General features: G+C 60.8%; 60 protein-coding genes and 1 tRNA gene (1 of these 61 cut by a window edge). 40 read left to right on the top strand and 21 right to left on the bottom strand.

Annotated elements, in window-relative coordinates:
* The first annotated feature begins 41 nt into the window (after window positions 1–41).
* From ACPYOP_RS04510 to trmB, 14 genes are all read left to right on the top strand, one after another.
* Window positions 42–533 (top strand): universal stress protein, encoded by a 492-nt coding sequence (locus ACPYOP_RS04510; RefSeq protein WP_481409197.1) that lies wholly within the window; start codon window positions 42–44, stop codon window positions 531–533.
* 117 nt (window positions 534–650) lie between these two features.
* A complete protein-coding gene (locus ACPYOP_RS04505) occupies window positions 651–1,217 on the top strand; it encodes a NifU family protein (protein WP_481409196.1) in 567 nt (188 codons plus the stop codon).
* A 24-nt stretch (window positions 1,218–1,241) separates the two neighbouring features.
* Window positions 1,242–1,898: a tRNA (adenosine(37)-N6)-threonylcarbamoyltransferase complex dimerization subunit type 1 TsaB gene (tsaB, locus tag ACPYOP_RS04500; RefSeq protein WP_481409195.1), complete on the top strand. Its 657-nt coding sequence runs from the start codon at window positions 1,242–1,244 to the stop codon at window positions 1,896–1,898.
* A 2-nt stretch (window positions 1,899–1,900) separates the two neighbouring features.
* The gene (locus tag ACPYOP_RS04495; RefSeq protein WP_481409194.1) at window positions 1,901–2,395 is read left to right on the top strand and encodes a GNAT family N-acetyltransferase; all 495 of its coding nucleotides are present in this window, start codon (window positions 1,901–1,903) and stop codon (window positions 2,393–2,395) included.
* A 122-nt stretch (window positions 2,396–2,517) separates the two neighbouring features.
* Window positions 2,518–2,946 carry a Fur family transcriptional regulator gene (locus tag ACPYOP_RS04490; protein ID WP_481409193.1) on the top strand — a complete coding sequence of 143 codons (429 nt, stop codon included), beginning with the start codon at window positions 2,518–2,520 and terminating at the stop codon, window positions 2,944–2,946.
* 30 nt (window positions 2,947–2,976) lie between these two features.
* Window positions 2,977–3,774: a lyso-ornithine lipid O-acyltransferase gene (olsA, locus tag ACPYOP_RS04485; RefSeq protein WP_481409192.1), complete on the top strand. Its 798-nt coding sequence runs from the start codon at window positions 2,977–2,979 to the stop codon at window positions 3,772–3,774.
* Window positions 3,775–3,834: 60 nt separating this feature from the next.
* On the top strand, window positions 3,835–5,247 hold the full coding sequence (gene miaB / locus ACPYOP_RS04480; RefSeq protein ID WP_481409191.1) for a tRNA (N6-isopentenyl adenosine(37)-C2)-methylthiotransferase MiaB: 1,413 nt from the start codon (window positions 3,835–3,837) through the stop codon (window positions 5,245–5,247).
* A gap of 30 nt (window positions 5,248–5,277) precedes the next feature.
* The gene (locus tag ACPYOP_RS04475; protein WP_481409190.1) at window positions 5,278–6,330 is read left to right on the top strand and encodes a PhoH family protein; all 1,053 of its coding nucleotides are present in this window, start codon (window positions 5,278–5,280) and stop codon (window positions 6,328–6,330) included.
* 18 nt (window positions 6,331–6,348) lie between these two features.
* Entirely contained in the window at window positions 6,349–6,855 is a 507-nt protein-coding gene (gene ybeY, locus ACPYOP_RS04470; protein ID WP_481409189.1) for an rRNA maturation RNase YbeY, read from the top strand.
* 25 nt (window positions 6,856–6,880) lie between these two features.
* Window positions 6,881–8,053, top strand: a complete 1,173-nt coding sequence (locus ACPYOP_RS04465) for a hemolysin family protein (protein ID WP_481409188.1) — start codon at window positions 6,881–6,883, stop codon at window positions 8,051–8,053.
* Between the two features lie 78 nt (window positions 8,054–8,131).
* Window positions 8,132–9,733 carry an apolipoprotein N-acyltransferase gene (gene lnt, locus ACPYOP_RS04460; RefSeq protein ID WP_481409187.1) on the top strand — a complete coding sequence of 534 codons (1,602 nt, stop codon included), beginning with the start codon at window positions 8,132–8,134 and terminating at the stop codon, window positions 9,731–9,733.
* A 151-nt stretch (window positions 9,734–9,884) separates the two neighbouring features.
* A complete protein-coding gene (locus ACPYOP_RS04455; protein WP_481409186.1) occupies window positions 9,885–10,304 on the top strand; it encodes a helix-turn-helix domain-containing protein in 420 nt (139 codons plus the stop codon).
* 188 nt (window positions 10,305–10,492) lie between these two features.
* Window positions 10,493–11,746, top strand: coding sequence for a methionine adenosyltransferase (gene metK / locus ACPYOP_RS04450; RefSeq protein WP_481409185.1), 1,254 nt, complete (start codon window positions 10,493–10,495; stop codon window positions 11,744–11,746).
* A complete protein-coding gene (trmB, locus tag ACPYOP_RS04445; protein ID WP_481409184.1) occupies window positions 11,743–12,444 on the top strand; it encodes a tRNA (guanine(46)-N(7))-methyltransferase TrmB in 702 nt (233 codons plus the stop codon). The genes metK and trmB overlap by 4 nt, the downstream gene beginning before the upstream one ends.
* A 161-nt stretch (window positions 12,445–12,605) precedes the next feature.
* On the opposite strand, the gene ACPYOP_RS04440 is transcribed toward trmB, so the two are convergent.
* On the bottom strand, window positions 12,606–12,863 hold the full coding sequence (locus ACPYOP_RS04440) for a BQ00720 family protein (RefSeq protein ID WP_481409183.1): 258 nt from the start codon (window positions 12,861–12,863) through the stop codon (window positions 12,606–12,608).
* 159 nt (window positions 12,864–13,022) lie between these two features.
* Window positions 13,023–13,454 (bottom strand): Hsp20 family protein, encoded by a 432-nt coding sequence (locus ACPYOP_RS04435; RefSeq protein ID WP_481409182.1) that lies wholly within the window; start codon window positions 13,452–13,454, stop codon window positions 13,023–13,025.
* 230 nt (window positions 13,455–13,684) lie between these two features.
* Here ACPYOP_RS04435 and ACPYOP_RS04430 point away from each other — a divergent pair, with 230 nt between their 5' ends.
* Window positions 13,685–14,629, top strand: coding sequence for a nucleoside hydrolase (locus ACPYOP_RS04430; protein ID WP_481409181.1), 945 nt, complete (start codon window positions 13,685–13,687; stop codon window positions 14,627–14,629).
* 191 nt (window positions 14,630–14,820) lie between these two features.
* Here the strand turns inward: ACPYOP_RS04430 and ACPYOP_RS04425 are convergent, their stop codons facing one another.
* The 3 genes from ACPYOP_RS04425 to ACPYOP_RS04415 form a co-directional block, all read right to left on the bottom strand.
* Entirely contained in the window at window positions 14,821–17,166 is a 2,346-nt protein-coding gene (locus tag ACPYOP_RS04425; protein ID WP_481409180.1) for a methyl-accepting chemotaxis protein, read from the bottom strand.
* A gap of 193 nt (window positions 17,167–17,359) precedes the next feature.
* Window positions 17,360–18,259: a ribokinase gene (locus ACPYOP_RS04420; RefSeq protein ID WP_481409179.1), complete on the bottom strand. Its 900-nt coding sequence runs from the start codon at window positions 18,257–18,259 to the stop codon at window positions 17,360–17,362.
* Between the two features lie 102 nt (window positions 18,260–18,361).
* Window positions 18,362–19,540: a DNA recombination protein RmuC gene (locus ACPYOP_RS04415; RefSeq protein ID WP_481409178.1), complete on the bottom strand. Its 1,179-nt coding sequence runs from the start codon at window positions 19,538–19,540 to the stop codon at window positions 18,362–18,364.
* A gap of 186 nt (window positions 19,541–19,726) precedes the next feature.
* Here ACPYOP_RS04415 and def point away from each other — a divergent pair, with 186 nt between their 5' ends.
* The 5 genes from def to truA all read left to right on the top strand — a co-directional run bounded on the left by def (window position 19,727) and on the right by truA (window position 22,950).
* Window positions 19,727–20,242 carry a peptide deformylase gene (gene def / locus ACPYOP_RS04410; RefSeq protein ID WP_481409177.1) on the top strand — a complete coding sequence of 172 codons (516 nt, stop codon included), beginning with the start codon at window positions 19,727–19,729 and terminating at the stop codon, window positions 20,240–20,242.
* 65 nt (window positions 20,243–20,307) lie between these two features.
* Entirely contained in the window at window positions 20,308–20,598 is a 291-nt protein-coding gene (locus tag ACPYOP_RS04405) for a FitA-like ribbon-helix-helix domain-containing protein (RefSeq protein WP_481409176.1), read from the top strand.
* Window positions 20,595–21,014 (top strand): PIN domain-containing protein, encoded by a 420-nt coding sequence (locus ACPYOP_RS04400; RefSeq protein ID WP_481409175.1) that lies wholly within the window; start codon window positions 20,595–20,597, stop codon window positions 21,012–21,014. Before ACPYOP_RS04405 ends, ACPYOP_RS04400 begins: the two co-directional genes overlap by 4 nt.
* A gap of 185 nt (window positions 21,015–21,199) precedes the next feature.
* Complete coding sequence (fmt, locus tag ACPYOP_RS04395; protein WP_481409174.1) at window positions 21,200–22,147, top strand: methionyl-tRNA formyltransferase; 948 nt, start codon at window positions 21,200–21,202, stop codon at window positions 22,145–22,147.
* Window positions 22,147–22,950, top strand: a complete 804-nt coding sequence (gene truA, locus ACPYOP_RS04390; protein WP_481409173.1) for a tRNA pseudouridine(38-40) synthase TruA — start codon at window positions 22,147–22,149, stop codon at window positions 22,948–22,950. The genes fmt and truA overlap by 1 nt, the downstream gene beginning before the upstream one ends.
* A gap of 16 nt (window positions 22,951–22,966) precedes the next feature.
* Here truA and ACPYOP_RS04385 read toward each other — a convergent pair whose 3' ends face one another.
* The 3 genes from ACPYOP_RS04385 to dapD all read right to left on the bottom strand — a co-directional run bounded on the left by ACPYOP_RS04385 (window position 22,967) and on the right by dapD (window position 25,762).
* Window positions 22,967–23,566, bottom strand: coding sequence for a hypothetical protein (locus ACPYOP_RS04385; protein ID WP_481409172.1), 600 nt, complete (start codon window positions 23,564–23,566; stop codon window positions 22,967–22,969).
* Window positions 23,553–24,746, bottom strand: coding sequence for a succinyl-diaminopimelate desuccinylase (dapE, locus tag ACPYOP_RS04380; protein ID WP_481409171.1), 1,194 nt, complete (start codon window positions 24,744–24,746; stop codon window positions 23,553–23,555). The genes ACPYOP_RS04385 and dapE overlap by 14 nt, the downstream gene beginning before the upstream one ends.
* Before the next feature lie 158 nt (window positions 24,747–24,904).
* Window positions 24,905–25,762, bottom strand: coding sequence for a 2,3,4,5-tetrahydropyridine-2,6-dicarboxylate N-succinyltransferase (gene dapD, locus ACPYOP_RS04375; RefSeq protein ID WP_481409170.1), 858 nt, complete (start codon window positions 25,760–25,762; stop codon window positions 24,905–24,907).
* A 214-nt stretch (window positions 25,763–25,976) separates the two neighbouring features.
* On the opposite strand from dapD, the gene ACPYOP_RS04370 reads away from it, so the two are divergent.
* Window positions 25,977–26,849, top strand: coding sequence for an LOG family protein (locus ACPYOP_RS04370; RefSeq protein WP_481409169.1), 873 nt, complete (start codon window positions 25,977–25,979; stop codon window positions 26,847–26,849).
* Window positions 26,850–26,910: 61 nt separating this feature from the next.
* On the opposite strand, the gene ACPYOP_RS04365 is transcribed toward ACPYOP_RS04370, so the two are convergent.
* Both ACPYOP_RS04365 and ACPYOP_RS04360 read right to left on the bottom strand, forming a co-directional pair.
* Window positions 26,911–27,387: an EF-hand domain-containing protein gene (locus ACPYOP_RS04365; protein WP_481409168.1), complete on the bottom strand. Its 477-nt coding sequence runs from the start codon at window positions 27,385–27,387 to the stop codon at window positions 26,911–26,913.
* A gap of 272 nt (window positions 27,388–27,659) precedes the next feature.
* The gene (locus ACPYOP_RS04360; protein ID WP_481409167.1) at window positions 27,660–28,364 is read right to left on the bottom strand and encodes a pyrimidine 5'-nucleotidase; all 705 of its coding nucleotides are present in this window, start codon (window positions 28,362–28,364) and stop codon (window positions 27,660–27,662) included.
* 218 nt (window positions 28,365–28,582) lie between these two features.
* On the opposite strand from ACPYOP_RS04360, the gene ACPYOP_RS04355 reads away from it, so the two are divergent.
* A complete protein-coding gene (locus tag ACPYOP_RS04355) occupies window positions 28,583–29,353 on the top strand; it encodes an isocitrate lyase/PEP mutase family protein (RefSeq protein WP_481409166.1) in 771 nt (256 codons plus the stop codon).
* Between the two features lie 48 nt (window positions 29,354–29,401).
* Here the strand turns inward: ACPYOP_RS04355 and argB are convergent, their stop codons facing one another.
* Complete coding sequence (gene argB, locus ACPYOP_RS04350; protein ID WP_120662855.1) at window positions 29,402–30,289, bottom strand: acetylglutamate kinase; 888 nt, start codon at window positions 30,287–30,289, stop codon at window positions 29,402–29,404.
* Window positions 30,290–30,572: 283 nt separating this feature from the next.
* On the opposite strand from argB, the gene ACPYOP_RS04345 reads away from it, so the two are divergent.
* The 3 genes from ACPYOP_RS04345 to ACPYOP_RS04335 all read left to right on the top strand — a co-directional run bounded on the left by ACPYOP_RS04345 (window position 30,573) and on the right by ACPYOP_RS04335 (window position 32,587).
* The gene (locus ACPYOP_RS04345) at window positions 30,573–31,112 is read left to right on the top strand and encodes a sigma-70 family RNA polymerase sigma factor (protein ID WP_481409165.1); all 540 of its coding nucleotides are present in this window, start codon (window positions 30,573–30,575) and stop codon (window positions 31,110–31,112) included.
* Window positions 31,109–31,822 carry an anti-sigma factor gene (locus tag ACPYOP_RS04340; protein WP_481409164.1) on the top strand — a complete coding sequence of 238 codons (714 nt, stop codon included), beginning with the start codon at window positions 31,109–31,111 and terminating at the stop codon, window positions 31,820–31,822. The genes ACPYOP_RS04345 and ACPYOP_RS04340 overlap by 4 nt, the downstream gene beginning before the upstream one ends.
* A 207-nt stretch (window positions 31,823–32,029) precedes the next feature.
* Entirely contained in the window at window positions 32,030–32,587 is a 558-nt protein-coding gene (locus tag ACPYOP_RS04335) for a fasciclin domain-containing protein (RefSeq protein WP_481409163.1), read from the top strand.
* 77 nt (window positions 32,588–32,664) lie between these two features.
* On the opposite strand, the gene yihA is transcribed toward ACPYOP_RS04335, so the two are convergent.
* Window positions 32,665–33,324: a ribosome biogenesis GTP-binding protein YihA/YsxC gene (yihA, locus tag ACPYOP_RS04330; protein WP_481409162.1), complete on the bottom strand. Its 660-nt coding sequence runs from the start codon at window positions 33,322–33,324 to the stop codon at window positions 32,665–32,667.
* A gap of 124 nt (window positions 33,325–33,448) precedes the next feature.
* Complete coding sequence (locus ACPYOP_RS04325; protein WP_481409161.1) at window positions 33,449–33,970, bottom strand: DUF6428 family protein; 522 nt, start codon at window positions 33,968–33,970, stop codon at window positions 33,449–33,451.
* 42 nt (window positions 33,971–34,012) lie between these two features.
* Here ACPYOP_RS04325 and ACPYOP_RS04320 point away from each other — a divergent pair, with 42 nt between their 5' ends.
* Genes ACPYOP_RS04320 through arsK form a run of 5 tightly spaced genes read left to right on the top strand, consistent with a single transcriptional unit; the run spans window position 34,013 to window position 37,178 of the window.
* On the top strand, window positions 34,013–34,369 hold the full coding sequence (locus ACPYOP_RS04320; RefSeq protein WP_481409160.1) for an ArsR/SmtB family transcription factor: 357 nt from the start codon (window positions 34,013–34,015) through the stop codon (window positions 34,367–34,369).
* The gene (locus ACPYOP_RS04315) at window positions 34,366–34,896 is read left to right on the top strand and encodes an arsenate reductase ArsC (protein WP_481409159.1); all 531 of its coding nucleotides are present in this window, start codon (window positions 34,366–34,368) and stop codon (window positions 34,894–34,896) included. Before ACPYOP_RS04320 ends, ACPYOP_RS04315 begins: the two co-directional genes overlap by 4 nt.
* On the top strand, window positions 34,896–35,591 hold the full coding sequence (locus ACPYOP_RS04310) for an MIP/aquaporin family protein (RefSeq protein ID WP_481409158.1): 696 nt from the start codon (window positions 34,896–34,898) through the stop codon (window positions 35,589–35,591). The genes ACPYOP_RS04315 and ACPYOP_RS04310 overlap by 1 nt, the downstream gene beginning before the upstream one ends.
* Window positions 35,588–36,010: an arsenate reductase (glutaredoxin) gene (arsC, locus tag ACPYOP_RS04305; protein WP_481409157.1), complete on the top strand. Its 423-nt coding sequence runs from the start codon at window positions 35,588–35,590 to the stop codon at window positions 36,008–36,010. The genes ACPYOP_RS04310 and arsC overlap by 4 nt, the downstream gene beginning before the upstream one ends.
* A complete protein-coding gene (gene arsK / locus ACPYOP_RS04300; protein ID WP_481409156.1) occupies window positions 35,985–37,178 on the top strand; it encodes an arsenite efflux MFS transporter ArsK in 1,194 nt (397 codons plus the stop codon). The genes arsC and arsK overlap by 26 nt, the downstream gene beginning before the upstream one ends.
* Window positions 37,179–37,286: 108 nt before the next feature.
* On the opposite strand, the gene yidC is transcribed toward arsK, so the two are convergent.
* From yidC to rpmH, 3 genes are read right to left on the bottom strand one after another with little or no spacing between them, the layout of a single operon-like run.
* On the bottom strand, window positions 37,287–39,089 hold the full coding sequence (gene yidC / locus ACPYOP_RS04295; protein WP_481409155.1) for a membrane protein insertase YidC: 1,803 nt from the start codon (window positions 39,087–39,089) through the stop codon (window positions 37,287–37,289).
* Window positions 39,089–39,490 carry a ribonuclease P protein component gene (gene rnpA, locus ACPYOP_RS04290; protein ID WP_481409154.1) on the bottom strand — a complete coding sequence of 134 codons (402 nt, stop codon included), beginning with the start codon at window positions 39,488–39,490 and terminating at the stop codon, window positions 39,089–39,091. The genes yidC and rnpA overlap by 1 nt, the downstream gene beginning before the upstream one ends.
* A 25-nt stretch (window positions 39,491–39,515) precedes the next feature.
* Window positions 39,516–39,650 carry a 50S ribosomal protein L34 gene (gene rpmH / locus ACPYOP_RS04285; protein ID WP_092843085.1) on the bottom strand — a complete coding sequence of 45 codons (135 nt, stop codon included), beginning with the start codon at window positions 39,648–39,650 and terminating at the stop codon, window positions 39,516–39,518.
* Window positions 39,651–40,068: 418 nt separating this feature from the next.
* Between rpmH and ACPYOP_RS04280 the strand changes: the two genes are divergently transcribed.
* The 3 genes from ACPYOP_RS04280 to ACPYOP_RS04270 all read left to right on the top strand — a co-directional run bounded on the left by ACPYOP_RS04280 (window position 40,069) and on the right by ACPYOP_RS04270 (window position 43,973).
* Entirely contained in the window at window positions 40,069–42,078 is a 2,010-nt protein-coding gene (locus ACPYOP_RS04280) for a HAMP domain-containing methyl-accepting chemotaxis protein (RefSeq protein ID WP_481409153.1), read from the top strand.
* A 202-nt stretch (window positions 42,079–42,280) separates the two neighbouring features.
* Window positions 42,281–43,771 (top strand): ATP-binding protein, encoded by a 1,491-nt coding sequence (locus ACPYOP_RS04275; protein ID WP_481409316.1) that lies wholly within the window; start codon window positions 42,281–42,283, stop codon window positions 43,769–43,771.
* A 125-nt stretch (window positions 43,772–43,896) separates the two neighbouring features.
* Window positions 43,897–43,973 (top strand) — tRNA-Arg (locus ACPYOP_RS04270).
* A 157-nt stretch (window positions 43,974–44,130) separates the two neighbouring features.
* Here ACPYOP_RS04270 and ACPYOP_RS04265 read toward each other — a convergent pair.
* Window positions 44,131–44,571, bottom strand: a complete 441-nt coding sequence (locus ACPYOP_RS04265; RefSeq protein ID WP_481409152.1) for a MarR family winged helix-turn-helix transcriptional regulator — start codon at window positions 44,569–44,571, stop codon at window positions 44,131–44,133.
* A gap of 61 nt (window positions 44,572–44,632) precedes the next feature.
* On the opposite strand from ACPYOP_RS04265, the gene ACPYOP_RS04260 reads away from it, so the two are divergent.
* Window positions 44,633–45,073: an SgcJ/EcaC family oxidoreductase gene (locus tag ACPYOP_RS04260; protein ID WP_481409151.1), complete on the top strand. Its 441-nt coding sequence runs from the start codon at window positions 44,633–44,635 to the stop codon at window positions 45,071–45,073.
* Between the two features lie 361 nt (window positions 45,074–45,434).
* Here the strand turns inward: ACPYOP_RS04260 and ACPYOP_RS04255 are convergent, their stop codons facing one another.
* On the bottom strand, window positions 45,435–46,991 hold the full coding sequence (locus ACPYOP_RS04255) for an MDR family MFS transporter (RefSeq protein WP_481409150.1): 1,557 nt from the start codon (window positions 46,989–46,991) through the stop codon (window positions 45,435–45,437).
* A complete protein-coding gene (locus ACPYOP_RS04250) occupies window positions 46,988–47,437 on the bottom strand; it encodes a MarR family winged helix-turn-helix transcriptional regulator (protein ID WP_481409149.1) in 450 nt (149 codons plus the stop codon). The genes ACPYOP_RS04255 and ACPYOP_RS04250 overlap by 4 nt, the downstream gene beginning before the upstream one ends.
* Before the next feature lie 117 nt (window positions 47,438–47,554).
* On the opposite strand from ACPYOP_RS04250, the gene ACPYOP_RS04245 reads away from it, so the two are divergent.
* Entirely contained in the window at window positions 47,555–48,058 is a 504-nt protein-coding gene (locus ACPYOP_RS04245) for a BA14K family protein (protein WP_481409148.1), read from the top strand.
* Window positions 48,059–48,106: 48 nt separating this feature from the next.
* On the opposite strand, the gene ACPYOP_RS04240 is transcribed toward ACPYOP_RS04245, so the two are convergent.
* Entirely contained in the window at window positions 48,107–49,033 is a 927-nt protein-coding gene (locus ACPYOP_RS04240) for an oxidoreductase (RefSeq protein WP_481409147.1), read from the bottom strand.
* A 225-nt stretch (window positions 49,034–49,258) separates the two neighbouring features.
* Here ACPYOP_RS04240 and ACPYOP_RS04235 point away from each other — a divergent pair, with 225 nt between their 5' ends.
* From ACPYOP_RS04235 to ACPYOP_RS04225, 3 genes are all read left to right on the top strand, one after another.
* Complete coding sequence (locus ACPYOP_RS04235) at window positions 49,259–49,957, top strand: class I SAM-dependent methyltransferase (protein WP_481409146.1); 699 nt, start codon at window positions 49,259–49,261, stop codon at window positions 49,955–49,957.
* Window positions 49,958–49,969: 12 nt separating this feature from the next.
* Window positions 49,970–50,623: a TetR family transcriptional regulator gene (locus ACPYOP_RS04230; RefSeq protein WP_481409145.1), complete on the top strand. Its 654-nt coding sequence runs from the start codon at window positions 49,970–49,972 to the stop codon at window positions 50,621–50,623.
* A gap of 223 nt (window positions 50,624–50,846) precedes the next feature.
* Window positions 50,847–51,728: an aldo/keto reductase gene (locus tag ACPYOP_RS04225; RefSeq protein ID WP_481409144.1), complete on the top strand. Its 882-nt coding sequence runs from the start codon at window positions 50,847–50,849 to the stop codon at window positions 51,726–51,728.
* Between the two features lie 45 nt (window positions 51,729–51,773).
* On the opposite strand, the gene ACPYOP_RS04220 is transcribed toward ACPYOP_RS04225, so the two are convergent.
* Window positions 51,774–51,962, bottom strand: coding sequence for a hypothetical protein (locus ACPYOP_RS04220; RefSeq protein WP_481409143.1), 189 nt, complete (start codon window positions 51,960–51,962; stop codon window positions 51,774–51,776).
* A gap of 328 nt (window positions 51,963–52,290) precedes the next feature.
* On the opposite strand from ACPYOP_RS04220, the gene ACPYOP_RS04215 reads away from it, so the two are divergent.
* Together ACPYOP_RS04215 and ACPYOP_RS04210 are read left to right on the top strand one after the other, a co-directional pair.
* Entirely contained in the window at window positions 52,291–53,583 is a 1,293-nt protein-coding gene (locus ACPYOP_RS04215) for an alpha/beta hydrolase (RefSeq protein WP_481409315.1), read from the top strand.
* Between the two features lie 235 nt (window positions 53,584–53,818).
* On the top strand, window positions 53,819–53,878 hold the start of the coding sequence (locus ACPYOP_RS04210) for an SDR family oxidoreductase (RefSeq protein WP_481409142.1). 651 nt of this gene lie beyond the right edge of the window; the window shows 60 of its 711 coding nt (coding positions 1–60); the start codon lies at window positions 53,819–53,821; its stop codon lies beyond the right edge, outside the window.

The following is a 53,878-nucleotide window of genomic DNA, read 5'->3' as shown; positions in this document are numbered from 1 at the left end:
GGGGCTTGCAAAACGTCGCCTTCGGGTGTCAGAGTCGCCGCATGGTATCAAAACGACTTTCACGACTCGAAGGCCATCGCCGCAAGTTCATGGCGGTCATCGATGGCACGCCCGAATGCCAGCGCGCCGTCCATTATGCCGGCCGGCGCGCCAAGAATTCCAATGGCGGCCTCGTCTTGCTCTATGTGATCCCCGAAGGCGACTTCCAGCAATGGCTTGGCGTCGAGGAGATCATGCGGGCGGAAGCACGCGAGGAGGCCGAGTCGGCGACCGCGAAGGCAGCGCAGGCTGTGCGCGAAAATATCGGTATCGATGCGGAGATCGTCATTCGCGAGGGCTCGGCCGCCGAGCAGATCAATGCGGTGATCGAGGATGACCGGGATATCGCGCTTCTCGTGCTTGCCGCAGGCTCCGCCAAGGAAGGCCCAGGCCCGCTCGTCTCGTCGATCGCCGGGCGCGCGGCCGCCTTTCCGATCCCGGTGACGGTGCTTCCGGACACGCTGAACAATGAGGAAATCGACGCGCTGAGCTGACGGGCGCGTGCCATTTCTTGAGAAACACTCTCTTGAATGGAATGGCCAAAAGGCCTATCTTCTTTTGAAATGTTCTAAAGTCGGGACAGGGTGTTCGCCCGCCGCATGGAGATCAAGATGTTCATTCAGACCGAAGCGACGCCGAACCCCGCGACCCTCAAGTTCCTGCCGGGCAAGGTGGTGATGGAAAGCGGCACGGCCGAGTTCCGCAGTGCCGAGGAAGCCGAGGCTTCGCCGCTTGCTGCCCGCCTCTTCGAGATCCCCGGCGTGACCGGCGTCTATTTCGGCTATGATTTCATCTCGGTCTCCAAGGAAAGTCAGGAATGGCGGCATCTGAAGCCCGCCATCCTCGGTTCGATCATGGAGCATTTCATGTCCGGCAAGCCGGTCATGGGCTCTTCGTCGGTTTCTTCGGAAGTGCAGGATGCCGGCGGTGAGTTCTTCGATGAGGGCGACGAGGCAATCGTGCTGACCATCAAGGAACTGCTGGAAACCCGCGTGCGCCCGGCCGTTGCCCAGGATGGCGGCGATATCACCTTCCGCGGCTTCCGCGACGGCAAGGTCTATTTGAACATGAAGGGATCGTGCGCCGGCTGCCCGTCTTCGACGGCGACGCTGAAGCATGGCGTGCAGAACCTGCTGCGCCATTTCGTCCCGGAAGTGCAGGAAGTCGAAGCCGTCTAATCCCGGCCTAGCGGAAAAATTGACATGATCGTACTGGCGCTCGACACGGCAGGTGTGGATTGCGCTGCCGCTGTGTATGATAGCGGCAGTGATTCTGTGATGGGGGAGGTCACGGAAACGATCGGACGAGGACATGCCGAGCATTTGATGCACGTTGTCGACGAGGCGCTGGCGAAAGCCGGTATGGCGCTTTCGGCGATTGAGCGTGTCGTCGTGACCGTGGGTCCCGGTTCCTTCACCGGCATCCGCATCGGCGTCGCAGCCGCCCGCGGTTTTGCGCTCTCCCTCAATGTTCCTGCAGTTGGCGTCACGACCCTCGAAGTCATGGCGGCGACTGCTCGAGCACAGAATCCGGGCAAGTCGGTTCTGGCTGCCATCGACGCCAAGCGCGAGGAGATCTATCTCCAGAGCTTCGATGCCGATGGCAACCCGCTGGACGAGGCTCGGGCCGTGACGATCGACGAAGCGCGGGCGATTGCCAGCGCCTTTGAGGGCATCGTCACCGGCACGGCCGTCGCCCGGTTGAGCGATGCGCCGCCGGCGGAGCGGCCAGACGCATTTCCGATTGCCATCGTCGCCCGGCTGGGCGCCGGCAAGCCTGCCGGCGAAAAGCCGAAGCCGCTTTATCTTCGCGGACCCGATGCCAGACCGCAGGCCGGATACGCAGTTGCCAGGCAATAGAAATGCTCGAATCCTACCTGACCTTGAAAGCCGAATACGAAATCGTCCCGATGGAGCTGAAGGATTGCGCCGAGGTGGCGCTTCTGCATGGCGAGCGGTTCCCGCGGGTCTGGGACGAGAGTGAATTTCAGAGCCTCCTCGGGCAGGAAACGACCTTCGGCTTCGTCGCCCGCCAGACCAACGCCATCCTGAAGAAGGCGCTTCCCGGCTTCGTGCTGGCGCGGCATGTGGCGGGTGAAGGCGAAATCCTGACGATCGCCGTCAATGCCAAGCTCGGACGCTCCGGTCTCGGCTGGAGGCTGATGCAGGCCGCCCTTCGCGAAGCCCGCAGTCGCGGCGGCGAAACCATGTTCCTGGAAGTCGATGGCGGCAATCAGCCGGCGATCGGCCTCTACCGCAAGCTCGGTTTCGAGACGGTGGGCGAGCGCAAGGCCTATTATGTCGGCGAAAACGGCCAGAAGTCGACGGCGCTTGTCATGCGGCGTGTTCTTCGCTAGAGCATTTTGCAGCCAGGTGGCATCACCCGGCGTCGCATACATGCGGCAAAACAAATAGATAGAGCGGCAATTCGGCGCTCTGGTCCCTTGTCACAGTCCAAACAGACCGAAGACAGCGAGTGATGGAAGACGCCGTAAAATCCCTGGAGGAGCTTTGCGCCGAGCGCGGCATGCGCATGACGGAGCAGCGCCGGATCATTGCGCGCATCATCGAGAGTTCCGGCGATCATCCGGATGTCGAGGAGCTTTACCGCCGCTCGGTGCAGGTGGATGCGAAAATCTCGATCTCGACGGTCTATCGCACCGTCAAGCTGTTCGAAGATGCCGGTCTTCTTGCTCGCCATGATTTTCGCGATGGTCGTTCCCGCTATGAGACCGTGCCGGAAGAGCATCATGATCACCTGATCGACCTGAAGAGCGGCAAGGTGATCGAATTTCATTCGCCGGAGATCGAGGCGCTGCAGGAGCGCGTTGCCCGCGAACACGGCTTCAAACTCGTCGACCACCGGCTGGAGCTTTACGGCATCCCGCTGAAGAAGGACGAAGGTTGACGTGAAGGCTTTCATGCAGGAGCGAATGATTTGATGACCTGGCTGCGCATCGGCTGTGCCGCCGTGGTCATTGGCGCCGTCAGCGCCGTGATGCTGCCGCTGCAGATCCTTTGCCTGCACTTCGACTGGAAGCTCAGGCGCTATCTGCCGCGCTATTGGCATCGCATCGTCTGCTATTGGCTCGGCGTGCGCATCCATGTGGTCGGCAGGATGGAGACGAGCCGGCCGTTGATGCTGGCGTCCAACCATTCGTCCTGGCTCGATATCCTCGTCCTGTCGGCGGTGGCCGATGTCTCCTTCATCGCCAAATCCGAAGTACGGGATTGGCCGATCTTCGGCCTGTTCGCGCAGTGGCAGAAGAGCGTGTTCGTCGAGCGCGAGCAGAAGCGCAAGACCGGCAAGCAGGTCAACGAGATTGCCGACCGTATGGCAGACGGCGAAATCATGGTGCTGTTTCCGGAGGGAACCACGTCCGACGGCAATCGGCTGCTCGAGGTCAAGTCCTCACTGTTCGGCGCCGCCGCCGCGGCGCTGCCGAAGGCGCCGGATGCCGTCGTGCATGTCCAGCCCGTGGCAGTCGCCTATACCCGGGTCCATGGCACGGCCATGGGCCGCTACTATCGCCCGCTGACGGCGTGGCCCGGCGATATCGAGCTCGTGCCGCACCTGAAGGGCATCGCCCAGTGCGGTGCCATCGATGTCGATGTCTGCTTCGGCGAGGCGGTGGATTATCGCGCCGGCACCAACCGCAAGGAAGTCAGCGCTACCGTTGCCCGGCGCATCCGCGCGATGCTGGCCAGCCGGCTGCTCGGCCGCGAGATCGCCTGATTTCCAGGTGATTCCAACTTTTTCATTTTCTCCGAAAGCAAAAGCCACTACATAGCGGCCATGACCAAGGACAGCCTAACTCTCGACGCCCCGGCGACCGACGCTCTGCAGCTCGGCTCCCGCGACGGCTCCAACAGCCGCAAGGTTTTCATCAAGACCTACGGCTGCCAGATGAATGTCTATGATTCCACGCGGATGAGCGATGCGCTTTCCCGCGACGGCTATGAGCCGACCGAGGACATGGAAGAGGCCGACCTCGTCCTGCTGAATACCTGTCACATCCGCGAGAAGGCGGCCGAAAAGGTCTATTCCGCGCTCGGCCGTCTGCGCGAGATGAAGAAGCGCAAGGCAGCCGACGGCCGCGAGATGATGATCGGGGTCACCGGCTGCGTCGCTCAGGCGGAGGGCGAGGAAATCCTGCGCCGCGCGCCTGCTGTCGATGTGGTCATCGGCCCGCAGACCTATCACCGCCTGCCGGATGCGCTTCGCCGCGCCAAGGACGGCCAGCGGGTCGTCGACACGGAATATGCGATCGAGGACAAGTTCGAGCATCTGCCGATCGCTGAAAAGGCGAAAATCCGCGCCCGCGGTGTCACTGCCTTCCTGACGGTACAGGAAGGATGCGACAAGTTCTGCACCTTCTGCGTCGTGCCCTATACCCGCGGCTCCGAAGTCTCCCGCCCGGTCGCTCAGATCGTCGAAGAGGCTGAGAAACTTGTAGATGGCGGCGTGCGCGAAATCACGCTGCTCGGCCAGAACGTCAATGCCTGGCATGGCATCGGCCCGAAGGGCGAGGCCTGGAGCCTGGGCGATCTCCTCTATCGTCTGGCTGAAATCCCCGGCCTTGCGCGCCTGCGCTACACGACCAGCCACCCGCGCGACATGGACGACCGGCTGATCGGCGCGCATCGCGACCTGCGCACGCTGATGCCCTACCTGCATCTGCCCGTCCAGGCGGGCTCGGATCGCATCCTGAAGGCGATGAACCGGCGGCATACGGCTGCGGAATACCTCACGCTCATCGAGAGGATCCGCGCCGCACGGCCTGACATCGCCTTGTCAGGCGATTTCATCGTCGGTTTCCCGGGGGAGACAGACCAGGATTTTGAGGATACATTGGGACTGATCGAGGAGGTGAATTATGCACAAGCCTTCTCGTTCAAATATTCCACGCGGCCAGGTACGCCTGGCGCGGAGTTGAAGGATCAAGTGCCCGAAGAGGTCAAAACCGAACGGCTGGAGCGTTTGCAGGCATTGTTGCTGAAGCAGCAGCATGCTTTTGCCGAGGCCTGCGTGGGCAAAACAGTGGATATCCTTCTGGAAAAGCCGGGCCGGATGCCGGGACAGTTGATTGGACGTTCTCCCTGGCTGCAATCTGTGAATGTTGATGCAAAAGCATCGCAAATCGGTGACATTATTAACGTACGAATCACCGGAACCAGCACCAACAGCCTTTTTGCTGATTTGCTCTAGGTTCCGGACGGGCACAAGGAGCCGCACCGCTTGAACGGACAGGAATTGGTTTCTTCTTCATCGCGCCAGCCCCGCACCGCGAGCGACGCCAATCACTTCACCCTGACGTTCGAGAATAATCGGTTCGCCAGCGAACTTTTCGGGCAATTCGACCAGAATTTGAAGCTGCTCGAGGAGCGTCTCGGCATCGACGCCCGCGCCCGCGGCAATTCCGTCGTCATAGCAGGCGATGTGCTGGCCACCAATCAGGCGCGCCGCACGCTCGATTACCTCTATGACAAGCTGCAAAAAGGCGGCAATGTGGAGCGTTCCGACGTGGAAGGGGCAATCCGCATGGCGGTTGCCGCCGACGATCAATTGACCCTGCCGACCATGGAGAGAAAAGCCAAGTTGACGATGGCGCAGATTTCGACGCGCAAGAAGACGATCATTGCTCGCACGCCGACCCAGGATGCCTATATGCGGGCGCTGGAGCGCTCCGAGCTCGTCCTCGGCGTCGGTCCCGCCGGTACCGGCAAGACCTACCTCGCGGTTGCCCATGCCGCCCAGCTTCTCGAGCGCGGTGCCGTGGAAAAGATCATCCTGTCTCGCCCAGCCGTCGAAGCCGGCGAGCGTCTGGGCTTCCTGCCTGGCGACATGAAGGAAAAGGTCGATCCCTATCTGCGTCCGCTCTATGACGCGCTCTACGACATGATGCCGGGCGACAAGGTCGAGCGCGCCATCACCGCGGGCGTCATCGAAATCGCGCCGCTCGCCTTCATGCGCGGCCGCACGCTCGCCAATGCCGCCGTCATCCTCGACGAGGCGCAGAACACGACATCGATGCAGATGAAAATGTTCCTGACCCGCCTCGGCGAGAATTCGCGGATGATCGTGACAGGCGATCCGAGCCAGATCGACCTGCCGCGCGGCGTCAAATCCGGTCTGGTGGAAGCGCTGCAGCTGCTGGACGGCGTCGAGGGCATCACCGTCGTCCGCTTCAAGGATACGGACGTCGTCCGCCATCCGCTGGTGGCGCGCATCGTCCGGGCCTATGATTCCACCTATGCCGCAAAGGCAGAGGAAAGCGATCCGCAGATCTGATCTGCGGTGCGGAAACCGATGGCCGAACTCGATATACAGATCAGCGTGGAGGAGGGCGATTGGCCCTCCGAAGAGCAGTTGCAAGTCCTGGCCGAACGGGTGCTGGGAGCTGCGGCCACCTATTTGAAGACGCAGGAAAAGCAGCCTTTTCCGAAAACGGCGACCGAACTGTCGCTGGTCTTCACCGACGACGCCTCGATCCGCGAGATCAATGCGGAATGGCGCTCACAGGACAAGGCGACGAATGTTTTGTCCTTCCCGGCCTTCCCGCTTGAGCCCGGCGGCAAGCCCGGCCCGATGCTTGGCGATATCATCATTGCCAGGGAGACGGTGGAGCGCGAGGCCGCCGATCTCGAAAAGAGTTTCGACGATCATCTGACGCACTTGATGGTGCATGGTTTCTTGCATCTCTTCGGCTACGACCATATGAATAATAGCGAAGCCGAAAGAATGGAGGGGCTGGAGACTCGCATTTTGGCTGGTCTTGGCCTATCTGATCCCTATGCGGGACAAGACCCCATTTGATTTGAACCCTGTCTGACCAGGAACAATGAGCGACTTTACGACAAGATCGGCCCCCGAGGCCAAAGACGGAGCCGAAGCAGCCTCCTCCGACGAGGTAGGCAGTAGTAGCAACGGCAAGCGATCCCATTCTTCCTTCTGGGCGCGCGCTGCGCGTATCCTGCGACCGGCACAGGACTCGGCCCGGCTGCGCGAGGACCTTGCCGACGCGTTGATGACCAACGCGGCCGACGATGATGCCTTTTCGCCCGATGAGCGCGCAATGCTGCACAACATCCTGCGCTTCCGCGAGGTGCGTGTCGAGGATGTCATGGTGCCGCGCGCCGACATCGAGGCCGTGGATCAGAACATCACCATCGGCGAGCTGATGATCCTGTTCGAGGAAAGCGGCCGCTCGCGCATGCCTGTCTATGCCGACACGCTGGATGATCCGCGCGGCATGGTGCATATCCGCGATCTGCTGTCCTATGTCGCTAAGCAGGCTCGAAACAAGCGCCGCGGCGGCAGCGCCAAGGCGACAGCCACTGCTGCAACCACGCCTGCGACTGAAAAGCCGGCGCGCTCGGCCAAGCCGAATTTCGACCTTTCGCGTGTCGATCTGCAGAAGACGCTGGCCGAGGCCGGTATCATCCGCAAGATCCTGTTCGTGCCGCCCTCGATGCTTGCCTCAGATCTGCTGCGCCGCATGCAGGTCAACCGCACGCAGATGGCCCTCGTCATCGACGAATATGGCGGCACGGACGGTTTGGCGTCACACGAAGACATCGTCGAGATGGTTGTCGGCGATATCGACGACGAGCACGATGACGATGAAGTCATGTTCAAGCGCGTCTCCGAAGACGTTTTCGTTGCCGATGCCCGCGTCGAACTCGAGGAGATCGCGGCCGCGATCGGCTCGGATTTCGACATCGCCGAGCAGGTCGACGAGGTGGACACGCTCGGCGGCCTGATCTTCTCCGCACTCGGCCGCATTCCGGTGCGCGGCGAAGTGGTGCAGGCGCTTCCCGGCTTTGAATTCCACATTCTCGATGCCGATCCCCGCCGCATCAAGCGGGTGCGTATCACGCGCAAGCGTCATGCCGCTCGCCGCCGGCCGACCGTCAAGCTGGAAGGTGAGGCGGGTACGCCGGAGCGCGATCTGCCTGCAGCGGAAACGATCGTCGAGGAAACGCCGACCGAGCGTAACGCCGCCAGCCAATAAATGGCGCGAGAGCGGGACAAATCGCTCCGTTTTTGAAAGACTGCGGCCAGTTGATTCGCAGTTGAACGGAGCTGGCGCATGGAATGGCTTTCGGGCCGGGTGATCCTCGTCTGGGGTTTCAAACGTGCGTTGCTTGTGATTCTTGCCGGTGCCATCGGCGTTCTGGCGCTGCCGCCTTTCGGCTTTTTCGCGGCGATGTTCGTCTCCTTCACGCTGTTGGTCTGGCTGCTGGACGGTGTTGCCGCAGGCCCGGATAGCGGCCTGCTCGGACGGCTGTGGCCGGCCTTCTTCACCGGCTGGCTGTTTGGCTTCGGCTACTTCGTCGCAGGTCTCTGGTGGCTCGGCCATGCGCTGCTGATCGACGCCGACGAGTTCGCCTGGGCCTTGCCGCTGGCGATCCTCGGCTTGCCGGCCTTTCTCGCGGTTTTCTACGGCGTGGCGACCATACTTGCTGGTATCCTGTGGTCCGATGGCATGGGGCGCATCGCCGCGCTCGCCTTCAGCTTCGGCATACTCGAATGGCTGCGCAGCTTTCTCTTCACCGGCTTTCCCTGGAATGCCATCGGCTATGGCGCCATGCCCATTCCGCTGATGATGCAGTCGGCGCATGTGATCGGCATTCTGGGCGTCACCGTGCTTGCCGTCTTTGTCTTCGCGGCACCGGCATTGCTCGGTACGCGCCAGGGGCGGCTGCCGGGGATCGGCCTTGCCGCCCTCATCGCTGCCGCTCATTTCGGCTATGGCTATTATGCGCTCGGCCAGCCGGAAGCGCCGCTCATCGATGCCAAGACCGCGCCGGTCGTACGCATCGTCCAGCCCTCCATCGACCAGGAAACCAAGATGGATACGGCTGCCGATCGCGCCGCCATCTTCGACAAGCATCTGGCGCTTTCGGTTCAGCCGCCGGCAAATGGCGGCAAGCGGCCTGACATCATCGTCTGGCCCGAGACTGCCGTACCCTTCATCCTGACCGATAACCGGGATGCGCTTGCCCGCATTGCGGATCAGCTCGACGACGATCAGGTCCTGATAACAGGCGCCGTCCGCGTCGAAGACATGGGGCCGGGGGTCGAGCCTCGCTACTACAATTCGATCTACGTCATCGACGGCCGAGGCCAGATCATCGGCGCATCCGACAAGACCCATCTCGTGCCCTTCGGCGAATATGTTCCCTTCGAAAACATCCTCAGCTATCTCGGCATCGAGAATGTCGTGGAATTGCCGGGAGGGTTTTCCGCGGCCGCCAAGCGACAACTGCTGACCTTGCCCGATGGCCTCAAATTCTATCCGCTGATCTGCTACGAGATCATCTTTCCGAATGAGATGACGCCGGAGATCCAGCAGGCCGATGCCATCCTCAACGTCACGAATGATGGCTGGTTCGGCGATACGCCAGGTCCATACCAGCATTTCCTGCAGGCAAGGGTAAGGGCGGTGGAGCAGGGGCTGCCGCTGATTCGAAGCGCCAATACCGGCATTTCAGCTTTTGTTGATCCACATGGGCGTGTGCTTTCGGGTATCGATTATAATCAACAAGGCTTCATTGATACCACTTTGGGTGGCGCAACCCTGTCGCGTATAGACGACAAAGCCAGGAAAATATACTTTTGGTTGATTGTCGGAGTAGTCGGCATCATGGCCTTGATTTCACGCATGGGTTTTATTTCCAGGGTGAATTGACCAAAAAACCCTAAAATTGCATAGTGCTTAGTGTCCGCCTTTCGAACGTAAACTGGAGGCCTTGGGGGCGTCGGCTGCAACGTGGCGTTATAGGGGTGGTGTAGGGTACCGGGTGGCAGGTCCTGAATTCAACCTATGTTAGGGTATTATGATGATTGAAAACAAAAAGAAGCCGAACCCCATCGACATTCATGTCGGTAGCCGCATACGCCTCCGCCGCACGATGCTTGGCATGAGCCAGGAGAAGCTCGGCGAAAGCCTGGGAATTACGTTTCAACAAATTCAGAAATACGAAAAAGGCACCAATCGCGTTGGCGCCAGCCGCCTGCAGAATATCTCCAGCATCCTCAACGTCCCGGTTTCCTTCTTCTTCGAAGATGCACCGGGCGATCACTCGGCCACCGCCGGCGGCATGGCCGAGGCGTCCAGCTCTAACTACGTCGTCGACTTTCTGTCCTCGTCCGAAGGATTGCAGCTCAATCGCGCCTTCGTGAAAATTTCCGATGGCAAGGTCCGGCGCAAGGTCGTCGAGCTGGTCAAGGCGCTCGCAGCCGAGGCGGATGCCGAATAGCCCTTCGAAGCAAGGTCAAAACCGGTAAAGTCGAGAGGCGGTCATTTTGGCCGCCTTTTCCGCATTTACGGCAAAATTTTATCACTTTGACCGGGATATAAAGATATATTTATGTCCTTGTGTGGCTTGTTTTTCGAGCTGGAGACGAATATCAAAAGCAGAGATTTGTTCTTTGAGGGGAATCCCGCATGCGCGCGAATTATCTGTTTACGAGTGAGTCTGTTGCCGAAGGTCACCCGGATAAAGTCTGTGACCGCATCTCCGATGAAATCGTCGATCTGGTTTACCGCGAGGCCACGAAGACCGGCGTGAACCCATGGACCGTGCGCATCGCATGCGAGACCCTCGCCACCACCAACCGCGTCGTCATCGCCGGTGAAGTTCGTCTGCCGCCGAGCCTGATGAAGAAGGACAAGGATGGCAACGACGTCATCAATCCTTCGAAGTTCAAGGCCGCCGCCCGCCGCGCCATCAAGGATATCGGCTACGAGCAGGATGGCTTCCATTGGAAGAAGGCGCGCATCGACGTGCTCCTGCACTCGCAGTCGGCCGACATCGCCCAGGGCGTTGACAATGCCGCCGACCAGCAGGGCGACGAAGGTGCCGGCGACCAGGGCATCATGTTCGGCTACGCCTGCAAGGAAACGCCCGATCTCATGCCGGCGCCGATCTATTATTCGCACAGGATCCTGCAGCTGCTCGCCGCTGCCCGCAAGAAGGGTGACGGCGAAGTCGCCAAGCTCGGCCCGGACGCCAAGAGCCAGGTGACGGTCCGTTACGTCGACGGCAAACCGTCCGAAGTGGCCTCGATCGTGCTTTCCACCCAGCATCTCGATGATAGCTGGGATTCGAAGAAGGTTCGTTCCGTTGTCGAGCCCTATATCGTCGAAGCGCTCGGCGACCTGAAGATCGCCTCCGATTGCAAGTGGTACATCAATCCCACGGGCAAGTTCGTCATCGGCGGCCCCGATGGTGACGCCGGCCTCACCGGCCGCAAGATCATCGTCGACACCTACGGCGGCGCAGCCCCGCACGGCGGCGGCGCCTTCTCGGGCAAGGATACGACCAAGGTCGACCGTTCCGCAGCCTATGCTGCCCGCTATCTCGCCAAGAACGTCGTTGCCGCGGGCCTCTCCGATCGCTGCACGATCCAGCTGTCCTACGCCATCGGCGTTGCCCAGCCACTGTCGATCTATGTCGACCTGCACGGCACCGGCAAGGGCGTGACCGAGGATCAGGTTGAAGCGGCCATCCGCAAGAACATGGACCTTTCGCCGACCGGCATCCGCCGCCACCTCGACCTCAACAAGCCGATCTATGCCAAGACCTCGGCCTATGGCCATTTCGGCCGCAAGGCCGGCCGTGACGGTTCCTTCTCCTGGGAGCGTACGGACCTGGTCAAGGCTCTCAAGGAAGCCGTAAAGCTCCGGGAAGCCGCATGATCGATACCGAGCGCCGATCGCGGGCGACGGAAGCATTCTTCGGCCGGCGCAAGGGTAAAGCCTTGCGCGGCCAGCAGGCCGAAAGGCTGGAAGTATTGCTGCCGCAGTTCATCGTCGATCTTTCCGCCCCGGCGCCGCAGCCGCTGAACGATCTTTTCCCGGTGCCGACCGAGCGTCTGCGCCTGGAAATCGGCTTCGGCGGTGGTGAACATCTGATTCACAGGGCGCTGGAGCAGCCAAAGACCGGCTTCATCGGCGTGGAACCCTTCGTCAATTCGATGCAGAAGCTGCTTGCGCGTGTCGACGAAGCCGGCGCGCACAATATCCGTGTCTACAATGACGACGCGACGCAGGTGCTGGATTGGTTGCCGGACGGCTGCCTCGACCAGATCGACTTGCTCTATCCCGATCCCTGGCCGAAGAAGAAGCACTGGAAGCGCCGCTTCGTTTCACAGGTGAACCTTGCCCGTTTCCATCGCGTCCTGAAGCCCGGAGCCCTCTTCTGCTTCGCGTCCGATATCGACACCTATGTCAACTGGACGCTGCAGCATTGCCATGCGCATGGCGGCTTTGAGTGGACCGCCCGGAATGCCGCCGACTGGCTGACGCCCTATGAGGGCTGGCCGAGCACGCGCTATGAGGCCAAGGCTCGGCGCGAAGGGCGTTCTTCCGCCTATCTGACCTTCAAGAGGGTCTGATCGCTCAAATTTCGGGCGAGAATTTCAGATCGAGATATTTGCATCATCCCGTGAGGACCGCCGCGCGAGGCGGTCTGGATCATGCGCATGCATCGCCAGATGGGGCCGGTTCGATGCGGTCCTTGCGAACGGTGAATTTCACCGTTGGGCGACGCTTCAGGTCAGTGCAGGCTGACCGTCTTCAGTTCGTCTTCCGCAGCACGGTAAAAGGTGCTGGAGCGATTATCCGTCAGAAGGATCGGCGTGCCGTCGGCACCGAAAAGTGCCCACAGATCGACATCGGGGTCGATGCTCGGCGCTTCAGGGAAGCAGCGGGATACTTCGGACCAGTCCATTTTTCTGATGTAGCCGACCTCGCCGGTGCCGATATCGGCAAGCTCGGTTTGGGTCAGGCGGGCGGTGGCTTCTTTCAACAACATGCTCGTACCTCCACAGTATGAGGGACCAACGGCCCAGAGCGTGATGCCGAAAACTGCAGGCAGCCTTCAGGCGACATCATGCTCTAGCTATTTGATTCCAGAGCGGATTCAGATTTCAGGTCGATTCGATCTAAAATCAGCTGGCTCTAGGCCGTTGTCCTACTGTGAGACCGAAATGTTAATTTTCTTTACTATGCGGTCCGGTTCCGGCCGGATGAGGTCGACGGCGAGCAAGCCGTTCTTCAGCGTGGCGCCGAGCACCTGCATGCCGTCGGCAAGCACGAAAACGCGCTGGAACTGCCGGGCGGCGATGCCGCGATAAAGATAGTCGCGCTCGCCCTGTTCGATCTGGCGTCCGCGGATCAGAAGCTGGTTCTCCTCGGTACTGACATCAAGCTCCTCTTCCGAAAAGCCCGCAACTGCCAGCGTGATGCGCAACCGCTCCGGCTCGCCCGAAAGGCGGTCCGCATGCATGCGTTCGATATTGTAGGGGGGGTATCCGTCACTGACCTTGGAAATCCGCTCCAGCGTTTTTTCCATGGTGTCGAAGCCCAGAAGCAGCGGGCTGGCAAAGGGAGTCGTCCGGCTCATCGTCTCAAAGTCCTTGGGTGTCAAGCGACCGTTCCGGACCTGATCTTCAGCACCCGGTTGTCCCTAATATGGGAGTACGCGCTTGTGAGTGCAAGCCATCGCATCTTCGCATGTGCGAGATGGAATCTTGCCGTGACGATTCGTTTCGTCACACGGCTTTCGAACGCTTGACAAAGCCCGACCGGACCCGCGACAAAGCTGTCGATCTTTACCGGAGGAAAGCCACGGATATGACCGAACCTAGAAAAATCATCATCGATACCGACCCCGGTCAGGACGATGCCGCGGCGATCTTCCTCGCCTTCGGTAGCCGTCAGGAGATCGACGTGCTTGGCATCACCACGGTCGCCGGCAACGTGCCGCTGCGGCTGACGAGCCGTAACGCCCGCATCGTCTGCGAGCTCTGCAATCGCCGTGACGTCAAGGTTTTCGCCGGCGCCGACGCACCGCTCAAGCGCAAGCTGGTCACCGCCGAGCATGTCCACGGCAAGACCGGCCTCGACGGCCCGGATCTAGCTGAGCCGACGATGGAGCTGCAGCCGGGCCACGCCGTCGATTTCATCATCGACACGTTGCGCAAGGAGCCGGAAGGGGCAGTCACCCTCTGCACGCTCGGACCGCTGACTAATATCGCGATGGCCTTCCAGAAGGCGCCTGACATCGTCGGGCGCGTGCGCGAACTTGTCATGATGGGCGGCGGCTTCTTCGAGGGCGGCAACATCACGCCGGCCGCCGAATTCAACATCTACGTCGACCCCGAAGCTGCCGACATCGTGGCCCGCTCCGGCGTGCCCATCGTCATGATGCCGCTCGATGTCACGCATAAGCTGCTGACCCGCAAGGATCGTGTCGCCCGCATCGCCGCCGTCGGCACCCCGCCGGCCAAGGCCATGGTCGAGATGCTGGAATTCTTCGAGCGCTTCGACATTGAGAAATACGGCTCGGACGGCGGTCCGCTGCACGACCCGACTGTCATCGCCTATCTCCTGAAACCCGAGCTGTTCAAGGGGCGCGAGTGCAATGTCGAGATCGAGGTAACGTCGGAGCTGACGGTGGGCATGACCGTTGTCGATTGGTGGCACGTCACTGACCGCAAGCACAATGCCAAGGTCATGCGCGATGTCGATGCTGACGGCTTCTTCGCGCTTTTGACGGAACGGTTCGCCCGCATCTGATCGAACCATCTGATCGCGACCAAGAAAAAGGCCGCCGGAGCGATCCGGCGGCCTTTTTACTCATCAAACTGAGCCGGCTTAGAGCCGGATGATTTCAGGTCGAATCGACCTGAAATCTGAATCCGTCTCTAAATCAAAAAGTTGGAGCGGGATGTCGCCCGAAAAACGCTCACACTTTTCGGCATCCCGCTCTAGAACTCTTCCCAGTCGTTCCGGGCAAGCGCATTGGCGCCCTGGGTCTGGGGAGCGGGCTTGCGCGTCGGTGCGGCCGCGGACGCGGCTGCCCTTCGCGGAGAGACGGGCGCCCGCATCTGCCGAGCGGCGGCTCGCAATGCGCCGGCATTGTCCTGAGCGGCGCCTGCCGTGCGGAAGCGCGCGACGAGGGCCTTCAGCGTCTGGGCTTCCTCGGCCAGTGTCACGCTGGAAGCCGTGGTTTCCTCCACCATCGCGGCGTTCTGCTGGGTCACCTGATCCATCTGGTTCATGGCGGAGTTGATTTCCTTCAGCCCGATGGCCTGCTCGCTCGCGGAGGCGGAGATCTGGCGGATCAGGCCGTTGATCTCCATCACCTGCTGCGCGATCTTGTGCAGGGCATCGCCCGTGCGGCCGACCAGATCCACGCCTTCCTTGACCTGTCCCGCCGAAGTGTTGATCAGGGTCTTGATTTCCTTTGCGGCATTGGCGGAACGCTGGGCAAGTTCTCGAACCTCCTGCGCAACGACCGCAAACCCCTTGCCGGCTTCACCGGCGCGGGCGGCTTCGACGCCGGCGTTGAGCGCCAGTAGGTTGGTCTGGAAGGCGATCTCGTCGATGACGCCGATGATGCGCGACACTTCCTGCGACGATTGCTCGATGCCATGCATGGAGGAAATGGCCCGCTGGACGATCTCGCCGGAACGTTCGGCATCCTGGGACGCGGCATTGACGCTGCTTGCGGCGGTGCGGGCGTTCTCGGCGCTCGAATTGACCTGCGCGGTGAGCTCGTTGAGGGCCGCCGCCGTCTCTTCCAGGCTTGCCGCCTGCTGCTCGGTGCGGCGGGCGAGATCCGAGGCGCTGTTGCTGATTTCGCCGGTGCCGCTGCCGATGTTGCCGACGCTGACATTGACGGTGTGGACGGTCTCTTCGAGGCTCGCAAGCGCGGCATTGAAATCCTGCTTAAGCTGAGCGTATTCGCCCGGGAAGTCGTCCGTGATCCGTTGATTGAGATTACCCTTCGAGAGTTCGGCCAGACTTTGCCCCAGAATGCTCACAATCTGGCGCTGCAGCGCGACGCTCTCGCCGCGTTCGGCTTCCGAACGGCGGCGCTCGCCTTCGGCAGCCAGGCGCTGATCGGTGGCTTCGCCTTCGAGGCGCTTGGTATCGGCCAGCTTGAAGCGGAAGCCTTCCAGCGCCTTGGCGACGGAACCGACTTCGTCGGCGCGGGCCTGGCCGGCGACCGGCTCGGCGTAGTTGCCGGCGCTGAGGCGGTTGACACTGGCGACGAGACCGGCGAGCGGCGTCTGCACGAAGCTGCGGACTGCGGCATAGAGAGCCAGCATGACGGCGGCGAGCACCAGGATGCCGGCGACGATCATCATATAGGTCTGGTCACGCACCGGCGCTGCGATCGCGCTATGCGGCACATCGATGAGGACGACCCAGGTCGCATTGAGGCCCGGAACGGCGAAGGGGTAGACGACGCGATCGAATTCCTCGCTGGCGTTTTCCGAAAGGTTCCTGAGGACGTTTGCGGAAGAGGAGGTCAGCGCCGCCTTGATGACATCGGCGCCCGAGCCGTTATAATCCTTCATCAGCAGGTCCGGGGTCGGCGCAACGAGCCACTTGTTGTCCTGGGAAACCAAGAGAACGCGACCGGTGCCGAAAGGCTGCAGCTTCTGCAGCTTGGTGGAAAGCGAGGCGAGGGAGATGTCGACGCCGGCGACGCCGATCAGCTTGCCGCCGGACATTACCGGATAGGCGATCGAGCTCATGGTCGTGGGGACGTCGGTGCCCTGAGCGAGATAGGGCGGGGTGATCGCACCCTTGCCGCTGTCGGCGGCGAGCTTCCACCAGGCGGCCGTGTAATCATTGTCGAAGGTGGAGTACTGGATACCGCCGTCCTTGGTCTTGGACCAATAGGGCGTGAAGGCGCCCTTGTCGTTGACACCTTCATCCTTGTTGTTTGCGAGCTCCGTCGTCTTGCCGTCAAGCGCGCCGAGCTGTTCGCAGAACCAGCTGCCGAAGGCAAAGGCGTTCTGTTCGACATTCGCCTTGAGGATGTTGATCATGCCCTTGCGGTCGAAGCTATGACCTTCGTGGCCGCGGCCTATGATGGCGGCCATGGAGCGGGCGGCGCTGGCCATTTCGCCGACATTGGCGGCGATTTCGTTGGAGATAGATTTAGCCTCGGTATTGGCTTGATCCATCGTCAATGCCTCGACGCGATCGCGAGTCTGGGAAATCAATAGAAAGTTGGAAACCAGCAACACGAGCGCAATCGCTAGCCCAGTGACCAAGATCAGCTTGGCCGCAAGCGACTTCATACGAAAGATGAACATCATTTCCTCGAAAAAGCGATGCGTCGGATAGACATTATCCAGATGCAAGGTCGGCGCAGGATGGCCCTGTCATGGGACCGCCGTTAAAATTCCTGCCGCAGCCGGAAGGCCATACGCGCCAGGCCCGAGGAGAATGATATGGAAGCGCAAAAATTTAATTAATTGCGCTTCGCAAGGTCCACGAAATTTACCCTTAAAGTTTTTCGGCAACCTCGCTTGCAACCGGGATGGACGGCTGCGCGCCCGGCTTCAGGCAGGCCAGCGAACCGGCGACGGCGGCGCGGCGCAGGCTGGTCTCAAAATCCAGGCCCTGATCGAGGCTCGCGGCAAAATAACCGCAAAAGGTGTCGCCGGCGCCGACCGTATCGACCGGTTCGATGACGAGGCCCTTGGCACGCGAAAGCTCGCGGTCACGGATGGCGATGACGCCGTCGCCGCCAAGCGTGACGATCAGGGTCTGCCCAGTTTCGCCGTGCAGGCGGACGAGGGCTGCTTCACGCTCGGCCTCCGACATGTTGTCTTGCCCTGCCAGTCTTTCGAATTCCGTTTCGTTGGCGATGACGATGTCGGCAAGCCGCCCGAGGCGCGCCGCCTCCGGGATCAGGGGCGCGAGGTTGAGCACGGTGCGCACGCCCTTCGCCTTCGCTGCATTCAGCGCCATTTCGACGGCGGCGACGGGGATTTCGAGCTGAAGCATCAGCGTATCGCCGGGGTTCAATGCGGCGATAGCAGCAATGACGTGCTCGGCTGCATTCGTGCCGTTGGCGCCGGGAACGACGGCGATCATGTTCTCGCCGTCGCCCCCTACGAGGATGAGGGCCGTGCCGGTCGGCTCGGACACGCGCCTGACGGCGGAAAGATCGGTGCCGGCCGCATCGAGCAAGGCAAGCGCAGGCTCCGCAAAGCCGTCATTGCCGACTGCCCCGCTCATGCGCACGGTTGCCCCGGCGCGGCGCGCGGCGAGCGCCTGGTTGGCACCCTTGCCGCCGGCGGCGGTGGAAAAGCCGTTGCCGGCGACGGTTTCGCCCGGCTTCGGCAAACGATCCGTGGTGGCGATGAGGTCCATGTTGATGGAGCCGAAAATAGTAATCATGCGGTGTCCTGCCCTGGCTGTTGATCTCGCATGACCCTGCCCAAAGGCGCATTATGCCTTTGTGGGTCACGCGTCGATTGGGCGCGACACTGCCCGAAGCGATCAGTCCTCGTCAACTACCCTGAGCTTGAGTTGGCTGGTGCGGTTGTCGGCAGGCTTGGGCCTGTCCTCGGCACGCGCTTTTGCCGGCTCTTTCGCTGTCTCGAATTCCAGTGCTTCTATCCGCTCGCCGCGCCTTGCCAACTTGTCGGCCGAGGTGACGATCATGTCGACATCCTTCTGCGCCATGGCGAAATGGCCCTGGAGCTTGCGCACGCGTTCGTCCAGCCGTGAGAGATCGTCCATCAGATGCGCCACTTCGCTCTGGATGACATGAGCCTGCTCGCGCATGCGCTGGTCCTTCAGCACGGCCTGGATGACCTGGATCGACAGCATCAGCAGCGACGGCGAGACGATGACGATGCGCGCGCGCTGGGCTTTCTGAACGATCGCCTCGAAATTCTCATGGATCTCGGCAAAGATCGACTCGGACGGCACGAAGAGAAAGGCCGTATCCTGCGTCTCGCCCGGGATGAGATATTTTTCGGCGATATCGCGGATATGCAGTTCCAGATCCCGGCGGAACTGCTGCGCGGCGATCTTGCCATGTTCAGGAGTGGCGGCAGCGCGAATGGCATTCCAGGCCTCCAGCGGAAACTTCGCATCGATCACGAGGGGCGGCGAGCCGTTCGGCATTCGAACTGTGCAGTCCGGCCGCGAGCCGTTGGAAAGGGTCGGCTGGAACGCATAGGCGCCCATCGGCAGTCCATCGGCAATGATGGTTTCCATACGCGCCTGGCCGAAGGCGCCGCGCGTCTGCTTGTTGGAAAGAATGGCCTGCAGGCCGACGACATCCTTTGCCAGCGTCTGGATATTGGTCTGCGCCGCATCGATGACGGCGAGCCTTTCCTGCAGGCGGCGCAGGTTTTCATGCGTCGAGCGCGTCTGCTCGCCGATCGTCGCTGTCACCCGTTGCGACATGCCGTCGAGACGCTGGCCGATGGCCTGGTTGAGCTCGGCCTGCCTGGAGCCGAATACTTCGGCCATGGTGGCAAGCCGTCCCTGCATTTCCGCCTGCGACCGCAGCAGCGCCGCCATCGTATGTTCGGCGTCGAGCATATCGTCCTCCGCGCGTGCTTTGCCGCGGACGAAAAGGACGATCACTGCGATAATAAGCAGAATGACGAGGCCGGTCAGAACCTGGACCGTGGAAATGGCTTGGCCGAAGATGATGAAGGACATGAAACCTGGCGCGCTGGTGACGTTCTTATCGGCACCATAGCAAAATTGCCGTAAATATCCAGATCAAAACGTGAACAGAATTTTGCGGTCATTTGCGCCGATCCAGATGGCCGTCGTTGAAAAAACACGCGCTCGCCGCCATCTTCACGATTCCATCGCACAACAAGATGCGTTATGGGAAACGTCATGACGATCAAGCCACTTATCATTTTGCCCGATCCGCTGCTCCGCCAGGCTTCGAAGCCAATCGAGCGCATCGATACCGAAACTCAGCGCCTAGCCGACGACATGCTGGAAACCATGTACGACGCGCCGGGCATCGGCCTTGCAGCGATCCAGATCGGCGTTCCCCGCCGCATGCTCGTCATCGACATCGCGCGCGAAGGCGAAGAGAAGACGCCGCTGGTTTTCATCAATCCGGAGATCGTCACCTCATCGGACGAGCGTTCCGTCTATGAGGAGGGCTGCCTTTCCATTCCGGATTACTATGCCGAAGTGGAGCGCCCCGCGCGCGTCACCGTCAAGCATCTCGACCGCGACGGCAAGGAGCAGATCACGGAAGCCGAAGGCCTGCTCGCAACCTGCGTGCAGCACGAGATCGACCACCTGAACGGCGTGCTCTTCATCGATTATATCTCTCGCCTCAAGCGCGACATGGTGATCAAGAAATTCACCAAGGCGGCCAAGGGCAAGGCTCTCTGATCCCCAGCCATTGAAAGATCGGCCTGAAGCGCCTATGATATCATTGATATCAAATGGAGGCGCGCGTGAGTGACCTTTTAATTCGCGATATTTCCGAGCCGATGAAACAGGATATCGCAGCACGGGCAAAGCATGCTGGGCGCAGCCTCTCGGAAGAGGCAAAAGAACTTTTGCAGAAGGCCTTGATCGCAGAGAAAGCCGCAACGGAGAGCCCCCGATTGTCTGCCTGGGATCTTCTGAGGCCAATTCTCTATGACGGCGACCATGCGGCGGCAACGGAATATGCCGGTATCATGGATGAGATCGAAGCCGAGCGAAAGAAGGACTTCGGCCGTCCGGTCAAGGACTTTGAATGATCCTCCTCGATACGAATGTCATTTCCGAATTGGAAAAACCTGCACCCGATCAAAATGTTGCCATCTGGATGAAGGCTCGGTCGAGCACGGAATTCTATCTTTGCGATGTCGTGGTGATGGAGCAATCCTACGGTGCGGAGCGCTTTTTACTTCGCACAGGATCTGACCGCTACACGCGAATTTTCAATGCGCTGCTTGCGTCGTTCCAAGGCCGGATACTTCGGTTCGATCATAATTCCGCTATTGAGACGGGACGTATTCGCGCGCATCGTGAGCGCTCGGGGCATCAGATTTCCGTACAAGACGCCATGATCGCCGCCATCTGCCATGCCAACGGCGCGACATTGGCGACGCGCAATACAAAAGACTTCGAAGGGCTTGATCTCGAGCTCATAAACCCGTTTGAAGGCGGCTAGAGCCGGATGATTTTAGGTCTGTTCGACCTAAAATTTGAATCCGCTCTAGAATCAAAAAAGTAGAGCATGATGTCGCCCGAAAACCGATCACACTTTTCGGCATCATGCTCTAGCGTTTGACCTCGATGGCATATGCAGTCGCTGCCGGGTCAATCGAAACCTGATATCTTAGCCGGATGGATCGCATGTCGCTTAACATCGTCTTTATGGGAACGCCCGAATTCTCCGTGCCGACATTGCGGTCCTTGATCGATGCCGGACATAAGGTTCGTGCCGTTTATACACAGCCGCCGCGTCCCGGCGGCCGGCGCGGGCTCGACCTGCAGAAATCGCCGGTGCATCAGGCGGCCGAATTGCTGGGCCTGCCGGTTTTCACGCCCGTCAACTTCAAGGATCCCGACGAGCGCCAGCGCTTTCGCGATCTCGAAGCCGACGTCGCCGTCGTCGTCGCCTATGGCCTGCTGCTGCCGGAAGCGATCCTGACCGGCACGCGGCTTGGCTGCTACAACGGCCATGCCTCGCTGCTGCCGCGCTGGCGCGGTGCCGCTCCCATCCAGCGTGCGATCATGGCCGGTGACGCCAAGACCGGCATGATGGTGATGAAGATGGACAAGGGGCTCGATACCGGGCCGGTCGCCCTGACGCGTGAAGTCGAGATCGGCGACACCATGACATCAGGTGAGTTGCATGACAGGCTGATGCTCGTGGGCGCGAAGGCGATGGCCGAAGCGATGAACAAGCTCGAGCATAACGAATTGCCGCTGACCGCCCAGCCGTCCGAAGGTGTGCTCTATGCCGCAAAGATCGACAAGGGCGAAACCCGCATCGATTTCGGCAAGCCGGCGGCCGAGGTTCACAATCACATTCGCGGCCTGTCGCCTTTCCCTGGCGCCTGGTTCGAAGCCGAAATCGCCGGCCGTTCCGAGCGCATCAAGGTGCTGGGTTCGCAATTGGCAGATGGCAATGGAGCCTCCGGCCAGGTCCTGACGGATGATCTCGTTATTGCCTGCGCCTCCGGCGCCATCAGGCTGACGAAGCTGCAGAAGGCCGGCGGCAAGCCGCTGCCGGCAGCCGATTTTCTGCGCGGCACACCGATCGCGCCGGGCACCATGCTCGCCTCGGAGCAGGCCTGATGCCGCGCTATAAAATGACCGTCGAATATGACGGCATCCCTTATGTCGGCTGGCAGCGCCAGGAGAACGGTCCTTCCGTCCAGGGCGCCATCGAAGGCGCCATCCTGTCTTTGACGGGCGAAACGGTTTCGATCCGTGGAGCGGGGCGTACCGATTCCGGCGTGCACGCCATGGGTCAGGTCATGCATGCCGACCTCTCCAAGGAATGGAAGACCTATACGCTGCGCAATGCGCTCAATGCCCATCTGAGGATGGCCGGAGAGCGGGTCGCCATTCTCGATATCGTCGAGGTCGACGCGCGCTTCGACGCGCGCTTTTCGGCCATCCGCCGTCACTATCTCTATCGCATCATCGCCCGCCGCGCCCCCCTCGCATTGGAAGCGGGCCGTGCATGGTGGGTGCCGAAGGATATGGACCATGAGGTCATGCATGCCGCGGCGCAGACCCTTGTGGGGTTGCATGATTTCACTACCTTCCGCTCGGCGCATTGCCAGGCAAACAGCCCGGTGCGCACGCTCGACCGGCTGGATGTGACGCGCAGCGGCGAACTCATCGAGATCCGCGCCACGGCGCAGAGCTTCCTGCACAATCAGATCCGGTCCTTCGCCGGCACGCTGAAGCTGGCGGGCGAGGGCAAATGGACGCCCGACGATGTGCGTGCGGCGCTGGGAGCCAGGGATCGCAAGGCTTGCGGCCCCGTCGCCCCGCCGGACGGGCTTTACTTCATGCAAGTGGATTATCGCGATGGCGCCGGCTTGCTTGGCGAGGGCGAAAATGCCGATGACGGCGAGGATCTGTCGTAGTCCCGCGACAACTGCTTCAAATCGGCGGATAGACCCCGAGGAAGCGCTGCAGGAAATCGGTCAGCAGCAGGTTTGGAATGAGCAGCATCAGCGTCAGCGTACCGACGAAAAGCGGATGCGTGCCGCAGATCATCCTGAGGATGCGCGCCAGCGCAAAGATGGTAGCCATGGTCAGCGCCAGCGATAAAAGTGCTGCCAAGCCTTTCGAGCCGGGGACGAAGACGATCATGGCGACGAGCAGCGCATTCAGATAATTCGCCGGCACGAAAAGCCAGTTCACGGTAACGACGATCGGCGTGAACTTGTCGCCGAAGCGGAAGATCAAAAGCAGTATGCCGGCGAGGATGGGCGGTATCAGCCAGTTCGCCGCCTCGACCAGCGCCAGACGCAGGAAGAAGGCAAGGCCGGTCGATGTTTCGGGCGGCATGGCGGTCAGATAGGCCTGTTGCCACCATAGCCACGAAATGCCGATCGACGGCAGGCTCCAAAGGATGGCCCAGAAGGAGCGCAGCATGCCGCGGTCCGATATGTCCAGATACTGAAAGCCGCGCGCATCCATGCGGATCAGCAGCCATAGGCCGGACAGATAATATTGGACTTCCCTAAAGGTCGGCATTCTCGAACCAGCGCTGGATGAAGGTCTGGTAGATCTCGGTCAGCGTTTCGAGATCCGAGAGTGCCACCCGTTCATCGACCATATGCATGGTCTGGCCGACGAGACCGAATTCCACGACAGGGCAGTAGTCCTTGATGTAGCGGGCGTCGGAGGTGCCGCCGGTGGTCGAAAGCGTCGGCCTTTGACCGGTGACATTTTCGACGGCGGCAGAAAGCGAGGCGATCAGCGCATTATTGCGCGTCAGGAAGACGTGGCTCGGCCGCTCCGACCAGATGATGTCGTATTTTGCCGGCGTCCGTCCGGGGCGCAGCGTCTCGTCGGCCGCCGCCGCATCGAGGCGTGCAATGATTTCAGCCTTCAGCGTATCGGCGGTCCAGGTGTCGTTGAAGCGGATGTTGAAGGCTGCGGTCGCCTTGGCGGGAATGACGTTGGTCGCGGTATTGCCAACGTCGATACTCGTCACTTCGAGGTTGGACGGCTGGAAACTGTCCGTGCCGGCATCGAAGGGCGGGTCGAGCAGCGCTTCCGTCAGCTTGATGATGCTGCGCACCGGATTATCGGCGAGATGCGGATAGGCGGCATGGCCCTGCACGCCGTGAACGGTAATGAAGCCGGAGATCGAGCCGCGTCGGCCGATCTTGATCATATCGCCGAGCCGGTCTGGATTGGTCGGCTCGCCGACGAGCGACGCATCCCATGTCTCGCCGCGCTCGGCCGCCCATTGCAGCAGCTTGACCGTGCCGTTGATCGCCGGTCCCTCTTCGTCGCCGGTGATCAGGAAGGAGATCGAGCCGGCAGGCTTGCCGTTCTTCTCGATATGGCGCGCCATGGCCGCCACGAAGCAGGCAATACCGCCCTTCATGTCGACGGCCCCGCGGCCGAAAAGCTCGCCATCGGTGATTTCGGCGGCAAAGGGCGGATGGCTCCAGGAAGCGGCATCGCCGACCGGAACGACATCCGTATGCCCGGCAAACATCAGATGCGGCCCATCCGTGCCGAGCCGCGCATAGAGGTTTTCGATATCGGGCGTTCCCGGCTCGCTCGCCGTCATGCGCTCGACCTTGAAGCCAAGCGGCAACAGCATGTCGGCAAGCGCGGTCAGCGCGCCACCTTCGGCTGGGGTGACGGAGGCACAGCGAATGAGGGTCTGCAGATTGGAGACGGGATCGGTAACGGTCATCGGAGGCAACTTATCCGGCGGGAAATGGCAAAGCGATGGCAAAGGATCGGCGACGAGTCGAAAATCTTTGCCGCGATTCCAGCAATCGCACAGCCATGCTCACCCGGCAAGCATCAGGGAAGCGCGATATGACAATCGCGCCTCCAAAAATTAGAGAATCAATCGCGCAGCAGCTCGTTGATGCCGGTCTTCGAGCGGGTCTTTTCATCGACGCGCTTGACGATGACGGCGCAATAAAGGCTCGGGGCCGGCTGGCCGTTCGCCATGGTGCTGCCGCTCGGCAGCGCGCCGGCGACGACGACCGAGTATGGCGGAACTTCGCCATAGGTGATCTCGCCGGTGGCGCGATCGACGATTTTGGTGGACTTGCCGATGAAGACGCCCATGCCGAGCACGGAGCCTTCACGCACAATGCAGCCTTCGACGACTTCGGAGCGGGCGCCGATGAAGCAATTGTCTTCGATGATCGTCGGGCCGGCCTGCATCGGCTCCAGCACGCCGCCGATGCCGACGCCGCCGGAAAGATGCACATGCTTGCCGATCTGCGCGCAGGAGCCGACGGTCGCCCATGTATCGACCATGGTGCCCTCGCCGACATAGGCGCCGAGATTGACGAAGGACGGCATCAGGATGGCGTTGGGGGCAATATAGGCGGAATGACGCACGACGGCGTTCGGCACGGCGCGGAAGCCGGCTTCGCGGAAGCGGTTTTCACCCCAGCCTTCGAACTTCGAGGGAACCTTGTCCCACCAGGTAGCGCCGCCGGAGCCGCCTTCGACGATCTTCATGTCGTTCAGGCGGAAGGAGAGCAGAACCGCTTTCTTGAGCCACTGGTTGACGGTCCAGTTGCCGTCCGCACCGCGCTCGGCCACGCGAACCTGGCCGCTATCGAGGAGATTGAGCGCCGTTTCGACGGCGTCGCGAACTTCGCCGCGCGTCGACGTGTTCACATTGTCGCGATTGTCGAAGGCGGCCTCGATGGACTTTTCGAGGGAGGCGAGATCGTTAGCGCTCATGGGAATTCCTTAAAACGTCAGAGCCTATCGTGATTTCCGGCAAGGGTCCGGAAGCGGTCGATTGGTCCTATAGCATGGAGTTTGAAAATGGAATGTCTTTTCCGCGCCGATTGAGCTTGGATTCAAGGCGTTGTAGGGGCATATGCAAGAGCTTGGCCGTTCTCGTCCAAGGGCGGGCACGGCCCGTCATGATCGTTTCGAAAGGCATGAATAGATGAGCAAGGCGAAGAACGGCAGGCTGAGGCGTAAGGACGGGGTTTGGGACCCGTTGAAGACGAGCTCGGCGGATAAGAAGCGGGCCGAGTCCGTGCCGCGCACGCCGCAGTCGATGTCGCCTTCCTACCGGCTTGCCTATGCGGACGAGGATTTTCTCTGCCGTGAGGAACTGCGGCCGATCCGCCTGCAGCTCGAACTGCTGAAGACCGAAATGTATCTGACCGAACGCGGCATCACTTCGACCGTCGTGATGTTTGGAGGCGCGCGCATTCCCGCGCCTGGCACCAATGCATGGGCCGCCCGCAACGAGGTGCAGCGCGCCAATCTCGAGGCCGCATCTGTGTACTACGAAGAGGCGCGCAAGTTCGCCCGGCTTTGCTCCCGCTATTCCGCCGGCTTCGACTTCCACGAATATGTCGTTGTCACCGGCGGTGGCCCGGGCGTGATGGAAGCAGGCAATCGCGGTGCGGCCGAAGAAGGAGCGCCGTCGATCGGCCTCAACATCGTGCTGCCGCACGAGCAGGCGCCGAACGCCTATGTGACGCCGGAACTCAGCTTCAATTTTCACTATTTCGCGATCCGCAAGATGCATTTCATGGTGCGCGCCAAGGCGATCGCGGTATTTCCGGGCGGCTTCGGCACGCTGGACGAATTGTTCGAATGCCTGACGCTGATCCAGACCGGCCGCATGGAGCGCCTGCCACTCATTCTTTTCGGCGAGAAGTTCTGGCGCAGCATCGTCAATTTCGAAGCGCTGGCCGAATTCGGCACCATCGCGCCCGACGACGTCAACCTGATCAGCTTCGTCGATACCGCCGACGAGGCCTGGAAGATCGTCGCGGATTTCTACGAGCACGATAACGGGCACTGACAACGAAAAGCCCGCCGTCGCGGAGGCGAGGCGGGCTCTCGGATCGGATTGATCGACCGGTTTACAGCAGCGGACGATTCGGCATGTCGTCCAGCGAGATCACGCCGTCATGGTTGTGATCCATGCGGTCGAAGAGCTTGTTGGCCGCGTCTTCGGCTTCCTGCTTGCTGATCTGGCCGTTTTCATCCCTGTCGATGCGATGGAACATCATCATTCCGCGCATCATGCCTGCTTCGTGCTTGAAGCGGCCATGCGGCCTGTGATGGCGGGGGCCGTTGTTGTCGCCATTGTTATCGGCCTGAGCTTCATCGCCCTTGCTCTGATCGTTCTGGGCCTGATTATTGCCCTGATCGCCATCTGCCTTGGCGCGTTCGGCCTTCCATTCCTTGATGCGTTCTTGACGATAGGCGCGCAATTCACCGGGGGTGATCTCGCCGTCGTGGTTGGCGTCGATCTGGTCGAAGATCTTGTCGATGCCGGCCTTCACTTCGTCCCGGGTGACCTTCGTGTCGCCGGGCTGGCCGAATTGCTTCAGCATGCGCACATAGACGATTTCCGGCGAAAAACGAGGTCCATGCCAGCGTCCGCCATGCCCGCCCCGTGCCTCGTCGCCCTGCGCTGCAAAGCTTGCCTAGGCGGCAGCACCCACCAGAAGGGCGGCGGAAAGTCCCGCAAGAAGAAATTTTTTCCCGTTCATCGTTTTTCCTTTCGTGTCGAGGAATGGTCAAACGATACGGCTGGCGGTCGAAAACGACCAATTAAACCTCTGTAAGGCGGATGAAACTTTCGTAACCCCGCCCAGATGAGTGTTTAAATCAACGCCTTGAGGAAGCTCGTCAGGTCGTCGGTCACATAGTCGATGTGATCGTCCTCGCCCGTGGTGCGCTCCCACCATTCGACGACGGTCGTCTCGAGGTTCTGGGGCACCAGCAGCACGGTTTTCATGCCGAGCGCCTTGGGTACGGTCAGATTGCGCGGCAGGTCCTCGAACATGGCCGCCCTTTTCGTGTCCACGCGGTTGAGGCTCATGAACTTGTCATAGGTCGAGCCTGCGGGCTTCGGCACGTAGTCGGCCGCAACGATATCGAAAATGTCGTCGAAACTGTCGAGAATACCGAGCGCGCCCGCCGTTGCCTGGGCATGTTTGACGCTGCCATTGGTGAAGATGAACTTGCGTCCCGGCAGCGCCCTGATGGCGGCGGCCAGCTCCGGCTGCGGCATCAGCGCCGAATAGTCGATCGCATGCGCCTTTTCCAGGAAATCATTGGGATCGATACCGTGATGGATCATCAATCCCTGCAAGGTCGTGCCGTGCTCGAGGTAATATTGCTTCTGCAGCTTGCGCGCATCTTCCCGCTCCATCTGCAAGAGGGCGGAGACATAGGCGGTCATGTTCTTGTCGATCTGCGCGAAGAGATTGACATGATGCGGATAGAGCGTGTTGTCGAGATCGAACACCCAATCGCGGATATGGGAGAAATCTGATGGCTCGGATAGTGTTTTTGCGTGGCTCATGGAGAGCTTATCGCACGCCCTCTCCCGGAAGGGGAAGGAAAATATGCATGCCGCCACATGCGGACCATATTGAGGAGATTGCCGTCTACTTCAATGCCGGCTATGATTTTACTATTGATTTCCGGGCTTTTACTCTATTTTCCGTGTGAGGGAGGGCTTACGCTTTCTCGGGGTCATGGAGAGGAATTCGCCCGGCCGGGCTTTTCGGAGGGGATGCGATGAGTCAGGTGGAAAAGGCGCAGGAATTCGCGCGGCTGCACCGCAAGGGTGAGCCGGTGATCCTGTTCAATATATGGGATGCGGGTTCCGCCAAGGCTGTCACGGAAGCGGGCGCGAAAGCGCTGGCGACGGGAAGCTGGTCGGTTGCCGCGGCCAATGGTTTCGGCGACGGCGAGGCGATACCTCTGTCGCTGCTGGCGGTGACCGCCAAGCTGATCTCGGTGACGAGCCCGCTGCCCTTGTCGGTCGATTTCGAGGGCGGTTATGCTGTCGAACCCGAAGACGTCGCCGCCAATGTCGAAAAGATCATGGATCACGGCGCCGTCGGCATCAATTTCGAGGATCAGGTGATCGGCGGCCAGGGCGTTCATCCCATCGAGACGCAGGTGGCGCGCATCCGAGCAATCCGCGACATGGCCGATCGCCGCGAGATGCCCTTGTTCATCAACGCCCGCACCGATCTATTCCTGCAGGAAAGCGATACGGCGCATCATCAGCTCCTGCTTGATGACGCCTTTCGTCGCGCCGATGCATTCGCGGAAGCGGGTGCCAGCGGCTTCTTCGCGCCGGGGTTGGTCGATCCGGAATTGATCGGCGCGCTCTGCGAACGCTCGCCTCTGCCCGTCAACATCATGGTGCGTCCGACCACGCCGGATAACGAGACGATGGCAAGGCTGGGCGTCAGCCGCATAAGCTACGGCCCGGCGCCTTACCGATCGGTCATGGGAATGCTGAAAAGCGAGGCCGAAGCCATCTACCGGCCGTCCTGAACGGCTTGGCGGCGCTCCACAATTCTCTTGCGGAGCGCCTGAACCCTATCAAGGAACGATCAGCGTACCGGCGCCGTGCTCGGTGAAGATTTCGAGCAGCACGGAGTGAGCCGTCTTGCCGTTGAGGATGACGACGCCCTGGACACCCGCCTTGATAGCGTCGATGCAGGTCTCGACCTTCGGGATCATGCCGCCGGAAATCGTGCCGTCGGCGATCAGCGCGTGGGCCTGTGCCACAGAAAGTTCCTTGATGAGCTGGCCCTGCTTGTCGAGCACGCCCGGAACGTCCGTCAGGAACAGCAGGCGCGTGGCGCTTAGCGCACCGGCGATCGCGCCCGCAAAGGTATCGGCGTTGATGTTGTAGGTCGCGCCGTCGCGGCCGGGAGCGACCGGTGCGATAACCGGGATCATCTCGGACTTGGCGAGCAGGTCGAGCAGGGTGCGGTCGACCTCAACCACCTCGCCGACGAAGCCGAGATCGAGTACGCGCTCGATGTTGGAATCCGGATCCTTGATGGTCTTGTGCGCCTTCTCGGCGAAGACCATGTTGCCGTCCTTGCCGCAAAGGCCGATCGCCCATTCGCCGGTCTGGTTGATCAGTGCGACGATTTCCTTATTGATCGAGCCGGCAAGCACCATTTCGACGATCTCGACCGTCTTCTGGTCGGTGACGCGCAGCCCGCCTTCGAATTTCGATTCGATGCCCATCTTCGTCAGCATGGCGCCGATCTGCGGGCCGCCGCCGTGGACGACGATCGGGTTGACGCCCGACTGCTTCAACAGGGCGATATCGGCGGCAAACGCCTTGCCGAGTTCGACGTTGCCCATGGCGTGGCCACCGTATTTCACGACGATGGTTTTGTTTTCATAACGCTGCATGTAGGGCAGCGCCTGCGCGAGCAGGTTGGCTTGGAGTTCGCTTTGGGCTTCGGACATGGTGCACCCTTCGGAATTGTTCGCGGGCCTTTTATCTCAAGTTTTTGACAGAGGGAATAATCATAACGGGATTAAAGCATGTCGCGCAAAAGTGTGCAGCGGTTTTGCGGCAACGACATGCGCAGGATCAAAGACCTAAAGCGCAAAAGCGTATCTGAAAGATCGCGTTACGCTTTAGTTGACGCTATGTCACATGAGCGTCGCCGAATTTGATGGCCTCGGCACGTTTGCCGTGGGATAGTTTTCTTCTAAAGATGGTGCAGGCGTCACCCCGAGGAGTTGGATGGCGAGCGAGGAGATGGAAGCGCTGATCGGTCGCGTTGCGATGCGCGATCAGAAAGCCTTTGTTGTGCTCTACAAACGCAGCAGCTCAAAACTCCTTGGTGTTTGCCTGCGTATTGTCGGCAATAGGGCGGATGCGGAAGAGGTTTTGCAGGAGGTCTATATCAGGATCTGGCAGCGCGCCGAGCAGTTCACAGCCTCGGAAGGGCCGGCGATGCCCTGGCTGACGGCGATTGCGCGCAATCGGTCCATCGATTTCGTCCGCGCCCGTAAGCCCGTAGCCGACGAAATAGACGCAGCTTACGATCTCGCCGACTTGGAACCCGGTCCTGAAGAGCAAGCAATCGTGAAGGGAGAGGGAAGGCGGATTGACAGGTGCATGGAAGAGTTGGAAGCTGATCGCGCACGGGCCGTTCGCAGCGCCTATGTCGAGGGCTTGAGCTACCAAGAGCTCGCCGACCAACACGCTGTGCCATTGAATACTATGCGCACCTGGCTGCGCCGAAGCCTGATCAGACTGAGAGAGTGCATGGACCGATGAGTACGCCCGATCAAAGCAAGGGAGGCCGCTCCCGCGATGAAGTCCTGGCCGGAGAATATGTGCTTGGCGTGCTTTCCTTGGAGGATCGGCAGAAGGTCGAGCGCCGCATGCGCAGCGATCGCCAATTTGCCGCCATCGTCAGCCGTTGGGAACAGAACCTATCGGAATTCAACGAGGAATATGAAGCGGTGACGCCTGCGGCCACCGTGTTTCCGAAGATCGAAAAGAGGATTTTAGGGGAAGCGGCGTTCGGCGCCAATCTCTGGAATTCGCTCATGCTCTGGCGCTCCGCCGCCTTCGGTTCGTTGTTTGTGGCAGCCGGCGTGCTCGTCTTTGCCATCACGAACGAGGGCGCCTTGCGGCCTGCCCCCGGCAAGCAGCTCACTGCATCCCTTTCCGGCCAGAGCAGCCCCATCAATCTCCTGGCCAATTATGATGTCGCCAATGGGCGCCTGAAAGTGACGCCGATTGCCGCCGGCAAACCGGAAGAGAAATCGCTGGAGCTATGGCTGATTCGCGGTAGCGATCCCGCCGAGGCTCTGGGTGTCCTGCCTCAGACCGGCGACGGCGAAATCGTTCTGCCGCCGGAACTTCACGGCAAGTTGACCGAAGGCGCGATCATCGCCGTCAGCGTCGAGCCCTTCGGCGGCTCGCCGACCGGCAAGCCCACGGGCGATGTCGTCGCTTCCGGTACGATCCATTTTCCTTGACGAACTCCGCCTAAAGCATTTCCAGGAAAAGTGCGTCGCGGTTTTCCGTCCGGAATGCGTAAGCAAAAAATAGAGCGTTTTCGCGATTCGAAGAATAGCGGAAAGGCTCTAGCGGAAACGCTATTGCGGCTGAAACTCTTTTCAGCGCGCTCCGTATCTTCTTCCGACCCCGCCTCACCGGGGCAACAGAGAGGAAGAGGAAACGTCATGATCAAGACCGTGTTTCGCGTCGCCGCCGCAGCGGCAATGCTGTCTGCCGCGACCAGCCTTGCCTATGCCAAGGACCCCATCGTGGGTGGTGCTGCGATGTATGCCAGCAAGAACATCATCCAGAATGCCGCAAATTCGAAGGATCACACGACCCTGGTCGCGGCCGTGAGGGCTGCGGGCCTCGTCGACACGCTGGAAGGCAAGGGCCCTTTCACGGTCTTTGCCCCGACCAATGAGGCCTTCAAGCAGCTGCCGGCCGGCACCGTGGAGACGCTGTTGAAGCCGGAAAACAAGGAAAAGCTGGTAAAACTGCTGACCTGCCATGTCGTGGCCGGTGACGATATGGCCGCCGCCATCAGGAAATGGACAATGAGCAAAGGCGGTCAATACGATCTGAAAACCGTCGGCGGCTGCACGATCAAAGCCATGGACAAGGCCGGCAAGCTGACGTTGACCGACGAGGCCGGCGGCACCGCTCACATAACGATCGCCGACGTCAAGCAGTCGAACGGTGTCATCCATGTCGTCGACAAGGTGTTGTTGCCGAAAATGTAATCCTTCGCGGCAACACGGCCGCCGTTCTCCATAGCGGGGCAGGGAGCGGCGGCCTCATTCGAGCGGTTATAATAATTTCAGACCGGAATGCCGACCGTCAGGCCGATGGCCTCGCGCAGTTCCTGAAGGCCCACACCCTTTTCCGAAGAGGTCGCGAGAATGCCCGGATAGGCGGCTGGGCGCTTGCGGATTTTTTCGGCGGTATCGGCCAGCAGCTTCGGCAGGCCCGCTTCCTTGATCTTGTCGGTCTTGGTCAGCACGATCTGGTAGGAAACAGCGGCCTTGTCGAGCAGACCCAGAACTTCCTCGTCGTTCTTCTTGATGCCGTGGCGGCTGTCGATGAGCACATAGACACGCTTCAGCGTCGTGCGTCCGCGCAAATAGTCGAAGACGAGCTTCGTCCAGGCATCCACCTGTTCCTTCGGCGCTTCCGCATAGCCGTAGCCCGGCATGTCCACCAGCGCCATCGGCGGCAGATCGGCGCCTTCGCCGGAAAAGCCGTCGGGCACGAAATAATTGAGCTCCTGCGTGCGGCCCGGCGTGTTGGACGTGCGTGCAAGCCCCTTGTGCCCCACAAGCGCATTGATCAGCGACGACTTGCCGACATTGGAGCGGCCGGCGAAAGCGACTTCGAACGGCCCTTCCGGCGGCAGAAACTTCATGGCCGGCACGCCGCGGATGAAGATCCACGGGCGCCCGAAAAGCGGCTTATCGTCTTTTGTCGTCTGGTCTGCCATTCTCTCGATCTTTGCTTGGTTCCGTGGATTGGCTTCAAGCTTTTGTCCGCGAAAGTCAAGTTTGGATCGGCATTTGGCTTTGTGCCGTCGAGCTTCGGTGTCGGCGCTAAGGAACCAGTAATGACTAACCGCAGCACTTGGCGGCATTTGCTGATCCACAACAGGCGGCCGCTTGGGCATGTTGCTCGGCCAGCCAACGATCGCGCGGCTTGCAGCTCGCAGGCCGAGGCGAAAGCTCGACGTGGACGGCGTCCGCGCGCAGCGTCGGCATGGCAGCGCAGTAAAGCTGCATCGGCCGAACGCCATCGCTGACTTCGAAGGTCAGTTTGGCGGTATCATCAAGCTTCACGTGCTCGGTGACCTTGCGGATGATCGCGTAGAATTTGCCGGCAGGCATGTGCGTGCGATCGCCTTCCTCGATGTCCCATAGCTGAATGAAGATCTCGGACCAGGCTTCGGGATTGGCGCCGCAGTCGAGGGCGGAGAACTGACCGGCCTTGACCTCAGTGACGTGGTAGCCAGGCTTAACCGGCCGGCCGTCATAGTAAAAGACCAGCGGAGAATCCTTGGCGGCTGCGAGCACGCTCATCAGGTCTCCGAGTGAGATATCGTCCTTCTGCATTTTGCTGTTGTCGATGGCGTTCATCTGCGCTATTCCTCGTTTCAATTATTCAAGGATTGTTGAAATATGGATCAACGTCAAGCCCTCATCTCATTCGGCGCCTTGTCGCAGGAGACACGTCTTCAGATCGTCCGCATGCTGGTGGTTGCCGGTCCCGATGGCATGGCTGCAGGCACGATCGCCGAAAAGGCGGAGGTCTCGCCGTCGAATGTCTCCTTCCATCTGAAGGAGCTGGAGCGTTCCGGACTGATCGACCAAAAGCGGGAATCCCGCTCGATCATCTACACCGCGAATTACGAAGCGCTCGGCGGCCTGGTCCGCTTCCTGATGGAGGACTGCTGCGCAGGACATCCGGAGGTCTGCGCGCCGGCTGCGGAAGTTGCCGCGTGCTGCACCCCTAAAATGGAGGAGAAACTGCAATGACCACTGACCGCATCTACAACGTACTCTTTCTTTGCACGGGCAATTCCGCGCGCTCGATCCTGGCGGAATCCATTCTGAATGCTGAAGGGAAAGGCCGCTTCAAAGCCTATTCGGCTGGAAGCCAGCCGAAGGGTGACGTCAATCCCTTCGCGCTGAAGGAGCTCGAAGCCCTGGGTTATCCGACGGATGGGTTCCGCTCGAAGAGCTGGGATGAGTTCGCCGAGCATGGCGCACCGCAAATGGACTTCATCTTCACGGTCTGTGACAGTGCCGCCGGTGAGGCCTGTCCGGTGTGGATCGGCCATCCGATGAGTGCCCATTGGGGTGTCGAAGATCCCGCCGCCGTCGAAGGCAGCGAGATCGAGAAAGCCCGGGCTTTTGCCCAGGCAGCCCGCTTCCTGAAGAACAGGATCATGTCCTTCATCAGCCTGCCACTTGCCTCGATCGACAGGCTTGCGCTGGAAACGCATCTCCGCCAGATCGGCGCCATGGAAGGCGCCAGCATCAAGCAGCCGAAGGCAAGCTGATGGCCGGGTTCGATCTTCCGCGCCGGCTTGTCGCCGAGGGCCTCGGCACCGCCATGCTGGTCGCGACGGTGGTAGGATCGGGCATCATGGCGACCTCGTTGACGCAGGACGTTGGTCTGGCACTACTTGGCAATACGCTGGCAACCGGCGCAATCCTCGTGGTGCTGATCACCGTGCTCGGGCCGATCTCGGGCGCCCACTTCAACCCCGCGGTCTCGCTGATCTTCGCAATCTCGCGCGATTTGCCAAGACGCGAGCTCACCGGCTATGTGCTCGCGCAGATCATTGGCGGCGTGCTTGGTACGATCGCCGCCCATCTGATGTTCGATCTGCCGCTCATCGCGCTGTCGAGCAAGGTTCGTAGCGGCGGCTCGCAATGGTTCTCGGAAGGTGTGGCAACCTTCGGCCTGGTGGCGGTGATCCTTGCCGGCATCAGGTTCGAGCAGAAAGCCGTGCCGTGGTTGGTCGGGCTCTACATCACGGCCGCTTACTGGTTCACCGCCTCGACCTCCTTTGCCAATCCTGCTGTCGCCTTGGCCCGGTCGCTGACAAACACCTTCTCAGGCATTCGCCCGGTCGATCTTCCGGGCTTCTGGATCGCCGAGGTTGCCGGCGCGGTTGCAGCCCTTCTGCTGTTTACCTGGCTCCTGCAGCCAAATGCTTCATCAACTCTATCGTCAGAGGCTAAACTATGAATGCCACCATTTATCACAACCCGGACTGCGGCACCTCGCGCAACACCTTGGCAATGATCCGCAATGCCGGGATCGAGCCGACAGTTGTCGAATACCTGAAGAACCCGCCGACGCGCGCCGAACTCGTCAAGATGATCACCGATGCCGGTATGACCGTTCGCGAAGCGATCCGTGAAAAGGGCACGCCCTATGCCGAGCTCGGCCTCGACAATCCGGACCTGACCGATGCCCAGTTGCTCGATGCCATGTTGAAGGATCCGATCCTGATCAACCGCCCGTTCGTCGTCACGCCCATGGGCACGCGTCTGGCCCGTCCTTCGGAAGTTGTCCTGGATATCCTGCCCGATACGCATAAAGGCCCGTTCGCCAAGGAAGATGGCGAGCAGGTTCTCGATGCCAACGGCAAGCGCCTTGTCTGAACGGGTGCCCCTTCTTGCCGTGCTCGCGCTCGGCGTCACGCAGATCATCGGGTACGGCACCCTCTATTATAGTTTCAGCATCCTCGCGCCCGATATGGCCGCGCAGTTCGCATGGTCGAGCGAATGGGTTTTCGGCGCGCTGTCGGCAGCACTTCTGGTAGGCGGCCTCACCGCACCGTGGCTGGGCGTGCTGTTCGACAGGATCGGCGCCGCCCGGGTGATGACGATCGGTTCCTTCGTGGCGGCTGCCGCTCTGGCCGCCTGCGCCTGCGCGCCCAACAAGGCAGCCTACGTCGCAACCCTCATTGCGATCGAGGCTTCCGCCAATCTGGTCCAGTATGGCGCGGCCTTTGCGCTGCTTGTGCAAATCCGACCACAGGTCGCTTCCCGCAGCATCACCTATCTGACGCTGATTGCCGGGTTTGCCTCGACAATCTTCTGGCCGATAACCACGGCACTCCATGCGCATCTCGCCTGGCAGAACGTCTATCTGATTTTCGCCGTCCTCAATCTCTGTATCTGCCTGCCGATCCACGCGTGGTTGTCGCGTCAGGGAACCACGCGCGGCGCGAAGGCATCGACCGCCGCTCCGCGCGTCGAGGGTGTGCTGCCGCCTGCTCGCCGTCGCCTTGGCTTTGCGATCATGGTCACGGGTTTTTCGCTGATGTCGCTCGTCAGTTCGGCCATTCTGGTGCATCTGGTGCCGCTGCTGTCCGGCCTCGGCCTTGGCGCGACCGCAGCCCTCGTGGGGACACTCTTCGGCCCGTCGCAGGTCGGCAGCCGCCTCATCAACATGGTGTTCGGCAAGAACCTGCCCGCACTCTATCTGGCCGTGATCGCCTCGACGCTGATTCCGGGCGGGGTGCTGGTGCTTCTGCTTTCGGCCCCCTCCGTACCCGGCGCCATGGCCTTCGCGATGATCTTCGGCATGGGCAACGGCCTCCTCAGCATCGTCACGGGCACGCTGCCCCTGCATCTTTTCGGCAGCGAGGGCTACGGAAGGCTTCAGGGGAAGATGATGGCGGCGCGGCGGATCCTTTCAGCTCTTGCTCCGTTCGTGCTGGCCTTCGCGATGGAGAATATCGGCATCGCGCCGTCGCTTGCCATCACGGCCGCTCTGGGTGGGCTTTCCATCGTTGCTCTATCGTCCATCGCGGCATTGCGATGACCGCTATTGGCGGCGCATTGTTGCGCGCGTACCTCCGGTGGCGGAGTTCGCGTCGATGGCATCTGCCGCCGAATAAAGAAAAGCCCCGCCGGAGCGGGGCTTTTATCGTCATTTCGATGGGGCTGTTTTTCGCTTGAAGAGGCCCTTCAGATTGTCGAAGAGCTCCACCTTCACGCCATGGCGCTTCATGATGATCGACTGCTGGATGACCGAGAGCGTGTTGTTCCAGGCCCAGTAGATCACGAGGCCGGCCGGGAAGCTTGCCAGCATGAACATGAATACCAGCGGCATCCAGTTGAAGATCATCGCCTGGGTCGGGTCCGGCGGCGTCGGGTTCATGCGCATCTGGAAGAACATGGTGACGCCCATGATCAGCGGCCAGACGCCGAGATGCAGGATGGTCGGAGCCGCAAAGGGCAGCAGGCCGAACAGATTGACGATCGAGGTCGGATCCGGCGCGGAAAGGTCCTGGATCCAGCCGAAGAACGGCGCATGACGCATCTCGATGGTGATGTAGATCACCTTGTAGAGCGAGAAGAAGATAGGGATCTGCAGGAGCACAGGCCAGCAGCCCGCGATCGGGTTGATCTTCTCTTCCTTGTAGAGCTGCATGGTCGCCTGCTGCAGCCCCATGCGGTCGTCGCCGAACTTGGCCTTCAGCTCCTCCATCTTCGGCTGCATGCGCTTCATGTTCGCCATCGAGGCATATTGCCGGCTGGCGAGCGGGAAGAAGAGCGCCTTGACCACGATGGTGGTGCAGAGGATCGCGACGCCGAAATTGCCGAAGTAGCGGAAGAAGAAGTCCATCAGCTTGAACATCGGCTTGGTGATGAAATAGAACCAGCCCCAGTCGATCAGGCGATCGAAGCGCGGGATCGAATAGCTGGTCTCATAGCGGTCGATGACCGGAACTTCCTTGGCGCCGGCGAAGACGAGGTTCTTCAGGTCGATCGACTGGCCGGGAGCAACCGTGACGGCATCTTCCTTGTAGTCGGCCTGGTAACGCGGCGTGCCGTCGGTGAAGTGCGAGAAGCGGGCATCGTATGCGGTCGACTGCGGCGGCACAATGGTTGCGGCCCAGTACTTGTCCGTCATGCCGAGCCAGCCGCCGGTCGCCTTGGCGGGCGTCGTGGCTTCCTTTTCCGTTGACGCGTACTTGGTCTCGATCAGGCCGTCATCACCGATGACGCCGATGAAGCCTTCATGCAGGACGTAGGCGGAAGGCGTCTCGGGCTTGTTGTAGCGGGTGACGCGGCCATAGCTCGACAGCGAAACCGGTGCCTGGCCGCTATTGGCGATCTTGTCGCTGATCGTGAACATGTAGCGATCGTCGACGGAGATCGTGCGGGTGAAGGTGATGCCCTTGTCGTTGGTGTAGGACAGCGTCACCGGCGTCTTGTCGGTCAGCTTGTCGCCGCTTGCGAGGGTCCACACGGTAGACGGGCCGGGAACAGCCCCCGTCGCTTCGCTGCCGACATAGCCGAGCTCGGTGAAGTAGCCGTCCTTGGTGTCGGCCGGGCTGAACAGCGTGATGATCGGGCTGCTCTTGTCGACAGTCTCGTGATAGGTCTTGAGACGGAGATCGTCGAGGCGGGCGCCTTCCAGGTTGATGGAGCCGGCAAGTGCCGGCGTATCGATGACAACGCGCGAGGAAGCGGTCTTGGCGACGGACTGGTCACGGCTGAGAACCGTCGGCGCCGTCTGGCCGTTTGCCGGCAGCGAACCGTTCACTGCGGTGCCCGCGGCAGGCGACTGCGTCGTCTGAGCCTGCTGGGTCTGCTGGTGCTGCTTGGCGGCCTGCTCGGCCTGGCGCTGCGCTTCGAGGCGCGGGTTCATGTAGAAAAACTGCCAGCCGAGAACAATCAGCACAGACAGTGCAATTGCAATGAAGTAATTGCGGTTGTTTTCCATCATACTTTCCTGAAGCGGTCCGTTTCCGACCGCCGGTGTTTCGGCCTGGTTTCGATGCGGCTTACGAGTTCGCTCGCCAGTTTTTCGAAAGGCGCGGTCAGCACCTCGCGTCGCGCGACAACCACATAGTCGTGTCCGGGCTGCATTGCAATTCCGGCATGAAGCCGCACGGCTTCTTTCAGCCTGCGGCGCATGCGGTTGCGCTCCACCGCGTTGCCATGTTTTTTGGTAACTGTAAAACCAACGCGGGGTTCGGCGTCGGCGGTCTTGCGGTCCAGCATCTCTATCAGGAAGAAGCTGCCTCGGCGCTTCTCGCCTTCGCGGACGGCAAGAAACTGCGGCCGGCTTTTCAGCCGCCCGACAGTCTTTTTGGGTCGTTCATTCGTCAATTTGCCCGCCATCCTGGATCATCGGGCACTTCGGCCCTTAGGCCGAAAGACGCTTGCGACCACGGTTACGGCGAGCGGAAAGAACCGCGCGGCCGCCCTTGGTGGCCATGCGCGAACGGAAACCGTGGCGACGCTTGCGGACAAGCTTGGATGGTTGGTAGGTACGCTTCATTTATTTAAACACCGCGGAGTGCGGCCCTTCTTGAGCTTTGCTTCAATAGCAAGGAGCGTTGTTGATTATGGCGAACGGACTTGGCCCGCAAGAGCAGGCACCGCGACCGGACGTGCGCGGGCTTATACGGATCAAGGTCCTGGAAGTCAATTATATGGGCGCAGATTCCTTGAGTACAGGCAATTTCGCACGATCGGCGACGGCTGGTTGCTGTCTGGCTATTGCTCCTGTGGAACGCACGCGCAACCTTAAATGTAAATTTCGTAATTTCTAAAATATACGTCAAGTATAGTGAGGAATGTCAGAGGCTTAGATTAAAAATAACTCAATATAACATTAATGATTTTAGTCGATATCTAGCTCTGTGCGGTAAAACCCATCGATTTATGGGGGATGGGATCTGCGCCGGAGGGGTATTGTGAAAATTCGCGGCAAAATAAATCTGCTTGTATCTGTCATGGCCGGGGCGGCGCTTCTGATCGGCGCCACCGCCCTCTATGCATTGCATCAGTATGATCAGAAATTACAGAGCTATGAGCAGACGGCGAGCCGCGCTTACATGGGCGAGCGCCTGAATCGCTACGTGACCGCGGTGGTCATGGAAGCGCGCGGCATCTATGCCGCGGCTGCGGCAAAGGACGTCAAACCCTTTGCCGATGGGCTGATGGCGGATCTCGACGAAATCGACAAGGTGCTGACGAGCTGGGCGCCTCTGGTGCCGGAGGAGCAGAAGCCGGAATTCACCAAGCTGCAGGCCCGCGCCCAGGAATTTCGCGTCTTTCGCACGGAAACCGCCAGGCTCGGCGTGACCGATGGCCCGGATGCCGCCGGCAAGCAGGGCAACAACGAGGCGAACCGCGCTAACCGCAAGGCTTTCCAGGCTGAGATCGATGCGATCGTCCAGACCGACAAGGCTGAACTTGCGAAGGCGGAAGCCGAGATCGCAACCTTCCATAGCAATGTCCTGTGGGTCGTCCTTAGCATCATGATCGCCGGTATCGTGGCCGGCGTTGGCCTCGGCGCCTATATCGGAACCGTCCACCTGAGCCGCCCGATCCGCAAGGTGATCGATGCGATAAAGAATGTCGCCGACGGCCATTTCGATATCGAGGTGCCGTTTGCCGGCCGTGGCGACGAAATCGGCGAGATGGCGGCCGCCGTCGACGTCTTCAAGGAAAACGGCAATGCCGTGCGCCGCATGAATGCCGAGGAAACGGCCATGCGCGCCAAGAGCGACGAGCTTCAGTCGAGCATGTCTCTCGCGGTCTCGGCCGCGGCGGCCGGCGATTTCAGCCACCGCATCGAGAAGGACTATGGCGACGTCAACCTCAACCGCTTCGCCGGCAACGTCAACGAGCTGCTTGTCAGTGTCGATAGAGGCATCGGCGAAGTCCGCCGCGTCATCGCGAGCCTCGCGGACGGTGATCTGACGCAGGCGATGAAGGGTGAATTCCAGGGTGCCTTTGCCGAGCTGCAGCAGAACGTCAACGCGACGCTCGCAACGCTGAAGAGCACCATGAGCGAAGTGCGCGGGACCACCGGTTCGATCAACTCCAACACCAATGAGCTGCGCCACGCCAGCGATGACCTCTCCAAGCGCACCGAACAGCAGGCGGCGGCGCTGGAGGAAACTTCGGCAGCGCTCGATGAGATCACCTCTGTCGTCCAGAATTCGACGGAGCGGGCGCGCGAGGCAAGCGTCATGGTCGGCGAAGCCAAGGATGACGCGGCGCGCTCCGGCACCGTGGTTCGCAATGCCATCGATGCCATGGGCCGCATCGAGCAGGCATCGGGCGAGATCAGCCAGATCATCGGCGTGATCGATGACATCGCCTTCCAGACCAATCTTCTCGCATTGAACGCGGGCGTCGAGGCGGCGCGCGCCGGCGAGGCGGGCAAGGGCTTCGCCGTCGTCGCGCAGGAAGTGCGCGAGCTCGCTCAGCGCTCCGCCACCGCGGCCAAGGATATCAAGGCGCTGATTAGCAAGTCCGGCGGCGAGGTGCAGGTCGGCGTCAAGCTCGTGCAAGCGACCGGTGAGGCGCTGTCTACCATCGAGGCCCGGGTGCTGAAGATCAACGATCACATCCATTCGATCGCGACGGCGGCGCGCGAACAGGCAACGGGCCTGTCAGAGGTGAACAAGGCCGTCAACCAGATGGATGAAGTCACCCAGCGCAATGCCGCCATGGTCGAGGAGACGTCGGCCGCGACCCATCGCCTGGCGGCCGAAGCCGACGGCCTTGTCCAACTTGTCTCGCGCTTCAAGGTGGATGCCGCCAATATCGCCGCGCCCGTGCCCGCGCGCGCCGAGACGCATCGTCCCACGGCGTCGCCCGCACGCCGTATGATCGATAGGGTCGCAACCGCGTTCGGCGGCGGCGCGGCGGCCGCACCGGCTACCGCGACGAAGGGCTGGGAAGAGTTCTGACCTTTCAGCTGTGAGGCCAAATACAAGGCCGGCCAAGGCGCCCGAGCGGCGCGGCCGGCCTTGTCTGTTTGTCCAAGCGCGGAGACGATTGGAAAAAAGCCCACAATCACCTATTATCTAGTTTCGATTAGGTCGCCATCAGGTCGCTTTGCGGCGAAGCGGGACAATTGAAATGGACAGTGGGCAGGGCAAGGACGCCGCAATGAGCGGCAAGGTCGCCAAGGGCGGCTTGTCCCAGTTTTGCCGGCCCAGGGGCATCTTCGGCGGCCTTTCCGGCAAGCTTCTCATCCTGACCGTTGTTTTCATTTCCCTGGCGGAAGTGCTCATCTTCGTGCCCTCCGTCGCCAATATGCGATTGCGCTGGCTGCAGGATCGGCTGAACACCGCCGCCGCCGCCGCCATCGTCATCGACGGCCTGCAGCCGGCCGAACTGCCGCGAGCGCTGCAAAAAGAGACATTGATGGCCACCGGCACGCGGGCCATCGTTCTGCGCAAGGACGGCACCTCGCGACTGCTCGCGACAGCCGAAATGCCGGCCTCCGTCGACGACAAATACGATCTCAGCGACGTCTCTCAGCCGACCGCGATCAAGGATGCGCTCGATACGCTGCTGTTTGGCGGTAACCGCATCATCCGTGTTTTCGGCCCCGTCGGCGGCGATGCAAATACCGGCATCGAGGTGGTGCTGAAGGACACCCGCCTGCGCAACGCGATGCTGGCCTATTCGGTCAGCGTGTTCTTCGTCTCCATCCTGATCTCGTTGTTCACGGCGACGCTGATCTTCTTTGCGATCAACCGCATGATGATCCGCCCGATCCGCCGGCTGACGGACAGCATGCAGGCTTATTCGGACGATCCGGAGGATCCGGGCCGCGTCCTCGTTCCCGATAGGGGAGGCGACGAGCTTGCCGTGGCCGGCCGCCATCTCGCCTCCATGCAGTCGCAACTGCAGAAGACCTTGAAGCAGCAGAAGAATCTCGCCGCTCTCGGGCTGGCCGTTTCGAAGATTAATCACGACATGCGCAATATCCTTTCGGCCGCGCAGCTGATGTCGGACCGTCTTGTCGATGTGGATGACCCGATGGTCAAGCGCTTCGCGCCGAAGCTGCTGCGCACCATCGACCGCGCCGTCGGCTATACGACCGAGGTGTTGTCCTACGGCCAGACCTCCGAGTCCGCGCCGCGCCGGCGCAAGATCCGTCTCCTCGAGCTCGTCGGCGAAGTCCGCGATATCCTCGCGATCGACCCCGATAGCGGCATAGAATTCGCCGAGCAGCTCAGTCCGGATCTGGAGGTCGATGCCGACAGCGAGCAGCTGTTCCGCGTCATTCACAATCTCTGCCGCAATGCCCATCAGGCGCTGGTCGCTTTCGGAGAGACGGACCCGGACAGCATCCGGCGCATCACGGTATCGGCGCATCGAATCGGCAGTGTGGTCAGCATCACCGTCGACGACACCGGACCCGGCATGCCGCAGAAGGCGCGCGAAAACCTCTTCACCGCTTTCCGCGGTTCGGCCCGCTCCGGCGGCACGGGCCTTGGCCTGGCGATCGCCCGTGAACTCGTCCTTGCCCATGGCGGCACCATTGCGCTCGTCGAAAAGCCGGTGGCCGGCACGCAGTTCCGCATCGAGATTCCCGACCGCCCGGTATCCCTGGATGACTATCGCAGCAGAAGCCTTCAAGAAAGATGATTGTTTTCAGCTACTTGACGCCAATATGCACGAAAATCGCGATCTTTTTCACAAATCCACTTGCATTCCCTCAAGGGACCCTTTAGAGAACCGCCCACGCCAACGGTTTCTTCCGTTTCGGCCACGCACCCGTAGCTCAGCTGGATAGAGCACCAGACTACGAATCTGGGGGTCAGGAGTTCGAATCTCTTCGGGTGCGCCATTTTTCCATCATTCCGGAACAAGCTTGGCATCTATCTAACCTAGCTTCGAACCAAGCAAGCATTCGCGATAGCCTGTGAGGTCAATGCCGTTGCGCGGGCTGACACTATCACCGCCGAATGTGGTAACCTACCAGAATGTCTGGCCGTTGCTTTGCCTTAACGCATTCTGGGCTGCATGTCGTCCTTTGCCGCGATGGTCCTCAGGGCGGTACGCAATATCTGATAGGCTTGCTCTCCCAATAGCTCCCGATATTGTTGTTCGATCCCGTCGTTAAACTCGTGAACGATCTGCATCACCTGCCGTGCCTTCGGCCTGGCGGTGACCAGCTTGGCGCGCCTGTCCGTAGGGTCTGGCGCCCGCTCGACATAGCCAAGGCGTTCCAGATCATCGATCAGCTCGCCCATCGCGGCCTTGCCCATGCCCGCCCTCTCGGCAAGCAGGCTGGCTCGGGTTCCTTCTTCATCAATATTGGCAAAGATTGCGCCATGCTTCGGTCGGATGGCGGGATGGCCGCGCTGGTGCAGCGTCTGGGTGAGCGCGTGTGCGGAGGCTTGATAGGCATATAGCAAAAGCGATTGCGTGTAAGGCGTTACCATATTTCCAATTCATTCCGGTTGCCATATAGTATTGCTTCCATATTAATATAGGGAGGCTGAGATGTCACTGCATCCGGACGTTGGACAAGCCGCGCAACAAATCGTTGATGCTTTCGTCGCCGCATGGAATAGCCACGATGCTGGCGCCTTCGCTGCGATATTTGCGCAAGACGCTGATTTCACTAACGTATTTGGAATGAAGGCAACGGGCCGATCATCGATCGAGCAGTTTCACAGGCCCATATTCGAGACGATGTTCAAGGATAGTCAGCTCAAAGTCACCAAAACGCAAATGCGTCCTATCCGCCCCGATGTTATCGCGCTCGACGTTCACTGGAGCATGACGGGCGCGCGTGATCCGGAAGGGAATGAATGGCCGGAACGCCACGGGCTGATCAACATGGTGATCGTGCGCGAAGACGTCTGGTCAATTGCCGTCATGCACAACATGGACCTGCCCGAGGACGGAAAAGCGGAAGCTCAGCGTAAGTTGCAGAGTTGATGCCCTCTTCAGAGCCGGGATATGCCAAATCGGCTGCGTGCTAAGCGAAGCGGCACGCGTCTAAGGAACACACACGGCAGCCGGTCCAGGGCGACGGTGTTGAGCCGCCCGCCGGCAATCGCATCCGAAATCAAAAAGTAATTACAGAACAGTTCCCAGCTTTATCCTCACGGATGCGGCATTTCCTTTACATCTCAACGGATGACTTGCTTTCTTGAAGTGGGAGCATTGCCTGGCGCCAACATTTGACGCCAGCCGAATGTCGATCGGTCATTTTATTTTGCAGTTGCCGATTCCACTAAGCAATTCCAGAAAAAGTGCGCAGCGATTTTCCGTTCGAATTGTAAAATAAATAGAGCGATCAGCCAGGCCGCTTCGTACCCTGCCCATGATCCGTCTTCAGCGGCAATTCCGGCAGAAACAGCAGCGCGATCAGCGCCAGTGCCACGATGGCGGTTCCCGTTGCAAATGTCATGGCGATCGCGTGACGATAGAGCGCTATTGCGGCGGCGTGAGCCTCGGGGGAGGCGGTCGCAAGCTGTTTCATGCCGGCTTCTGTCAGGGATGATATGTGAACTCCATCCAGCGCGCCGCCGGCATTCTGCACGCGGTAGGCGAGGATCGCGCCGGAGCCGGTGACGCCGATAAGGCCGCCGAGCGAGCGGAAGAAGGCGAGCGTCGCCGTTCCCACACCGCGATGGGCAAGGGGAAGGGCATTCTGTACGGCAATCGTCATGGTGGGCATGACGAGGCCAAGACCGAGGCCCAGCGCAAAGATTGTGGGTTCGATGATCCAGAAGCCCTGGCTGGTGGCCGCCGCCCAGGCGAGCGTCGCGAAGGCAGCCGTTGCAAGGCTGAGGCCGCAGAGCTGTGCCGGCTTGTAGCGTCCGAAACGGTGTAAGAGCACGCGCCCGTTGACCATCGACGAGATGACGACGCCGATCATCAGCGGGCCGGTCAAAAGGCCGGAATGCGATGGGCTGACCCCCATGACCATCTGGAAGAACAGCGGAAAGAACAGGCTCGCCCCGAGCATGCCCATGAAGGTCAGGGCGAGCACGAGGCAGGCGACGACGAACAGCCGGTTGCCGAAGAGATCGGGCGGCAGCACCGGCTCAGGCTCGCGCCGGATGTGAAGGATGAAAAAGACGAAAAGGACGAGTGCTGCGACGGACAGGCCGAAGATCTCGGGCGAGTTCCAGGCCCATTCATTGCCGCCGAGTGCGAGCACCAGCAGGAAGCTCGTCGTGCAGCCGGTCAGCAGCGCCGCGCCGAGATAGTCGATGCGGCGGCTGCGCGCCTGATGCGGCCGCTTCAGTGCGCGGCCGATCATGACGAGGGCGACGGCGCCGATCGGCAGGTTGACATAGAAGATCCAATGCCATGACAGGAGATCGGTGATGATGCCGCCCGCGATCGGGCCGATGACGCTGCAGACGGCGAAGACGGCCGCGATCGAACCCTGATTGCGCCCGCGTCTTGCCGGCGGCACGAGGTCGCCGATGATGACCTGCGCCAGCGGCAGCAATCCGCCGGCACCGATGCCCTGGATCGCGCGGAAGATGATGAGCTGCATGAGCGTCTGCGCCATGCCGCTCAGCACCGAACCCAGAAGGAAGATGAGGATCGCCGTATAGATCATCGGCTTGCGGCCGTACTGGTCGCTGAGCTTGCCGTAGAGCGGCATGGTGCTGGTGGAGGCGAGCACATAGGCGCTGACGACCCAGGAGAGGTGCGACAGCCCGCCGAGATCGCTGACGATGCGCGGCAGCGCGGTCGCGACGATGCTCTGGTCGATGGCGCCGAGGCCGAGAACGATCATCAGGCCGAGTATGACCGCGCGGATCTCGCGGCGGTCGGGCTGATCGGCCGTCGACGGCACCGGTTGGGGAGCGGCATTCATGCTTTCGGCGTTCATTGACCGATCTCCATGAGCGGTTCGATTGCGGCGCGGATGGCATCGCGTTGTTGAGGCGACAGTTTGACGAGCTCCGAGGCGAGCCAATCGGTTCGCCGCTGCTTCAGGCGGCGAATGAATTCCCGCCCCTTCTCCGTGGCAATCAGGCCGTTGCGGCGCCGATCGGTCGGATCGGGCTCCGCGCGCGCGATGAGGCCATCCCGCTCCATGGCCTTCACGTGCCCGGATATCGTCGGTCCGCGCAGCCTCTCCATCCGCGCCAGTTCGGCAACGCCGATGCCCGGTTGGCGGATGATGGCGACCAGCAGCAGAGCGTGCAGTGGCGACGGTCCGGCCTCGTCGCTCTCGCGCCGCAATTGCCGGTGCAGGCGGTGGAGGGCAGGCCGCAGCGCTTCGGCGAGCGCATAGGCATCTTCGATCCCGTGATGGCGGTCGGCTTTGCTCATCGAGCCTCGCTTGCTGATAGATAGGTAGGCTTCCTATCTATAGATCTATCGCGCGGGATGTACTTGCGCAAGCGATAATATTATGAAACATTTTCAATCAGTGCGGGTCGTTCAACCATGTTGCGACCCGCGAGGAGGAGAAGAGCTGTGAAACGTTTCCTGACAACCGTGACAGTGACTGCCCTGAGTGCTCTGCTCAGCATTACCTCTTTCGATCCGGCCGCCGCCGCGCCGATCCAGCCCTTGATCCAGCCGGCGATCCAGCAGACGGAAAGCCAGCCGGCCGGCGTAACCGAAGTGCAATATCGCCATCACAACCGGCACTATCGCCGGCATCACCGACCACACTATCGGCCACACTACCGTCCACATTATCGCCCGGGCTATTGGCACGGTTATCGCGGCTATCACTATGCCCGCCCAGGCTACCGGCGCTATAATGGTTGGTGGTATCCGATGGCTGCCTTCACCGCCGGCGCAATCATCGGCGGAGCCGTTGCCCAGCCGCCCCGCGGCAGCGTTCATGTTCGCTGGTGCGCGAGCCGGTATAAGACATACCGCGCTTCCGATAATACCTATCAGCCGACCAATGGCCCGCGCCGCCAGTGCGTGAGCCCGTGATCTGACACCCGTTCGATCCCTCCCTGCCGAGCGGGGAGGGGGTCGTTTTCAGGCCGCCGCGGTCAATTGCTCCGAAACGTCCCACAGCCGCCGCCAGATGGCTTGGTCGCGGGCGTGCGAGGCGATCTTGGCACGCACTGGCGGTCCCTTGAGTTCGTAAAAACCATTGGGGCCATACATGGCGCCACCCTCCGCCGCCGGCGAAGTGGCGGCAAAGAGTGTCGGCAGGGCGCCTGCCGCTGCCGTATGCGATAGAAGCGGCCCCAGCAATCTTGTCATGATTTCGAGGCTGCCGGCCCGGTCGCGGCCCATGCGCGGACCCGTGGTCTGCAGGCTGGTCGCGGCGTAGCCGGGATGGGCGGCAATGCTTTTCAGCTTCCAGCCTTCGGCGCGGGCGACACGGTCGAGCTCCAGGCTGAACAGCAGTGTTGCCAGCTTCGATTGGCAATAGGCGGCCCAGGACCGATAGCGCCTGCGCCACTGCAGATCGTCGAAATTGATCCTGCCGCTGCGATGGGCCAGACTGCTGACGGTGACGATGCGCGGACTGTCGGCGGCGAAAATCTTCGGCAATAGCCGCATCGTCCAGGCGAAATGTCCGATATAATTGGCGCCCATCTGCATCTCGAAACCGTCTTCCGTCTCATGCCGGTCAGGGATGGCCATGACGCCGGCATTGTTGATGAGCAGATCGATACGCGGCACAGTGGCGGCGATGCGGCCCGCGGTGCGGGTGACGGAATCGAGGCTGGCGAGATCCAGCGGTTCGAACGTGACGTCCGCTGCGGGTATTGTCGCTCGGATCTTGGCGAGCGCTTCATTGGCCTTGGTCTCGTTGCGCGAGGCGATGATGACCTTTGCGCCAGCGCCCGCCAGAGCCTTTGCCGCTTCGTAGCCTATGCCGCTATTGGCGCCGGTGATGACTGCTATGCGGCCTGTCTGAGACGGGATATCCTTCACTGTCCAGTCTGGCATTGCGGAAACTCCTGTAAAGAGATTGCCATTGCCCATTGTATCTGGTGATTTCTATACTAAATGCAAGTTTGCAATTGATGAAAATATGTAGGCGCCAAATTCACCGTCATGCCTGCATCTCAACGCTTTCGAGGATTTAATGGCGCGGCATGCCTTTGAATTGCCACGCTGCTCGTCCTCATCACCCCGATATATGATATCGTGTCCGAAGATTGGATTTGCGGAATGACGACAAAGACTTCATGCGCTGATTTTGTGCAGTTCTTCCGCTCCTGGGTCAGCAATCCCTTGCGCGTAGCCGCTGTGGCGCCCTCGGGCGAGCGGCTGGCGAGATTGATGACGCAGGAGATCGAGCCGCTCGATGGCCCGATCCTCGAGCTTGGCCCGGGCACGGGCGTATTCACACGCGCGTTGCTGGCGCGTGGTATCCCGGAAAGCGCGCTCACGCTCATCGAGTTCGGCGAGGAATTTGCCGTTCGGCTGCGCGGGCGCTTTCCCGAGGCGCGGGTGGTGCATATGGATGCGGCGCAGCTCGGCCGATGCGGACTTTTCGACGGCGCTCCTTTCGGTGCCGTCGTCAGCGGTTTGCCGCTGCTGTCCATGCCGCCTTCGAAAGTCGAGGCCATCGTCGGCGGTGCCTTCGAAACGATGAAACCCGGAGGGGCCTTCTATCAGTTCACCTATGGCCCGCGCTGTCCGGTACAGAAGGCAATCCTGGAAGATCTCGGGCTGAAGGCAACGCGCGTCGGCGGCACGGTCCGCAATATTCCGCCCGCCGGCGTCTACAGGATATCGCGGCAAAATCCGCTGGAACTCTCGATCAACGGTTCCAAATATCGTAGCACCGGAGAGGGCGTCGGAATCAGTGCGTTGATGCCGGAAGCCGGCCGTGCCGATAAGGGGCGGCCGGAAGCAAATGCGTAGCGGGGGGAGTGGATGGCGGAAAAGCCGGATGTCGATATCGCGGTGAAGGAAGGCCGGCGCGAGCGCAAGCGCCGTCAGACCCGCGAACGCATCGAATCCAGTGCCCTGAAACTCTTTCTCGAGCGCGGCTTCGATGCCACCACCATCGAGGACATCACCGAAGCCGCTGACGTTTCCAAGCGCAGTTTCTTCGACTATTTCCCCAGCAAAGAGGACGTAGTCACCGCCTGGCAGGACAGTTTCTCCGGCGAACTGATCGATGCCGTGGCTGCCCAGCCACCGGATACCTCCCTTTTCGAGGTCGTCGAGGCGGCCATCCGTGCTGCCCTTCGCGCCGCCACGGCGGATCCCCAGCGCCTCGCGCTGATGGCCTTGATCAGCAACAACCCGGCACTTCGCGCGCGCGATCAGCTGAAATACGTCAAGCTGGAAAGGAAGCTTGCGGATGCCCTCCATGCCCGCGGGCGTGGCGGCGAGGAAGAGCGTTTCCGCTTGAACATCTTCGCGGCAGCCGTCGTCACCATGCTGCGTCTCGGCAGTGAGCGTTGGAGCAAGGCTCGGCAGACTATTTCGCTGGAAGAATTCGCGGAGAATATGTTTGAAGAGCTTTGGGCAGCGCTTGCCGATTTTGGCGGGCAGGCGGAGACCCGCATGCGCCCCAAGTAATCTCATCCAAAGGCACCGATCACGAGTGAGGCTCAGCTGCTGCGGGCTATGGATTCATCTTGCCGCCCGCGCATTGCATAAGCCGCGATGCTGCCCCATGTAGTATCGGTCGCGACGCCCATTCTCTCCCTCGCGAAAAATTCGATTTGCCCAGCAGATCTCGGCTCCTCCCCGGATGCCGAAACGCACAACACATTTCACATCAGCAAAAGGGACTATAACCATGTCAGCATTCGATGCAGCCAAGTCCGGTCAGTTCAAGATCGGTGGTGACCTCCCCGTTCATCGCCTCGGTTTCGGTGCCATGCGTATTACCGGTACCGGTATCTGGGGCGAGCCCGAAGATCATAACGAAGCCGTCCGCACGCTGAGGCGCCTGCCGGAACTCGGCATCAATTTCATCGATACGGCCGATTCCTATGGGCCGGACGTCTCCGAACGCCTGATCAAGGAAGCGCTCCACCCCTATGGCCACGATCTCGTCGTCGCGACCAAGGGCGGGCTCGCCCGCACCGGTCCGAACGTATGGGTGCCTTTGGGCCGTCCTGAATATCTGATCCAGCAGGCGCACAAGAGCCTGCGCAATCTCGGCGTCGACCGCATCGATCTCTGGCAGCTCCATCGCATCGACCCCAAGGTGCCGGCGCCCGAGCAATTCGATGCCGTGAAATCGCTGTTGAATGACGGTATCATCCGCCATGCCGGCTTGAGCGAAGTCTCGGTTGCCGACATCGAGGCAGCATCGAAGCACTTCAAGGTGGTCACGGTGCAGAACCGCTACAATCTTGTCGATCGCACCAGCGAAGACGTACTCGACTATTGCGAAAAGCATGGCATCGGCTTCATCCCCTGGTTCCCGCTTGCCGCAGGCGACCTCGCCAAGGAAGGCTCACTGCTCGATACCATCGCGAAGAAGCATAATGCCGCCCCGAGCCAGATCGCGCTTGCCTGGGTGCTGAAGCGCAGCCCTGTCATGCTGCCGATCCCCGGAACGGGCAAGGTCAAGCACCTCGAGGAAAACACCGCAGCGGTCGATATCGTCCTTTCCGACGAGGAATTTGCCGCGCTGGACGCCGAAGGCAAGAAGGCGTTCAAGGCAGCCTGAGCCGAAAGTCACCCGGCCGGTGGGAGACTGCTCACCGGCTGGATGTCAGTGGAGGGGTGTTTCCAATGCAAAAACGACGATCACGATCATGTGAATCTCGGGATCTGGGTAAATAGCGCCTGCAAAATAGGCGCCACTCTCCCGAAAATGCCGGCGATATGCGATATTTTCGGCACCTGTGAAGAAAGCAATGCGCGTAATGCATTGCTGCATTGCGAAAGCCGATCTGTTCATCCCAGCCCTCTCGTTATATCTAATTCCTCGAAGGCAGCGCACTCCTCCTCCCAGCGCTCCTTCAATGATTGGCAACACTCCTCCTCCTCCCAGTTGCCAATCCGGATCAAGAGCCCGATGCATCCTCCTCCCGCATCGGGCTCTTTTTTATTTTCAGCCCGATTATCAGTTGGCGATGTTGGACGATTGCGTTGCGCCTTTGCAATGCCGCCGCGAATTAGCATCGCGTCATGAGCCAAAGAACCGGTGGAGCAGCTTGCGCCGTGGACATGCATGCGTAGAGTGGCGCAACATTCTGACGGTAAGGAAAGGTTGCATGATGCAGCGCATGGCGGGTTCGCACCGATGGGGGAGGGCGTTTTTCCGAACCGCGGCCATGGTTGTCACCTTGTCTCTGGCCGCCTGCGGCCGCCCGATCGGCGTCATGCAGCCTGTTTCCGAAAACGTGCCGGGCACATCGAAGGTCGATCTCCTCGTTGCCACCACACGCCTGCCGGACCAAGATCCGGCAATTCTTTTCTCCGGCGAACGTGGGCCCGGGTTGAAGGTGGATGCGGTCAGCGTCTCCATCCCGCCCGAGGCCAATCGCAAGGTCGGTCAGGTTCAGTGGCCGAGCCGTTTGCCCGGCAATCCCTTGAAGAATTTCGTCACGATCGGCGTCAAGCCGCTGGCGGGCGAAACGGAGGGACGCGCCTGGGTGCATGCGGAACTGCCGAAGAACAAGCGCGTGCTGATCTTCGTGCATGGCTTCAACAACCGCTATGAGGATGCGGTCTATCGCTTCGCGCAGATTATTCACGATTCGCATGCCGACGTCGCGCCGATCGTCTTCACCTGGCCGTCGCGCGCCAGCATCTTCGACTATGCCTACGACAAGGAAAGCACCAACTATTCCCGCGATTCGCTGGAGGAGCTGCTGCGGCGTATCTCCGCCGATCCCGCCGTCGGCGACATCACCGTCATGGCGCATTCGATGGGCACCTGGCTCGCGGTCGAATCGCTGCGGCAAATGGCGATCCGCAATGGCCGCGTCGCGCCGAAGATCAAGAACGTCATCCTGGCCTCTCCCGATCTCGACGTCGACGTCTTCGGGCGGCAGTTTGCGGCACTCGGCAAGGACAAGCCGCATTTCACGCTGTTCGTCTCGCGGGACGACCGCGCTCTTTCGCTCTCACGGCGCATTTCCGGCAATATCGATCGCCTGGGCCAGATCGATCCGGCGGCCGAACCCTATCGCAGCGAGCTGGAGAAGCAGGGCATCACCGTGCTCGATCTCACCAAGCTCAAGACCGGCGATGGCTTGAACCACGGCAAGTTCGCCGAAAGCCCGGAAGTGGTAAAGCTGATCGGAGCCCGGCTGATCGAGGGCCAGACGATCACCGATTCCGATGTCGGTATCGGTGACGCGGTCGGCGCCGTCGCCATGGGGGCCGCGCAAACGGTCGGCAGCGTGGCGGGCGCGGCTGTCAGCGCCCCGATTGCCATCTTCGATCCGCGCACCCGTCGGAACTATGGCGAACAATGGCGCCGTGTCGGTGCTTCCGCCGGCAACACCGTCGGCTCGCTGGGCGATAGCGTCGAGGCGACCGGCAGCAATGTCGGGGAAGCATTGAAACAATAGCGCTGTCATCACCCGATCACAGGGCGCGTCGCGATCCTTCGTCCCGCCTGAAAACGGCATAGCCACCTAGCTCGATCTGATATATCAGAGAATTGCGTCGGCTGACGTTTGGCATGGCTGCGAGTGGCGTCGGACATGGGCGGCGACAGGCCGGCCGGCGGCCGATATGATGGCCGGCATAAGCCCACGGTCGACACGGCGCCGTTCCGCATCAACCGCTATCAGGAGGAAACGAATGTCCGATACCGAAAAGCCCGTTGCATTGATCACCGGCGGCGGCCGCGGCATGGGTGAA

The sequence above is a fragment of the Rhizobium sp. KNZ2-6A genome, from assembly GCF_056755475.1.
This window is presented reverse-complemented; position numbering and strand designations above follow the sequence as displayed.

Excerpts from the sequence above, each read along its gene's own strand:
- ACPYOP_RS04510 (WP_481409197.1), top strand. The coding sequence starts at position 42 with ATGGTATCAAAACGACTTTCACGACTCGAAGGCCATCGCCGCAAGTTC.
- ACPYOP_RS04505 (WP_481409196.1), top strand. The coding sequence starts at position 651 with ATGTTCATTCAGACCGAAGCGACGCCGAACCCCGCGACCCTCAAGTTC.
- tsaB (WP_481409195.1), top strand. The coding sequence starts at position 1,242 with ATGATCGTACTGGCGCTCGACACGGCAGGTGTGGATTGCGCTGCCGCT.
- ACPYOP_RS04495 (WP_481409194.1), top strand. The coding sequence starts at position 1,901 with ATGCTCGAATCCTACCTGACCTTGAAAGCCGAATACGAAATCGTCCCG.
- ACPYOP_RS04490 (WP_481409193.1), top strand. The coding sequence starts at position 2,518 with ATGGAAGACGCCGTAAAATCCCTGGAGGAGCTTTGCGCCGAGCGCGGC.
- miaB (WP_481409191.1), top strand. The coding sequence starts at position 3,835 with ATGACCAAGGACAGCCTAACTCTCGACGCCCCGGCGACCGACGCTCTG.
- ybeY (WP_481409189.1), top strand. The coding sequence starts at position 6,349 with ATGGCCGAACTCGATATACAGATCAGCGTGGAGGAGGGCGATTGGCCC.
- ACPYOP_RS04465 (WP_481409188.1), top strand. The coding sequence starts at position 6,881 with ATGAGCGACTTTACGACAAGATCGGCCCCCGAGGCCAAAGACGGAGCC.
- lnt (WP_481409187.1), top strand. The coding sequence starts at position 8,132 with ATGGAATGGCTTTCGGGCCGGGTGATCCTCGTCTGGGGTTTCAAACGT.
- ACPYOP_RS04455 (WP_481409186.1), top strand. The coding sequence starts at position 9,885 with ATGATTGAAAACAAAAAGAAGCCGAACCCCATCGACATTCATGTCGGT.
- metK (WP_481409185.1), top strand. The coding sequence starts at position 10,493 with ATGCGCGCGAATTATCTGTTTACGAGTGAGTCTGTTGCCGAAGGTCAC.
- trmB (WP_481409184.1), top strand. The coding sequence starts at position 11,743 with ATGATCGATACCGAGCGCCGATCGCGGGCGACGGAAGCATTCTTCGGC.
- ACPYOP_RS04440 (WP_481409183.1), bottom strand. The coding sequence starts at position 12,863 with ATGTTGTTGAAAGAAGCCACCGCCCGCCTGACCCAAACCGAGCTTGCC.
- ACPYOP_RS04435 (WP_481409182.1), bottom strand. The coding sequence starts at position 13,454 with ATGAGCCGGACGACTCCCTTTGCCAGCCCGCTGCTTCTGGGCTTCGAC.
- ACPYOP_RS04430 (WP_481409181.1), top strand. The coding sequence starts at position 13,685 with ATGACCGAACCTAGAAAAATCATCATCGATACCGACCCCGGTCAGGAC.
- ACPYOP_RS04425 (WP_481409180.1), bottom strand. The coding sequence starts at position 17,166 with ATGTTCATCTTTCGTATGAAGTCGCTTGCGGCCAAGCTGATCTTGGTC.
- ACPYOP_RS04420 (WP_481409179.1), bottom strand. The coding sequence starts at position 18,259 with ATGATTACTATTTTCGGCTCCATCAACATGGACCTCATCGCCACCACG.
- ACPYOP_RS04415 (WP_481409178.1), bottom strand. The coding sequence starts at position 19,540 with ATGTCCTTCATCATCTTCGGCCAAGCCATTTCCACGGTCCAGGTTCTG.
- def (WP_481409177.1), top strand. The coding sequence starts at position 19,727 with ATGACGATCAAGCCACTTATCATTTTGCCCGATCCGCTGCTCCGCCAG.
- ACPYOP_RS04400 (WP_481409175.1), top strand. The coding sequence starts at position 20,595 with ATGATCCTCCTCGATACGAATGTCATTTCCGAATTGGAAAAACCTGCA.
- fmt (WP_481409174.1), top strand. The coding sequence starts at position 21,200 with ATGTCGCTTAACATCGTCTTTATGGGAACGCCCGAATTCTCCGTGCCG.
- truA (WP_481409173.1), top strand. The coding sequence starts at position 22,147 with ATGCCGCGCTATAAAATGACCGTCGAATATGACGGCATCCCTTATGTC.
- ACPYOP_RS04385 (WP_481409172.1), bottom strand. The coding sequence starts at position 23,566 with ATGCCGACCTTTAGGGAAGTCCAATATTATCTGTCCGGCCTATGGCTG.
- dapE (WP_481409171.1), bottom strand. The coding sequence starts at position 24,746 with ATGACCGTTACCGATCCCGTCTCCAATCTGCAGACCCTCATTCGCTGT.
- dapD (WP_481409170.1), bottom strand. The coding sequence starts at position 25,762 with ATGAGCGCTAACGATCTCGCCTCCCTCGAAAAGTCCATCGAGGCCGCC.
- ACPYOP_RS04370 (WP_481409169.1), top strand. The coding sequence starts at position 25,977 with ATGAGCAAGGCGAAGAACGGCAGGCTGAGGCGTAAGGACGGGGTTTGG.
- ACPYOP_RS04365 (WP_481409168.1), bottom strand. The coding sequence starts at position 27,387 with ATGCTGAAGCAATTCGGCCAGCCCGGCGACACGAAGGTCACCCGGGAC.
- ACPYOP_RS04360 (WP_481409167.1), bottom strand. The coding sequence starts at position 28,364 with ATGAGCCACGCAAAAACACTATCCGAGCCATCAGATTTCTCCCATATC.
- ACPYOP_RS04355 (WP_481409166.1), top strand. The coding sequence starts at position 28,583 with ATGAGTCAGGTGGAAAAGGCGCAGGAATTCGCGCGGCTGCACCGCAAG.
- argB (WP_120662855.1), bottom strand. The coding sequence starts at position 30,289 with ATGTCCGAAGCCCAAAGCGAACTCCAAGCCAACCTGCTCGCGCAGGCG.
- ACPYOP_RS04345 (WP_481409165.1), top strand. The coding sequence starts at position 30,573 with ATGGCGAGCGAGGAGATGGAAGCGCTGATCGGTCGCGTTGCGATGCGC.
- ACPYOP_RS04340 (WP_481409164.1), top strand. The coding sequence starts at position 31,109 with ATGAGTACGCCCGATCAAAGCAAGGGAGGCCGCTCCCGCGATGAAGTC.
- ACPYOP_RS04335 (WP_481409163.1), top strand. The coding sequence starts at position 32,030 with ATGATCAAGACCGTGTTTCGCGTCGCCGCCGCAGCGGCAATGCTGTCT.
- yihA (WP_481409162.1), bottom strand. The coding sequence starts at position 33,324 with ATGGCAGACCAGACGACAAAAGACGATAAGCCGCTTTTCGGGCGCCCG.
- ACPYOP_RS04325 (WP_481409161.1), bottom strand. The coding sequence starts at position 33,970 with ATGAACGCCATCGACAACAGCAAAATGCAGAAGGACGATATCTCACTC.
- ACPYOP_RS04320 (WP_481409160.1), top strand. The coding sequence starts at position 34,013 with ATGGATCAACGTCAAGCCCTCATCTCATTCGGCGCCTTGTCGCAGGAG.
- ACPYOP_RS04315 (WP_481409159.1), top strand. The coding sequence starts at position 34,366 with ATGACCACTGACCGCATCTACAACGTACTCTTTCTTTGCACGGGCAAT.
- ACPYOP_RS04310 (WP_481409158.1), top strand. The coding sequence starts at position 34,896 with ATGGCCGGGTTCGATCTTCCGCGCCGGCTTGTCGCCGAGGGCCTCGGC.
- arsC (WP_481409157.1), top strand. The coding sequence starts at position 35,588 with ATGAATGCCACCATTTATCACAACCCGGACTGCGGCACCTCGCGCAAC.
- arsK (WP_481409156.1), top strand. The coding sequence starts at position 35,985 with ATGCCAACGGCAAGCGCCTTGTCTGAACGGGTGCCCCTTCTTGCCGTG.
- yidC (WP_481409155.1), bottom strand. The coding sequence starts at position 39,089 with ATGGAAAACAACCGCAATTACTTCATTGCAATTGCACTGTCTGTGCTG.
- rnpA (WP_481409154.1), bottom strand. The coding sequence starts at position 39,490 with ATGGCGGGCAAATTGACGAATGAACGACCCAAAAAGACTGTCGGGCGG.
- rpmH (WP_092843085.1), bottom strand. The coding sequence starts at position 39,650 with ATGAAGCGTACCTACCAACCATCCAAGCTTGTCCGCAAGCGTCGCCAC.
- ACPYOP_RS04275 (WP_481409316.1), top strand. The coding sequence starts at position 42,281 with ATGAGCGGCAAGGTCGCCAAGGGCGGCTTGTCCCAGTTTTGCCGGCCC.
- ACPYOP_RS04265 (WP_481409152.1), bottom strand. The coding sequence starts at position 44,571 with ATGGTAACGCCTTACACGCAATCGCTTTTGCTATATGCCTATCAAGCC.
- ACPYOP_RS04260 (WP_481409151.1), top strand. The coding sequence starts at position 44,633 with ATGTCACTGCATCCGGACGTTGGACAAGCCGCGCAACAAATCGTTGAT.
- ACPYOP_RS04255 (WP_481409150.1), bottom strand. The coding sequence starts at position 46,991 with ATGAACGCCGAAAGCATGAATGCCGCTCCCCAACCGGTGCCGTCGACG.
- ACPYOP_RS04250 (WP_481409149.1), bottom strand. The coding sequence starts at position 47,437 with ATGAGCAAAGCCGACCGCCATCACGGGATCGAAGATGCCTATGCGCTC.
- ACPYOP_RS04245 (WP_481409148.1), top strand. The coding sequence starts at position 47,555 with ATGTTGCGACCCGCGAGGAGGAGAAGAGCTGTGAAACGTTTCCTGACA.
- ACPYOP_RS04240 (WP_481409147.1), bottom strand. The coding sequence starts at position 49,033 with ATGCCAGACTGGACAGTGAAGGATATCCCGTCTCAGACAGGCCGCATA.
- ACPYOP_RS04235 (WP_481409146.1), top strand. The coding sequence starts at position 49,259 with ATGACGACAAAGACTTCATGCGCTGATTTTGTGCAGTTCTTCCGCTCC.
- ACPYOP_RS04230 (WP_481409145.1), top strand. The coding sequence starts at position 49,970 with ATGGCGGAAAAGCCGGATGTCGATATCGCGGTGAAGGAAGGCCGGCGC.
- ACPYOP_RS04225 (WP_481409144.1), top strand. The coding sequence starts at position 50,847 with ATGTCAGCATTCGATGCAGCCAAGTCCGGTCAGTTCAAGATCGGTGGT.
- ACPYOP_RS04220 (WP_481409143.1), bottom strand. The coding sequence starts at position 51,962 with ATGAACAGATCGGCTTTCGCAATGCAGCAATGCATTACGCGCATTGCT.
- ACPYOP_RS04215 (WP_481409315.1), top strand. The coding sequence starts at position 52,291 with ATGGCGGGTTCGCACCGATGGGGGAGGGCGTTTTTCCGAACCGCGGCC.